Annotated in this window: 44 protein-coding genes (2 of these 44 running past the window's edge); 22 read left to right on the top strand and 22 right to left on the bottom strand. The window is 70.9% G+C overall.

From position 1 onward, the window contains the following. The 3 genes from WMF20_RS20505 to WMF20_RS20495 all read left to right on the top strand — a co-directional run. Positions 1-67: the final stretch of an STAS domain-containing protein gene (locus WMF20_RS20505; RefSeq protein ID WP_437616074.1), read on the top strand. It extends 959 nt beyond the left edge of the window; the window shows 67 of its 1,026 coding nt (coding positions 960-1,026); the start codon falls outside the window, past its left edge; its stop codon occupies positions 65-67. A 135-nt stretch (positions 68-202) separates the two neighbouring features. Continuing rightward, positions 203-1,186, top strand: a complete 984-nt coding sequence (gene gnd / locus WMF20_RS20500) for a phosphogluconate dehydrogenase (NAD(+)-dependent, decarboxylating) (protein ID WP_129575976.1) — start codon at positions 203-205, stop codon at positions 1,184-1,186. A gap of 206 nt (positions 1,187-1,392) precedes the next feature. Continuing rightward, the gene (locus WMF20_RS20495) at positions 1,393-3,531 is read left to right on the top strand and encodes an AAA family ATPase (RefSeq protein WP_437616071.1); all 2,139 of its coding nucleotides are present in this window, start codon (positions 1,393-1,395) and stop codon (positions 3,529-3,531) included. A gap of 15 nt (positions 3,532-3,546) precedes the next feature. Here the strand turns inward: WMF20_RS20495 and WMF20_RS20490 are convergent, their stop codons facing one another. Together WMF20_RS20490 and WMF20_RS20485 are read right to left on the bottom strand one after the other, a co-directional pair. Continuing rightward, complete coding sequence (locus tag WMF20_RS20490; RefSeq protein WP_437616069.1) at positions 3,547-5,445, bottom strand: inositol monophosphatase family protein; 1,899 nt, start codon at positions 5,443-5,445, stop codon at positions 3,547-3,549. A 29-nt stretch (positions 5,446-5,474) separates the two neighbouring features. Further along, positions 5,475-5,792, bottom strand: coding sequence for a LysR family transcriptional regulator (locus WMF20_RS20485; protein ID WP_437616067.1), 318 nt, complete (start codon positions 5,790-5,792; stop codon positions 5,475-5,477). A 104-nt stretch (positions 5,793-5,896) separates the two neighbouring features. Here WMF20_RS20485 and map point away from each other — a divergent pair, with 104 nt between their 5' ends. Next, positions 5,897-6,646 carry a type I methionyl aminopeptidase gene (map, locus tag WMF20_RS20480; RefSeq protein ID WP_437616065.1) on the top strand — a complete coding sequence of 250 codons (750 nt, stop codon included), beginning with the start codon at positions 5,897-5,899 and terminating at the stop codon, positions 6,644-6,646. A gap of 67 nt (positions 6,647-6,713) precedes the next feature. On the opposite strand, the gene WMF20_RS20475 is transcribed toward map, so the two are convergent. Continuing rightward, complete coding sequence (locus WMF20_RS20475; RefSeq protein ID WP_437616063.1) at positions 6,714-7,205, bottom strand: hotdog fold domain-containing protein; 492 nt, start codon at positions 7,203-7,205, stop codon at positions 6,714-6,716. A 69-nt stretch (positions 7,206-7,274) separates the two neighbouring features. After that, on the bottom strand, positions 7,275-8,906 hold the full coding sequence (locus tag WMF20_RS20470; protein ID WP_437616061.1) for a protein kinase domain-containing protein: 1,632 nt from the start codon (positions 8,904-8,906) through the stop codon (positions 7,275-7,277). 152 nt (positions 8,907-9,058) lie between these two features. On the opposite strand from WMF20_RS20470, the gene WMF20_RS20465 reads away from it, so the two are divergent. Then, on the top strand, positions 9,059-10,315 hold the full coding sequence (locus WMF20_RS20465; protein WP_437616059.1) for a dicarboxylate/amino acid:cation symporter: 1,257 nt from the start codon (positions 9,059-9,061) through the stop codon (positions 10,313-10,315). A gap of 121 nt (positions 10,316-10,436) precedes the next feature. On the opposite strand, the gene WMF20_RS20460 is transcribed toward WMF20_RS20465, so the two are convergent. From WMF20_RS20460 to WMF20_RS20440, 5 genes are all read right to left on the bottom strand, one after another. Further along, the gene (locus tag WMF20_RS20460) at positions 10,437-10,844 is read right to left on the bottom strand and encodes a hypothetical protein (protein ID WP_437616057.1); all 408 of its coding nucleotides are present in this window, start codon (positions 10,842-10,844) and stop codon (positions 10,437-10,439) included. 582 nt (positions 10,845-11,426) lie between these two features. Further along, positions 11,427-11,831, bottom strand: coding sequence for an SPW repeat domain-containing protein (locus WMF20_RS20455; RefSeq protein WP_437616055.1), 405 nt, complete (start codon positions 11,829-11,831; stop codon positions 11,427-11,429). A gap of 424 nt (positions 11,832-12,255) precedes the next feature. Then, the gene (locus WMF20_RS20450; protein WP_437616053.1) at positions 12,256-13,338 is read right to left on the bottom strand and encodes an alpha/beta fold hydrolase; all 1,083 of its coding nucleotides are present in this window, start codon (positions 13,336-13,338) and stop codon (positions 12,256-12,258) included. A 276-nt stretch (positions 13,339-13,614) separates the two neighbouring features. Beyond that, a complete protein-coding gene (locus WMF20_RS20445) occupies positions 13,615-14,646 on the bottom strand; it encodes a M23 family metallopeptidase (RefSeq protein ID WP_437616051.1) in 1,032 nt (343 codons plus the stop codon). A 94-nt stretch (positions 14,647-14,740) separates the two neighbouring features. After that, positions 14,741-16,180, bottom strand: coding sequence for a DEAD/DEAH box helicase (locus tag WMF20_RS20440; RefSeq protein ID WP_437616049.1), 1,440 nt, complete (start codon positions 16,178-16,180; stop codon positions 14,741-14,743). A gap of 455 nt (positions 16,181-16,635) precedes the next feature. Between WMF20_RS20440 and WMF20_RS20435 the strand changes: the two genes are divergently transcribed. After that, complete coding sequence (locus WMF20_RS20435) at positions 16,636-17,916, top strand: hypothetical protein (RefSeq protein WP_437616047.1); 1,281 nt, start codon at positions 16,636-16,638, stop codon at positions 17,914-17,916. Positions 17,917-17,941: 25 nt separating this feature from the next. On the opposite strand, the gene WMF20_RS20430 is transcribed toward WMF20_RS20435, so the two are convergent. The 7 genes from WMF20_RS20430 to WMF20_RS20400 form a co-directional block, all read right to left on the bottom strand. Continuing rightward, positions 17,942-18,334: a DUF4150 domain-containing protein gene (locus WMF20_RS20430; protein WP_437616045.1), complete on the bottom strand. Its 393-nt coding sequence runs from the start codon at positions 18,332-18,334 to the stop codon at positions 17,942-17,944. A gap of 18 nt (positions 18,335-18,352) precedes the next feature. Next, positions 18,353-18,997: a DUF3540 domain-containing protein gene (locus WMF20_RS20425; protein WP_437616043.1), complete on the bottom strand. Its 645-nt coding sequence runs from the start codon at positions 18,995-18,997 to the stop codon at positions 18,353-18,355. A 17-nt stretch (positions 18,998-19,014) separates the two neighbouring features. Then, complete coding sequence (locus tag WMF20_RS20420) at positions 19,015-20,064, bottom strand: pentapeptide repeat-containing protein (RefSeq protein ID WP_437616041.1); 1,050 nt, start codon at positions 20,062-20,064, stop codon at positions 19,015-19,017. Continuing rightward, positions 20,061-22,709, bottom strand: a complete 2,649-nt coding sequence (locus WMF20_RS20415) for a DUF2169 domain-containing protein (RefSeq protein ID WP_437616039.1) — start codon at positions 22,707-22,709, stop codon at positions 20,061-20,063. Before WMF20_RS20415 ends, WMF20_RS20420 begins: the two co-directional genes overlap by 4 nt. Positions 22,710-22,755: 46 nt before the next feature. Then, on the bottom strand, positions 22,756-23,223 hold the full coding sequence (locus WMF20_RS20410) for a hypothetical protein (RefSeq protein ID WP_437616037.1): 468 nt from the start codon (positions 23,221-23,223) through the stop codon (positions 22,756-22,758). A gap of 66 nt (positions 23,224-23,289) precedes the next feature. Further along, the gene (locus tag WMF20_RS20405) at positions 23,290-25,710 is read right to left on the bottom strand and encodes a type VI secretion system Vgr family protein (RefSeq protein ID WP_437616035.1); all 2,421 of its coding nucleotides are present in this window, start codon (positions 25,708-25,710) and stop codon (positions 23,290-23,292) included. 112 nt (positions 25,711-25,822) lie between these two features. Then, positions 25,823-28,072, bottom strand: a complete 2,250-nt coding sequence (locus WMF20_RS20400; protein WP_437616033.1) for a DUF2169 domain-containing protein — start codon at positions 28,070-28,072, stop codon at positions 25,823-25,825. 514 nt (positions 28,073-28,586) lie between these two features. Between WMF20_RS20400 and WMF20_RS20395 the strand changes: the two genes are divergently transcribed. Beyond that, complete coding sequence (locus WMF20_RS20395) at positions 28,587-31,853, top strand: UvrD-helicase domain-containing protein (RefSeq protein ID WP_437616031.1); 3,267 nt, start codon at positions 28,587-28,589, stop codon at positions 31,851-31,853. Between the two features lie 88 nt (positions 31,854-31,941). Here the strand turns inward: WMF20_RS20395 and WMF20_RS20390 are convergent, their stop codons facing one another. Beyond that, a complete protein-coding gene (locus WMF20_RS20390; RefSeq protein ID WP_437616029.1) occupies positions 31,942-33,561 on the bottom strand; it encodes an SEL1-like repeat protein in 1,620 nt (539 codons plus the stop codon). Between the two features lie 73 nt (positions 33,562-33,634). Here WMF20_RS20390 and WMF20_RS20385 point away from each other — a divergent pair, with 73 nt between their 5' ends. The 10 genes from WMF20_RS20385 to folK all read left to right on the top strand — a co-directional run bounded on the left by WMF20_RS20385 (position 33,635) and on the right by folK (position 45,637). Further along, positions 33,635-33,937: a hypothetical protein gene (locus tag WMF20_RS20385; RefSeq protein ID WP_237245510.1), complete on the top strand. Its 303-nt coding sequence runs from the start codon at positions 33,635-33,637 to the stop codon at positions 33,935-33,937. 105 nt (positions 33,938-34,042) lie between these two features. Then, the gene (gene mgtE, locus WMF20_RS20380) at positions 34,043-35,476 is read left to right on the top strand and encodes a magnesium transporter (protein ID WP_437616027.1); all 1,434 of its coding nucleotides are present in this window, start codon (positions 34,043-34,045) and stop codon (positions 35,474-35,476) included. A gap of 56 nt (positions 35,477-35,532) precedes the next feature. Continuing rightward, entirely contained in the window at positions 35,533-35,823 is a 291-nt protein-coding gene (locus tag WMF20_RS20375) for a SelT/SelW/SelH family protein (protein ID WP_437616025.1), read from the top strand. A gap of 735 nt (positions 35,824-36,558) precedes the next feature. Then, positions 36,559-37,278 carry a GTP cyclohydrolase I gene (gene folE, locus WMF20_RS20370; RefSeq protein WP_437616023.1) on the top strand — a complete coding sequence of 240 codons (720 nt, stop codon included), beginning with the start codon at positions 36,559-36,561 and terminating at the stop codon, positions 37,276-37,278. Then, complete coding sequence (locus WMF20_RS20365) at positions 37,275-37,853, top strand: 6-carboxytetrahydropterin synthase (RefSeq protein WP_437616021.1); 579 nt, start codon at positions 37,275-37,277, stop codon at positions 37,851-37,853. Before folE ends, WMF20_RS20365 begins: the two co-directional genes overlap by 4 nt. Continuing rightward, positions 37,853-39,898, top strand: coding sequence for a dehydrogenase E1 component subunit alpha/beta (locus tag WMF20_RS20360; RefSeq protein ID WP_437617148.1), 2,046 nt, complete (start codon positions 37,853-37,855; stop codon positions 39,896-39,898). Before WMF20_RS20365 ends, WMF20_RS20360 begins: the two co-directional genes overlap by 1 nt. 52 nt (positions 39,899-39,950) lie before the next feature. After that, positions 39,951-42,761, top strand: coding sequence for a condensation domain-containing protein (locus WMF20_RS20355; RefSeq protein WP_437616019.1), 2,811 nt, complete (start codon positions 39,951-39,953; stop codon positions 42,759-42,761). Positions 42,762-42,849: 88 nt separating this feature from the next. Next, entirely contained in the window at positions 42,850-44,232 is a 1,383-nt protein-coding gene (locus WMF20_RS20350; RefSeq protein ID WP_129575958.1) for a tetratricopeptide repeat protein, read from the top strand. A gap of 29 nt (positions 44,233-44,261) precedes the next feature. After that, complete coding sequence (locus WMF20_RS20345) at positions 44,262-45,026, top strand: pteridine reductase (RefSeq protein ID WP_207217916.1); 765 nt, start codon at positions 44,262-44,264, stop codon at positions 45,024-45,026. Between the two features lie 74 nt (positions 45,027-45,100). Beyond that, a complete protein-coding gene (gene folK / locus WMF20_RS20340) occupies positions 45,101-45,637 on the top strand; it encodes a 2-amino-4-hydroxy-6-hydroxymethyldihydropteridine diphosphokinase (RefSeq protein ID WP_437616017.1) in 537 nt (178 codons plus the stop codon). A gap of 129 nt (positions 45,638-45,766) precedes the next feature. On the opposite strand, the gene WMF20_RS20335 is transcribed toward folK, so the two are convergent. Both WMF20_RS20335 and cysK read right to left on the bottom strand, forming a co-directional pair. Further along, on the bottom strand, positions 45,767-46,762 hold the full coding sequence (locus tag WMF20_RS20335) for a serine O-acetyltransferase (protein WP_437616015.1): 996 nt from the start codon (positions 46,760-46,762) through the stop codon (positions 45,767-45,769). Positions 46,763-46,769: 7 nt separating this feature from the next. Beyond that, positions 46,770-47,762 carry a cysteine synthase A gene (cysK, locus tag WMF20_RS20330; RefSeq protein ID WP_437616013.1) on the bottom strand — a complete coding sequence of 331 codons (993 nt, stop codon included), beginning with the start codon at positions 47,760-47,762 and terminating at the stop codon, positions 46,770-46,772. Between the two features lie 452 nt (positions 47,763-48,214). Here cysK and WMF20_RS20325 point away from each other — a divergent pair, with 452 nt between their 5' ends. The 5 genes from WMF20_RS20325 (at position 48,215) to WMF20_RS20305 (ending at position 54,282) form a co-directional block, all read left to right on the top strand. Further along, entirely contained in the window at positions 48,215-49,528 is a 1,314-nt protein-coding gene (locus tag WMF20_RS20325; RefSeq protein ID WP_437616011.1) for a hypothetical protein, read from the top strand. 528 nt (positions 49,529-50,056) lie between these two features. Beyond that, a complete protein-coding gene (gene ligD / locus WMF20_RS20320) occupies positions 50,057-52,204 on the top strand; it encodes a DNA ligase D (RefSeq protein ID WP_437616009.1) in 2,148 nt (715 codons plus the stop codon). Positions 52,205-52,388: 184 nt separating this feature from the next. Beyond that, entirely contained in the window at positions 52,389-53,021 is a 633-nt protein-coding gene (locus tag WMF20_RS20315) for a hypothetical protein (protein WP_437616007.1), read from the top strand. A 20-nt stretch (positions 53,022-53,041) separates the two neighbouring features. Further along, positions 53,042-53,641: an RES family NAD+ phosphorylase gene (locus tag WMF20_RS20310; protein WP_437616005.1), complete on the top strand. Its 600-nt coding sequence runs from the start codon at positions 53,042-53,044 to the stop codon at positions 53,639-53,641. A gap of 254 nt (positions 53,642-53,895) precedes the next feature. Continuing rightward, positions 53,896-54,282, top strand: a complete 387-nt coding sequence (locus WMF20_RS20305; RefSeq protein ID WP_437616003.1) for a hypothetical protein — start codon at positions 53,896-53,898, stop codon at positions 54,280-54,282. Between the two features lie 55 nt (positions 54,283-54,337). Here the strand turns inward: WMF20_RS20305 and WMF20_RS20300 are convergent, their stop codons facing one another. From WMF20_RS20300 to WMF20_RS20290, 3 genes are all read right to left on the bottom strand, one after another. After that, positions 54,338-55,363, bottom strand: a complete 1,026-nt coding sequence (locus tag WMF20_RS20300; protein ID WP_437616001.1) for a hypothetical protein — start codon at positions 55,361-55,363, stop codon at positions 54,338-54,340. Between the two features lie 94 nt (positions 55,364-55,457). Further along, positions 55,458-56,060: a DUF4360 domain-containing protein gene (locus WMF20_RS20295; protein WP_129575950.1), complete on the bottom strand. Its 603-nt coding sequence runs from the start codon at positions 56,058-56,060 to the stop codon at positions 55,458-55,460. A gap of 258 nt (positions 56,061-56,318) precedes the next feature. Then, positions 56,319-57,671, bottom strand: partial view of a M14 family zinc carboxypeptidase gene (locus WMF20_RS20290; protein ID WP_437615999.1) — the 3' portion only. 504 nt of this gene lie beyond the right edge of the window; 1,353 of the gene's 1,857 nt are visible here — the last part of the coding sequence; its start codon lies beyond the right edge, outside the window; it ends in the stop codon at positions 56,319-56,321.

Genomic DNA, 57,671 nt, shown 5'->3' with positions numbered 1-57,671 from the left:
GGTGTTCAGCACGCTGAAGAGCGCGCTCGAGCACGTGATGGGCGCCCTCCGGCAGAGGCCGCGGTAGGCCGCCGCCGGAGGCCGCGGTGGGCCGCCGTGCCAGGGCCGGCCGGGGCGGCGGCCGACGCGGGCGCGGCGCCGGCGGCGCGCTTCGCAGCGCGCCCTGTGATACGCCCGCGGGCGCAGACAGGAGCGTGAACAGATGAAGCTCGCAATGATCGGACTCGGGAGGATGGGCGCCAACATGGCGCGCCGGCTCATGCGCGGCGGCCACGAGGTCGTGGCGTTCGATCTGAACCAGGACAGCGTGAGGCAGCTCGGCGCGGAGGGCGCGGCGACGGCCTCGTCCCTCGGCGAGGTGGTGGCGCAGCTCGCGTCGCCGCGCGTGGTCTGGGTCATGCTCCCGGCGGGCGCCCCGACCGAGCGCGTGGTCCAGGAGCTCGGCGAGAAGCTCGGCGCGGGCGACGTGATCATCGACGGGGGCAATACCTACTTCAAGGACGACGTCCGCCGCGCCAGGGCGCTCGCCGCGAAGGGCATCCGCTACGTCGACGTGGGGACGAGCGGCGGCGTGTGGGGGATCGAGCGCGGCTACTGCCTCATGGTCGGCGGCGCGCCCGAGGCGTTCGCCCTGGTGGAGCCGATCCTGCGGACGCTCGCGCCCGGGCCGGGGGACACCCCGCGCACGCCGGGCCGGCGCGAGGCGCAGAGCACGGCGGAAGAGGGGTTCCTCCACTGCGGCCCGGTCGGCGCCGGCCATTTCGTGAAGATGGTCCACAACGGGATCGAGTACGGCCTCATGCAGGCGTACGCGGAGGGGTTCGACATCCTGAAGAACGCGGGGACCGAGCGGCTGCCCGAGGAGCACCGGTACGCGCTCGACCTCGGCGAGATCGCCGAGGTCTGGCGGCGGGGGAGCGTGGTGGGCTCGTGGCTGCTCGACCTCACCGCGATCGCCCTGACCGAGAGCCCGGAGCTCGCCGGGTACAGCGGCTTCGTGCAGGACTCCGGCGAGGGCCGCTGGACCGTGATGGCGGCGATCGAGGAGGCGGTGCCCGCCGAGGTGCTCTCGTCGGCGCTCTACGCGCGCTTCCGGTCGCGGCACGATCACACGTTCGCCGAGAAGGTGCTGTCGGCGATGCGCCACAAGTTCGGCGGGCACCTGGAGCGGCCGACGGGGGGCTGAGCGGAGCGAGGAGGGCCGGCGAGGGGCAGCTCGGGCGCCCGAGGAGGAGATCGAGGGGCGTACCGCTCTATGCAGACGTCCCCCGTCCCCGTCCCCCGTCTTCCGTGCGCGTCCTTCGTGCGCGTGCGCGTGCGCGAGACCGTGTCAGTCCCACCTAAGGACCGCTTCTAGAACCGCGGTGGTGAACGTCTTGGACCGAGGTGCGAATGCATCCGAAGGAAAAGAAAGGATCTCCCGCGGGCGCCTCCTTGACCGACGGGGAAGAGCGCGTCCGTGGAGCGATCGAGCGATGGCGCGCGTCTCTGGCACCCGCGTGCCTGCTGCACGGCGCTCCGGGAGCCGGCAAAACGACGCTGTGCGCCCGGCTCGTCGCCGAGGCGCGCGAGCGTGCCGGGGTATGTGCCGCTGTGGTGCACATAGGACGAGCGAACCGCCTCGTCTCCGAGCATGAGATCCTCACGTCGCTCCTGCAGCAGCTCGGCGAAGACGCGCTGCGCCCTCCGCGGGACGTCCTGAAGCTGCGCTCGGAGCTCCGGAACAGGCTGGCCAATGGCCAGGATGAAGACGAGCCCGAGTTGCTCCTCGTGCTCGATGGTCTCGACGAGTGCATCGACTGGCCTCACGATGGGCGGATATCCACGCTTCGGGAGCTCGGGAAGCACGTTCGATGTTTGGTTTCGATCTCCGGTGGCGCGAGCGAGGCGCACACCTGGCGGGAGCGCCTCGGCTGGAACGGCGTTGATGCGCATCTCGCCGAGATTGCACCCGTTTCCCCCGCGGCGGCGGAGAGCCAAGGCGTCCCGAGCGGGGCAGATGCGAGCGCGCACCTCGCCCTCGGCGGCGCTCCTGTCGCCTCGATGCTCGCGTTCGCCGAGCCGGGCTGGGTACGGCCTGTCTCTGCCGAGGCGCTCGCCTACGCCCTCGTCGATCTCCGCCGCCTGCGCGATCGTCTCGGAGAGGAGGTGGAGCGCTGCAGGTCCCTGACTCCCACCCTCGCCGCGGCGCTCGTCCGCTGCGCGGCGGCGCAGGGCGCGGCGGCGACGCTGGGAGACGCGGAGCCGTGGGCGAGCCCCGATGCCGACCTCGTGACGCCACGGCTCGACGCGGACGCGGCGCGCGCTCTCTCCTTGGTCGCCCTCGCAGCGGAGGTCTCACCGTCTCCCCGAGCCGGGGTCCTCGAGAAAGCGTTCGAGATCGCCGATCGCACGGGCGCGCGGTGGTCGGGCCCCTCGGCGCTGATCGCCGTGGCCGAGGCGGCGGAGGGCGAGCGGCGCATCCGGATTGCGCGCGTCGCGCTGGAAGTTGCGCGCCGTTCCGACGGGGAGGACGCGCCCCGGGAGCTCGTCGCAGCGGCGGGCCTGCTTCCCGAAGAGGAAGCCCAGGAGGTCGCGGCAGAGGCCATCGCGCGCGCTGGAGGGGCGCCGGCCGCGCTCGTGCCCGGCCCCAGAGTGAGCGAGGCTTCCGCCGTCGCGCTGGAACGAGCTTCACGTCCCCTGCCCGCGCCCCAGCGAGTTCGCGTCGTTGCCCGGCTGCTCGCCGGCCTGCCGAAAGAGGCGAGAGCTCGCGCCGTCGAGGAGATCGAGCGGAACTGGGCGCCTTGGTGCTTCGAGAACGAGGCGGAGGCCGCGGCGGTAGCGCCTTATCTGCCCGAGCCTCTCCTGGAGAGGGCGCTCGAGGAGGTTCCCGTCTGGCCGGTGCACGCTCTCGGCGCGCGGCTGGTCTCGCTCGGGCGAGAGGACGAGGCGCGCGCGCTCGTGCTGCGATGGGCGGGGAGCAGCGCCGGGTACCAGGCGGACGCGCTGCTTCGCCTCGGCGAGAGGCTCCCTCCGGGAAGGCGGCCGGAGAAGGAGGTAAAGGCCCTCATCGAAGAGCTCGATCCCGAGGAGCGATGCAGTTTGATCAAGGAGCACCCCTCCGCCTCGGTCACGATCCTGGGGGCGGAAGCGGCTTTACGGATCGTGGAAGACTGTGACGAGCCCTCCGGGAGCTATGTTCGGACGGTCGCACTGGCACGGCTTGCCAGGGCCCTCCCCGAACCGATGCGCGCCGAGGCTGCCCGACGCGCGGTGCTCGCCTTCGAGGCAGGAGGCGCGGACGCCGACGCGCTCGGCGATCTCTGCGAGGCAGCGCCGTGGATGAGCCCCGCCGAGGCGGCACGGCTGCTGTCGACGTGCCTGTTCGACGCGTCGGGGAGTCCGTCGCTGGCCGGTGTCTTCCAGGGATGGGCGAGCGTGGCGCAGCTCGCGGGCGTCCTTCGCCGGGCCGGAGGCGAGGAGGCCGTGCTCGCGGCCGCCGATGAGGTGACCTTCGCCGGAAGATGGCTGCACACACCGGCGGTAAGCTAGCGACATGAATAGATTTTAGCCGATGTCCCCGGTTTGAAAGCTCTCCGGCAGGTCGGGCTCCTCGGGCTGCGCTCGCTGCCCGGCGGCGAGGAGCGCCTCGGCCACGAGCATCGCGTCGACCGGCCAGAGCTCGGGCGGGCGCCGGTGCTTCGCCCCCGCCTCGGGCAGCGGGCGGCAGGACAGCACGAGCCGCCGGAAGCGATCCGGCACGGCATCCCTGCCGTGAACCGCGCCGAGCAGCGCGCCCGCGATCGCGGCGTTCGTGTCGGTGTCGCCGCCGGCCATCACCGTGTCGATGAGCCCCTGCTCGAGCGAGGGCGCGTGAAGGAGCCGGTAGAAGGCGTTCTGCAGGGCGATGACGACCCAGCCGGCCTGGTGCGAGGAGGTCCGGGGCGGCGCGCCCTGCGCGGCCTCCAGCGCGGCGACGACCGCGCGCTCGCCGCTCCGCTCCGCCTCGGCGCGCGCGGCCGCGAAGGCCCCCTCGACGCCGGCGCCGCCCACGCCGGCGGCGATGGCCGCGACGAACGCGCCGGAGGCGGCGCAGCAGACCGGATGGGGGTGCGTGAGCGCGCTGTCGGCGCGCGCCCAGGCCGCGGCCTCCCGCGGGCGGCCCGCGCCGAGGATGCCGAGCGGCGCCGCGCGCATCACCGAGCCGTTCGCCTCGCTGGTCAGGCTCGCGGCCGCCATGGCGCGGCCTGGGCGCGCGCCGGGCGAGGGCGCGCCCGCGGCGGCGCGGAGCGCGGCCGCGACGGTGTTGCCGACGTCGAACGGGCCGGAGCGGTACCAGTGCACGTAGGCGTCGAGCGCGGCCTCGGCGACGAAGCCGCGCTTGCGGACGATCGACCGCGCCAGCATGAGCGCCATCTCGGAGTCGTCGGTCGGCTGCCCGGCGAGGGTGTTCCACGTCCCGCCGTCGGCGAGGTCCCGGACGCCGCCCGGATAGAGGTGCTCGATCTGCTCCGCGCTCCGGAACTCGACGAGGGAGCCGAGCGCGTCGCCCGCGAGCTGGCCGAGCAGGCAGCCCTGGGCCCGGGAGAGCGCGCCGGCGCCCTCGAACAGCAGGCTGCGGGACGGGCGCAGCAGCCCGTACGTCCCCTGCGGCGCCGGGATGCGGCCGTGGATGACGGCGTTCCACGGGCGCCGCGCGAGCTCCTGGACGACCGCGGGGGCGCCGCCGAAGAGGCGGCAGATCTGGCCCTCGCGCTCCGCGGTGTACGCGATGGGCGCGCCGTCGTCGTCGACGAGCTCGCCGCCCGCGGCGCGCACGAGCGCGTGGCCGGCCGCGTAGTCCCAGCTGCGCGGCCGGCTGAGCGAGACCGCGGCGACCCCCTCCCCGACCGCCGCCAGCGCGAGCCGGTAGGCGAGGCTCGGCAGCGAGAGGAACCGCGCGGGCGCGACGCACCGGGCGTTGCGCGCCGGGAGGTAGTCCGCCGACTGCGAGAGCAGCACGACGGCGTAGCGATCGAGCGTCGCGCCCGCGAGCGACGACGAGACGGGCGCGCCGTTGCGCCGGATCGGCCCGGTGCCCTCCGCCCAGGCGATGAGGTCGCCGTGGTCGTCGGGGTAGGCGTACGCGAAGACGACGCCGAGCACCGGCGTGCCCTCGCGCAAAAGGCCGATCGAGACCGAGGCGCCGCGGTAGCCGTGCAGGAAGGACGCGGTGCCGTCGTTCGGATCGACGACCCAGCGGTGCGACGGGTCCGCGCCGTCCAGGGCGCCGGTCTCCTCCCCGAGGAACGCGTAGGGGGTCGCGCGGGTGAGCGCGTCGCGCAGGAGGAGCTCGACCTCCACGTCGACGTCGGCGTGCGTCCCGGCGCCGCGAGGGCCGCCGGGGCGGTGGAACTCCGCGCGGAGGAGCGAGCCCGCGCGGCGCGCCGCCTCGACGGCGAGCGCGAGCTCAGCGTCGTAACCCATGCCGGTCCCGTGGCTCCACGCGAGGCCGCCTACCCGAGCTCGGGGCGCCGGCACCCGCCGGCGTCGAGCGCTGCTCGCGGGGGCGCGGCGCCGTAGCTGCGGAGGTCGGCGACGGCGGCGTCGACCTGGGCGACGATGGTGCGGGCGTGGTCGAGGAACGCCGCGCCCGCCGGCAGGAGGCGCATGCCGCGCGCGGTGCGCTCGAACAGCTGCGCGCCGAGCTCGTCCTCCAGGCCGCGGATCTGCCGGCTGAGGGGCGGCTGCGCGATGTGGAGCCGGCGCGCGGCGCGGCCGACGTGGCCCTCCTCGGCGACGGCGATGAAGTAGCGGATCTGCGACAGGCTCACGCGGCCGATTCTACTCGAACGCCGCTCGGGAGAGGAGCCGCGCGCGGGCGCCCGAGATCAAAACAGTATTGGATGGCCGCGCGCCGCGCGCGCATACGCCTCGCATGAACGTGGACATCCTTCGGCCTCGCGCGTGCGAGGCGATGCGGCGCGCCGGGCGCGCGGCCGCGGCGACCCTGGCCGCCGTCGGGGCGCGGCTCTCGCCCTTCGTGACGACCGCGGACATCGACCGGTGGGTGCGCGAGGACACGGCGCAGCGCGGCGGCCGCCCGAGCCAGCTCGGGTACAAGGGCTTCCCGGCGGCGGTGTGCACGAGCCGGAACCACGTCGTGTGCCACGGGATCCCGCGGCGCGACGAGGTGCTCCAGCCGGGCGACATCATCAACGTCGACGTGACCACGGAGCTCGACGGCTACCACGGCGACACCTCCGCGACGTTCTTCGTCGGGGAGCCGAGCGCCGAGGCGCGGCACGTGGTGGACGTCGCCCGGCGGTGCCGCGACGCGGGGATCGCGGTCGTGCGCGACGGGGCGCGGCTCGGCGACATCGGCGCGGCGATCGAGGAGCTCGCGCGGGCGGAGGGGTGCAGCGTGGTCCGCGAGGTCGGCGGGCACGGCATCGGGCGGAAGATGCACCTGCCGCCGCACGTCGCGCACACCGGCGTGCGCGGGGCGGGCCTGCGGCTCCGCGCCGGGATGGCCATCACGATCGAGCCGATGGTCAACCTTGGATCGCACGACATCCGCACGCTCGACGACGGGTGGACCATCGTCACCGAGGACGGCAGCCTCTCGGCGCAGTTCGAGCACACCGTGCTCGTCACGCGGGACGGCTGCGAGATCCTGACGCTCTGACACGAGCGGCCGCGCGGCGCGCGAGCCCGGCGCGCCGCGCGCGATCGCGCCGGCGGCCCGGGCGCCGTCACACCCCCCTGGTCACCCAGGCCCAGACGAACTCGCACTCCATCGGCGACGCGCCGCTCTCGTCCGTCACGGTGACGGCGACGGCCACGTCCCCTTTCGGCTGGTCCAGGAAGGCCTGCCGCTGCTCGGGGGACAGGGTCGCGACCGCGCGCAGCCCGCTACGGGCGCGGCGCGTGTAGTCGACCTTCATGCTGCGCAGGAGCGGCAGCTTGCCGTCGGGGAGGTTGACGGCGACCACGAAGCCGGTCGCGGTCTCGGCCAGGAGCCCCGCCGCCGCCGCGTGCACGCCGCCGATGTGGTTCTGCACCCGGCGGCCGTTGGCGAGCCGCAGCGCCACCCGATCCGGGCCCACCTCCTCGAACTGGATCCCCGCGGTCCCCGTGAACGGCACCATGCGCTGGAACAGCACGGTCTGCGCGCGCGAGCGCAGGGAGGGCGGGAGCACCTGGAGCGGGGCGAGGGCGCGGGCGATGAAACTCGGCTTGGACATATGCGGCGAGCTTAGCGCATGCCGGCCGGCGCCTCGCTCCCGGGGGTGGGCAGCGCGCGGATGGTCGGGTCAGCGCCGCCGCCGCCGCGCCTTGCTCACCGCGACGTCGGCCTCTTCCTCCGCCTGCTCCGCCTCCTCCGCCCTGGAGCGCGCCGTGTCCGACCCGACGCGGAGCCTGCCCTGCCGCTCCTCGTCCGCCCCCTCGATGCGCTGGCGCCGGGCCGCCCCGGGGCGCGGGCCCCTGCCGACCGCCCTCGCGAGGGCCACCTCGTGCATGCGGCGGTGGTGCTCGCGCCACAGCTGCATGCGCTCGGCCTCCTCGGCCCAGTCGTCCTCGTGCGCGGTGAACGCGACGAGCGCGTGGATGGCGACGCCGATGCCCCAGCCCAGCGGGATGATCGCCGCCCAGAGCACGACGCCGAGCGGGAAGGCGAGCGTGAGGAGCGCCGCGTTGACGATGAGGTAGACGCCGAGGTGCCGGTAGAAGTTGCGGCGCTTGCGCCGGAGCCAGGCGGCGCGCTCGGCGGCGGTCGCCGCGCCGGTCTTCCGCTCGACGCCGTCGCGCTCGCGCGCGCGCAGCGCGCGGCTCGCCTCGCGCAGCGCCTCCGGGTCGACGCCCACCTCCTCCGCCGCGGCGAGCAGGTCGTCGAAGCCGAGCCGCGCGTCGCCCCGCGGCGCGCGCGCCGCGCCGGCCTCGCCCGAGGCCTGGCGCTCGATCGCCCGCGCGAGCACGTCGCGGACCTCCTCGGTCGAGAACCGCTGCGCCGCGGTCTCGCCGCCGCGGGGCGCCTCGCTCCCCTTCGCGGCGGGCGCCTGCGCGTGCGGCGCCGGCATCGCGGCGGGCGCCTCGCCCCGCCCGGCCGCCTCGAGCGCGCGCACGAGGTCATCCATCGACGCGAACCGGTCCTCGGGGCGCTTCGACAGCGCGCGCAGCACGACCGCGCTCACCGCGGGCGGCACGGCGGCGTCGAGCGGGGCGCGGTCGGCCTCGTCGGTGAGGATCGAGGCGACGACGGCGAGCATGTCGCCGGCGCCGCGCCAGGGCAGCCGGCCGGTGAGGAGCTCGAACGCGAGCACGCCCCACGCGAACTGGTCCGCGCGCCCGTCGAGCTCGGCGCCGCGGATCTGCTCCGGGGCCATGTAGACGGGCGTCCCGAGCTTGACGCCGAGGGCGGTCAGCGTCGGCAGCGCGGGGGCCTCGGTGGACGCGTTCGGATCGGCGCCGCCGGCGGCGCGGCGCGCGATGCCGAAATCGAGCACCTTGATCACGCCGTCGTCCCGGACCATCACGTTCTCCGGCTTGATGTCCCGGTGGACGAGCCCCCGCCGGTGCGCCGCGGCGAGCGCGCGGGCGACGTCGGCGAGCCAGCCGACCCGGGTCGGGACCGGCGCCTCGGCGGCGCCGATCGCGCTGCGCAGGGTGCGGCCGTCGACGAGCTCCATCACGATGAACGGCGTCCCATCGAGCTCGCCGACGTCGAAGATCGAGACGGCGTTCGGGTGATCGAGCGCGGCGGCCGCGCGGGCCTCGCGGAGCAGGCGCGCGCCGGCGTCGTGGTCCATGGCGCCGCCCGCGATCACCTTGACGGCGACGCGGCGCCCGAGCCGCGCGTCGTGCGCCCGGTAGACGCAGCCCATCCCCCCTTGCCCGATGGCGGCCTCGATCGTGTAGCGCTCGAACGAATCGCCCGGCTTCAGCATGCCCGGCGGCGAGCGTAATGGATCCGCGCGGGCCTGGACAGGCGGCCGACGGCCCTGGCCCCCCCGGACGGCGGTCGCTCCAGCGGCCGAGGAGCGCGATCGGGGCGCGAACTCCGCGGCTCACGGCGCCGCGGCTTGTGTAAGGTGGCGTCATGTCATCGCATCGAACGATGCTGCTCGGGGTCGCGGTGGGGGCAGCGGTCGGCCTGACGGCGAACGCGGTCGCTGCGGGCTCCCCGGCGCTCACCTGGATCGTCGATTACATCACCTACCCGGTGGGCCAGATCTTCCTGCGCCTGCTGTTCATGCTCGTGCTCCCGATCCTGTTCTCGGCGCTCGTCATGGGCGTCTGCGAGCTCGATCTGAAGCACGTCGGCCGGCTCGGCCTGCGGACGCTGGGCTACACGGCCGTGGTCTCGGCCATCGCGGTGCTGATCGGCCTCGTCCTGGTGAACGTGATCCGCCCGGGCGACGGCCTGCCCGAGGCGGTCCGGAGCCTCGCGCACGGCGGCGGGATCAAGGCGGCCACCGCCCCGGTCGACACCTCGCCGGTGGGGATGATCATCGCGATGGTGCCGGACAACGTCATCAAGGCGGCGGCCGGGGGCGACGTGCTCGCCGTGATCACGTTCTCGCTGCTCTTCGGCCTCGCGCTGTCGCTCACCCCGACCGAGGCGGCGGCGCGGCTCCGCGAGGTCATCCAGGGGCTGTTCGACGTCTCGATGCGGCTCATCGAGGGGGTGCTCCGGTTCGCGGCGATCGGCGTGGGCGCGCTGCTCTTCACGATCACGTCCCGCATGGGCATCGGCATCATGCAGCAGCTGGCGGCGTACGTGCTCACGGTGCTGCTCGGCCTCGGGCTGCACATGTTCGTGGTGTACTCGCTCTCGGTGCGCTTCCTCGGCGGGATGTCGCCGGTCGCGTTCTTCCGCGGGAGCCGGACGGCGATCGTGACGGCGTTCTCGACCGCCTCGTCGAACGCGACGTTGCCGACCGCGCTGAAGGTGGCCGAGGAGGAGCTCAAGCTGCCGCCGTCCGTCGCCCGGTTCGTGCTGACCGCCGGCGCCGCGATGAACCAGAACGGGACGGCGCTCTTCGAGGGGGTGACCGTGCTCTTCCTCGCGCAGGTCTACGGCGTGTCGCTGACCTTCGGGCAGCAGGCGATCGTGATGCTCATCTCGGTGCTCGGGGGCATCGGCACCGCGGGCATCCCGGCCGGCTCGCTCCCCGTCATCGCGATGATCCTGGGTCTGCTCGGGATCCCGCCCGAGGGGCTCGGCCTGGTCCTCGGCGTGGATCGGTTCCTCGACATGTGCCGGACCGTGATCAACGTGGTGGGGGATCTGGCCGCCGCGGTGTTCGTATCGCGGGATCAGCACCCGAAGCCGCCGGAGACGGCCGGGGCGTGACCGGTCAGGGCCGGAGCGCCGCGCCTCGCGGGTGAGGCCTCGCGCCAGCACAAAACCCCGATGAGCGAGAGCCAGCGCTCCCGCTCATCGGGGTTGTTGACGTCTGTCCGCGATCCCGAGATCAGGCAGCCATCTTCATGCCGGGCATCATGCCCATCATGTTCGGCATCATCATGCCGGGCATCATGCCCATCATGTTCGGCATCATCATGCCGGGCATCATGCCCATCATGTTCGGCATCATGCCGCCCATCATCATGTTGGGCATCATGCCCATCATGCCGGGCATCATCATGCCGGGCATCATGCCCATCATGTTCGGCATCATGCGGCTCATCATCATGTTGGGCATCATGCCCATCATGTCGGACATCATCGGCATCATGCCACCCATCATGCTCGGCATCATACCCATCATACCCATCATGTTGGGCATCATCGGCATCATGCCGCCCATCGGCATCATGCCGCTCATCGACGGCATCGTCGTACACATCATCGGCATCGAGCTCATTGGCATGGTCATCATGGCTTTTCTCTCCGTCAGGTCGTTGCGGGGATGGCATAACTCCCTGCCCGGATCGGAGCAATATCCAAGGCTTGGAGCGCGTCGCTTTCCTCCAGGGGAGCGGACGGGGCTTCGGACGGAGCGGATGGATGGCCGAACCAAACGGAGGACCATCCACGATAGCGACAGGCTGCCGCTGCCGCCCTGGCCGAACAAGCCAGCAGCGCCAGGTGCATCTGGTGTTCGCGACAAATCGCTGTGTACTGGACGAAACGCGGCGGCAACGGAGCAGCCAGAGGCAGCAACGAGGGCGCGGAGAGAGGCAAAGCGCCGTGCTCATCCGCCGAACTCGTCCGCTCGTGGATGAGCTCGCCCTCTGTCATCCCGCGATGCATGAGTTTGCCGCAGGTTCGCTCGATCCACCACCGCGCCGTCGACCGCCACCACCTCTAGGGCCGGGCGCGCGGCGACCGCTTCGCAACCCGCGCCGCGCGCGCGGAGCGTCGTCGACATCCGCGTTCGCCCGTCGGGAGACAAAAAGGCGCGCGGCCGAGGCTGAGCCCCGGCCGCGGCGACGATTCGCGAGGAACGCTCACGCCGTCATCAGGAGAACGACCGGTGTTCCGAGCGGTAACGCGCGCTGGCCGCCGTCGTCGCGTAGGCCGAACGGTAGTCGGTCAGGAGCCAGACCAGGCCGATGGCCACGCCGGACACGACGAAGAAATTCCTCGCCGCGGGCGCCGCCTCATCGAAGTTGAACAGCCAGGGCGCGGCGACGAGGAACACGCCGACCGCGGCCTCGAGCGCTCCGTGGACCGGGAACGGGATGATCTTGGCGGCGCCCAGCGGAAACGCGGTGAGCAGCGTCATGCCGACGTGCACGGCGCCCAGGATATAGCAGAGCGTCTCCGGGAACCCGCCGAAGCCGAACAGCGACGGGGCCAGCAGGAAGAGGGCCGCAACTGCATAATCGATGTACCCATGAACTCGAGGCGACAGGATCTTCATGACCGACTCCTTGCAATCCTAACTCTGGTTTGAGTGCCTTCGTCGGTCTGGCGAGCTGCAAGGCGCATGCCGCAGGGCAGCCCGGCGCGGAGGGCCGTGCTTCTCGGCGAGCTCGGCGGCCATTCCATCATTCCACGGCGCCGAGGGGGGTTGGCAGCCGGCCTGCGCTGGCGTGCTGCGGCCGCGCTGGCCACCGCGAGCGCCGCGCTCCTGGAATACCGAGCGCCGCCGCGGCCTCATGGCCTGTACCCTGGAGATCTCGTCTGTGGCACATTGCCCCGAGATCGCCCACCCGCCACGGGACACGGCACCTCTCGACGGGTCATGTCCTTGGCGGAGAGGCCATGTCGTCCTGGCTGTCCAGCGCGCTCGCCCGTTCTCCCAGGCCCGCGCCGCCCCGGGAGCGCCGGCGTGCGGGGCGCCCTTAAGGAGCTTGCTCGAGGAAGCCCACGAGCGCGTCCCGGTACTTCTCGAACGCCTCGACCTGCGGCAGGTGGCCGACGCCGGGCAGCTCGACCAGCTTGGCGCCGGGGATCGCCTGCGCGGTCTTCTTGCCCAGCGTCGTGTAGTCGCCGAGCGCGTCAGCGGCCTCCTTCGGCGCCCAGGCGCGGCCGAGCGCGGTCCGATCGCGCAGCCCGATGATGAGCAGCGTGGGCGTGCGGAGGCGCGGCAGCTCGTAGACGACGGGCTGCGTGAAGACCATGTCGTACGTGAGCGCGGAACACCAGGCGATGCGCGGATACTCGGGGTGCTCCGTCCAGCCCGCCTGGATCTCGATCTGGCGCTCGTACTCGGGCTTCCACGCCCCGTCGTAATAGCTCTTGCGCTGGTACTCGCGGATGCTGTCGCGCGTCGCCTCGAGCTCCTGCTTGTACCAGGCGTCGATGGAGCGATACGGGACCACCGTCTTCCAGTCCTCGAGGCCGATGGGGTTCACGAGGACGAGGCGCTCCGTCCGGTCGGCGAACATGAGGGCGAAGCGCGCGGCGAGCATGCCCCCCATCGAGTGGCCGACCACGACCGGCCGCTGGACGCCGACGGCATCGAGCAGCCCGCGCGTCATCTCGGCCAGGCCGTGGAAGCTGAACTGATAGGCGGCGGGCTTCGTCGATTTGCCGAACCCGATCTGATCGGGCGCGATGACCCGGAAACCCCGCTCGGTCAGCGCCCGGATCGTCGGCTCCCAGGTCGCTGCGGCGAAGTTCTTGCCGTGGAGGAGGAGCACCGCGCGGCCGTTCGGCTTCTCGGGCTGCACGTCCATGTACGCCATGCGGAGCTCCTGGCGCTGCGACTCGACCTCGAAGTACTTGACCGGATAAGGATACGCGTACGACGTGAGCTCCGGGTCGAGGCCGGCCGCCGGCTTCCCCGCGGGCTGCGCGGCCGGCGGCCCTTCGGGGCGCGCGGCCGGCCGAGGCTCGACGCGGGAGGCGGGCGCGCAGCCGGAGGCCGCGACGATCGAGAGGAGGAGCGACGCGAGGACGGGGGCGAGCGCGAGCGTTCTCAACGGGGACCTTCCGGGTGGCGTATCAGGACGACGAGGGTAGCGACGCGGAGGAGCGGCGCGGGCCGCGGGTCAGAAATCTCGCCAGGGATCTGCCTCGCGAACGAAGAGAGATTTCAACGCAAAGACGCCAAGAGCGCAAAGATGCAAAATGCAAAATGCAAATAAATAATATTTGTTCTTTTTGCGCCTTTGCGCCTTTGCGCCTTTGCGTTGATCTCTCTTCGGATCCCTGGCCGGACGCCTGGTGGGGTGGAACTAGAGCTAGGAGGCCGGCCGTCACTTCGCGGGCGTGACCAGGAGCTCGGGATCGACGCGCGTCTCGAAGAGGTTCATGCGCCAGTCGAGGTGCGGTCCGTTCGTGCGGCCGGTCATGCCGACGGTCGCGACGACCTGACCTTGCTTGACCTCGTCGTTCACCTTCGCGGCGAAGCCGTGCAGATGGATGAACGTGGAGGTGAGCCCATGGCCGTGATCGATGATCATGGTGTGGCCGCTCAGCGGGAGGTCCTTCTCGACGAAGACGACCTTGCCGCAGGCGGGCGCGCGCACCGGCGACCCGACCGGCACCGCGATGTCCACGCCCCAGTGGACGCCGCCGTCCGTGCCGTTGAGCACGCGGGGCTGGCCGTACCGCGAGGTGACCGGGCCCTTCGACGGCCAGATGAAGCCGTTCTTGTAGCAGTTCTTCTTCGTATACTTGTTCCGGACGGCGTCGAGCTTCTTCTCGGCCTGCGTGAGCTTCACGCGCGTGGCCATGTCGAGCTTGACCATGTTCTCCGGGAGGTTGTCGACCTTGTCGACCTCATAGGTGCGCTGCTCCACGTCGAAGAGCTTCTCGAGCACCTGTCCGTCGTCGAACGTGATGGTCAGCTTCTCGTGCGCTGGCGCGTTGCGCGAGAAGGCGATCAGGAACTCCCCCTCATCGCTCACGGTCACGCGGTGGCCGGGGAACGCCATCCGGCGCAGCTTGCCGTTCAGCTTGGCGCGGAGGAGCCCTCCCTGCACGGCGCGCCCCTCCACCGTGAGCCGGCCGTCGTCGGCCGCGGGGGGACCGGCGTCGACCGCGTCCGCGCTCGCCGCCGCGGCCGCTCCCGCGTCGGCGTCGGCCGGGGCGGGCGCGGCGCCGGCGTCGCCCGCCGCGTCGGCGCTCGCCGGGGCCGGCGCGCTGGCCGAGGCGAGCGGCGCGGCGGAGGCATCCGGCGCCGGAGCGGCGGAGGCCTGGGCATCCGTGGCGGGCGAGCTCGAGGGAGCGCCGCGATCGCAGGCGGCGATGGTGAGCAAGCTTACGACGATGGCGGGGACGCGCATGGTCGAGATCGTGCCAGAAATTGCGCACACCGCGAAAATAATGTGGATGTGGGCAATGCAGGCACGCGCCGGTGGGAGCGGCGGGTGGAGCGGATCAGTTGTCCGCGCGCGGGGTATCGTGGCGCGGCTGCGGTCGCGCCTGGGGCTGTCCCTGCGGCTGAGGCCGCGCCTGTCCCTCGGGCCGCCCCTGCGGCTGGGGCCGCGCCGGTCCCTGAGGCCGGGCGTGCCCGTGCGGCTGCGGCCTGCCCTGCGCCTGGGGCCGCCCCTGCCCTTGCGGCCGCTGCTGGGGCCTGCCCTGCGCCTGGGGCCGCCCCTGCCCTTGCGGCCGCTGCTGCTGCGGCCGACCTTGCGCCTGGGCCCGCCCCTGCGGCTGCGCCTGATGGGCGGGCCTGGGATCGGGCTGGAGCCAGGGGATGCCGGGGATGGAGAGGAGCGGGAGGCGCTTCTGGATGAGGCGCTCGATGTCGGCGAGGTACGGGCGCTCCTCGATGTCGCAGAACGAGAGCGCCACCCCCGACGCCCCGGCGCGCGCCGTGCGGCCGATGCGGTGCACGTAGCTCTCCGGGATGTTCGGGAGGTCGTAGTTGATCACGTGCGAGATGTCCTCGATGTCGATACCGCGCGCCGCGATGTCGGTCGCGACGAGCACGCTCGTCGTCCCCTGCTTGAAGCTCGCGAGCGCCCGCTCGCGCGCGCCCTGCGACTTGTTCCCGTGGATGGCGACGGCCTCGATGCGCGCGCGGCCGAGCTGCTGGACCACGCGGTTGGCGCCGTGCTTGGTGCGGGTGAACACGATCGCCCGGCGGAGCGCGGGATCCTTGAGCACGTGCTCCAGCATCGCGCGCTTGTCGGACCGCTCGACGAAGGCCACCCGCTGGTCGATGTTCTCGGCGGTGGTGGCGACCCGCGCGACCTCGACCCGCACCGGGCGGTGCAGGATGCTGTCCGCGAGCTTCTGGATGTCCGGGGGCATCGTGGCCGAGAACAGGAGCGTCTGGCGGCGCTCGGGCAGCATCGCGAGCACGCGCCGGATGTCGTGGATGAACCCCATGTCGAGCATCCGGTCGGCCTCGTCGAGCACGAGCGTCTCGAGCCGCCCGAACGGCGAGATGCCCTGCGAGCAGAGGTCGAGCAGCCGGCCCGGCGTCGCCACGAGGACGTCGACGCCGCGGCGCAGCGCCTCCATCTGGGGGCGCTGCCCCACCCCGCCGAAGACGACCGCGGTCCGCAGGCCGAGGTTCTTGCCGTACGTGGTGAAGCTCTCGCCGACCTGCGCGGCGAGCTCGCGCGTCGGGGTGAGCACGAGCACGCGGAGCCCGCGCTGGCTCGGCGCGCCGGCCTGCGCGAGGCGCTGCAGGATCGGCAAGGCGAACGCGGCGGTCTTGCCCGTCCCGGTCTGCGCGCACCCGAGGACGTCGTTGCCCTCGAGGATCGGCGGGATGGCCTGCTGCTGGATGGGCGTCGGGGCGCTGTATCCTTCGGCCTCGATGGCGCGGAGCAGCGGTTCGATGAGCTTGAGATCGGCAAATTCCATGGACATCGGGCTCGTGGAGAGCCCCTCCTGAGCAAGGGCGGAAAGCGCCGCGGCACCGCGCCCTCCTCTGCGGAGGGCCCGATCACGGAGAGCTGCCGCCTCGCGCCTCCCTCAGCGGAGGCTGCGAGGTCCACATGACAGCGACCGAGCACCGCGACCCGTGCCAGGTCAGTCCGAGGCCGCGACTCTAGTACGGCGCGGTGAGGAAGTCGAGGCGCGACCGCGAGCCCGGCAGCGAGTCGTCGCCGCGCGCCGAGACGGACGCGACGGTCGGGCCCGCGCTCGCCGATCCGCTCCGCGCAGCGCAGCGCAGCGCCGTGCGCGGAGCGGGTTCCGTGCGCTCGGCGCATCGTGCTACACCCTCCCCGAGCCGGGGGGACCGCGGCTCGCGAGCGCCCGCGTCGCTTCGCAGCTCCCCTCCGAGCGCCGCACCCCCGCAGCACGCGCAGCACGCCATGGCCGACACCGCCGAAGCCTCGAACACGCCGGCCCAGGCCGGGCACTCCGCCCCGCAGCGCCCCGGCGCTCCGCAGCGCCGCCGCCGGCTGCGGCGCTGGGCCCTCGGCTCCCTCGCCGTCTCGGGGCTCGCCGGCGTCGGATTGTGGATCGCGGTGCACCGGATTCCGTGGATGGGCCCGCTCGTCGCGAACGGCCTGCGCTCCGTGATCGGGGCCGAGAACGTGACCGCGCTCGAGGAGACCGCCTACGGCGTCGAGGATCGCGTCCACCAGGTCCTTCGCAAGAACGAGCCGCCGAAGACGTACTGGGAGGTGCCCGAGCAGGCGCCGGCGCCGGCCGCGCCCGCCGCCGAGGCGAGCGCCGCGGTCGCCCCGGCGGTCGTGGCGGCGGCGTTCCGGCCGAAGGACGTCGGCCCCTCGCACGCGGCCTGGCCGGCGCCCGGCGACGGGCAGTGGGTGCCCATCGTGGATCGCGCGCGCCCGGGCGACCCGCCGCGCCTCTACAAGACGCTGATCCACCCGGATCCGCACCGCTCCTGGGCGGAGCTGTTCATCGTGGCGATGGATCTCGCGGGGGTCGACGTCCACCTCATGGCCGGGTCGCGGGAGCCGGCGGCGACGACCGAGGAGGGCAAGACCTACGAGCGGCCCGCGAAGATCCCGGAGGCGGACCACGAGCGGCTGCTCGCGGCGTTCAACGGCGGCTTCATGACCGAGCACGGCCAGTGGGGCATGCGGATCGACGGCGTCACGCTGGTGCGCCCCCGGGAGAACGGCTGCACCCTCGCGCTCCACCGCGACGGCCGGATGCAGATCGCGCCCTGGGCCCGCATGGCCGCCGAGGAGGGCGGCATGCGGTGGTGGCGGCAGACGCCGAGCTGCATGGTCGACGAGGGCGAGCTCCACCCGGCGCTCCGCGTGCCCGAGGTCCGCAACTGGGGCGCCACGCTGGACGGCAACACGGTGATCCGCCGCTCCGCGGTGGGGCTCGACCGCGACGGCAAGGTCCTCTTCGTGGCCATCAGCAACCACACGACGGCGCCCGCCATCGCGCTCGGGCTGCGCCACGTCGGCGCCACGGCGGTGGCGCAGCTCGACGTGAACTGGTCGTACCCGAAGTTCTTGCTCTACGAGCCCGGCGAGGGCGGCGCGCTCATGCCGGTCGCGCTGGCGAGCGGCTTCGAGTTCTCGGAAGACGAGTACATCCGCAAGCGCTCGCTGCGCGACTTCTTCTACGTCACGCGCAAGCCCCCCGCGCCCTCCGCGGGCAAGCCGTAGCCCCCGCGACGCGAGGGCCGCTCGCTCACGGCGCGAGCAGGAGCACCTTGACCTGGCTCGGCACCACCGAGACGGCGGGGCAGTTCGTGGAGTTCGTGATCGTCATGCTCGTCAGCCGCGTGGCCGGGATGCCGCCGGCAAGCACGGTGAACGATGCGGTGACGTGGCGCGACGGGCCCATCACCATGCCCGAGGCGACCCCGAGCGCGACGCCCGGGTTGTCGCCGTTCGTGAGCGGTACGGTGGTCGCCAGGTTGTGCGCCGGCGTGCACATGAACAGCACGTTGTACGCGGCCGGGATGCCCATCGGCTGCATGGAGATGTTGGGATAAGGGATCGGCGTCGGGGTCGGCATCGGCGTGAGGCACACGTCGGGGAAGCCGAGGGACATGCCCATCATCTGCGTGTTCGCGAACATCTCGTGTCCTCCGTCCTCTCACCCCAGGTGGATCTGGGGGCCGTCGATCTTGGTCAGCCCGCCGCTGTTCACGAGCGTCGCCTCCGCCTTCACGTGGAACGCGGACCGCGCCTCGAACTCCACGTACTCCGCGCGCACCGTCTCGGACCGCGCGATGAAGCGGTAGGCCCGGTCGAGCCGCTGCACCAGGCGCTCGGCGACGGTCTCCACCGACTGCGCCACGGTCTTCACGCGGTCGACGTGCGCGGTGACGCTGTCGCCGAGGAGGCTCAGCGCCCCGAGCACGGCCTCGGCGCGCCCCGCCGAGACGCGCGCGGCGCCCGCCGCGATCACGGCCTCGCCGGGCGTGAGCACCTCCACGCCGTCGCGCCCGCTCACCGAGACCTTGCCCGCGGCCGCGGCGATCTCGAGGTCGCCCTCGGCGGAGAGCCGCGCCGGCGCGTCCTCGTCGCGCTCCAGCACTGCGAGCACGTGCGAGCCGCGCTCGTGGTGCGCCACGAGGACCTCGTCGCCGAGCGCCGGGTCGAGGAGACAGCTGGCCGCGCGCCGCGCCTCGAGCTCGCCGGAGCTCGATCGGACGCGCAGGCAGCGGCCCGACACCCCCACCACGGTCGCGACCTCCTGCGCAGGCAACGCGAGCTTTCTTGCCAGATTGTCTCTCATCGATACCTCCTTGCTGCCTATCGACTCTCCGAGCGCCGCTCCGCCGCGCTCAGCTCCTCGTCGTCGCCGAGCGCCGCGGACCGGCTGGTGAACTGGGTGTCCTGCTCGCGCGTCCGGTGAAACCGCGCGCGGAACAGCTTGCAAAGCGAGAAGTCGGCCCTCGTGAGGTCCGCGTAGGAGAAGTCGGCGTACGTCAGATCGGCGCCGGTGAACGTCGCGCCGATGCAGCTCGCGTTCTTGAAGATCGCCTGGTACGCGCTCGCGCCGTCGAGGCTCGCCGCGTCGAGCCGCGCCTTCACGAAGAGCGCCTGGTCGAGCTTCGCCTTCGCGAGCGACGCGTTCGACAGGTTGGCGTCGGCGAAGAGGGCGCGCTCGAGGTTCGCCTCGTCGAGGCGGGCGCCCACGAGGGACGCCCCCTTGAAGTTCGTCTGCACGAGCCGCGCGCCCCGGAGGTCGCAGCCGCCGAGGTCCGCGTCCATGAGCTGCGCGAGCGTGAGGTCCATGCCCGAGAGGTCCTGGCCGGTGAGCTTGCTGCCGATCAGCATCGCCTTGTCGAGGCGCGCGCCGCGCAGGCTCGCCGTCGTCAGGTTCGCCTTCAGGAGCGCCGTCTGCAGCAGGTTCGCGCCCTCCAGGACGATCCGCGGGGCGTCGGCGTCGACGAGCGCGGCGCGGTCGAGGTTCGCCCCCTTCAGGCTCGCCTCCTCGAGGCGCGGCTTGATGAGGCTCGCGATGGTCAGGTCGGCGCCGTCGAGGCAGGACCGCGACAGGTCGGCTTCCACCAGGCTCGCGGCGACCAGATCGGCGCCGCGCAGGTCGGCCGCGAGGAACGTGCACTGGTCGAAGGTCGCGTGGCGCAGGCGCGCGCCCGGGAGCCGCGCCCCCTCGAACCGGCAGTCGGCGAAGACCGACTCGTGGAGCTTCGCCGAGGTCAGGTCGGCCCCCCGGAACGACACGCGCTCGAACACGGCGCCGGAGAGGTCGGCCTCGCGGAGGTCCGCGCCCGTGAGGTCCTCGTCGGTCACCGGCTCCGCGTTCGCGACGCACGCGAGGAGATCGTCTCTGGTCATCGCTTCCGCCTCGGGAACAGGGTGCGGACGACGTGGGCGTCCTTGAAGCTCGTGCGCGCGTCGCCCTCGGCGCCCATCAGGTTCGCGCGGAACAGGTTGGCCCGCTGGAACGACGCGCCGGGCACCTTCGCGCCCTGCAGCATCGCCTCCATCAGGTTCGCGTCCGAGAGCTCGGCGTCGGCGAGGTCCGTGCGGATGAGCCGCGCGCCCCGGAGGCTCGCGCCCGCGAGGCGCGCCTCGCGCAGGCTCGACTCGCTGAGGTCGCACCCGTCGGCCCGGACGCCGGAGAGATCCGCCTTCGCCATCGCGGCGCCGCGCATCGTCGCCAGGGCGAGCTCCGCGCCCGAGAGATCGGCCCCACCGAGCTCGCACGCGAGCACGAGGCGCAGGTTGTTCGCCCGGGCGCCCCGGAGAGACGCGCCCTCGGCGCGGGACTCGACGAGCGCCGCGCCCTCGAGCACCGCCTCCGCGAGGCTCGCCCCCGCCATCCGGCACCGGTAGAAGGTCGCCTTGCGCAGGCTCGCGCGGTCGAGCTTGGCGCCCTCGAGGTCGCACTCGAAGAAGAGGACCTCGTCCGCGAGCGCGCCCTCGAGGTCCCCCCGCGGCAAGCGCGCCTCGAGCAGGTCCGCGCCGCGGAGGTCCGCGCCGCGGAAGGCCGCCTCCTCGAGCGCGCCGCGCTGCAGGACCGCCCTGGCGAGGCGCGCGCCCCCGAAGTCGGCGCCGCGCGCCTGCGCCTCGCCGAGATTCGCGCCGTCGAGCGTCGCGCCCGCGAGGCGGACGCCCTCGAGGTTGGCGCGCGCCAGCACGGCCCCGGACAGGTCCGCGCCGGACAGGGTGCAGCCGCGCAGGTCGGCGCGCTCGAGCAGCGCCCGCTGCAGGGCGGCCCCGGACAGGTCGAGCCCGCGGAGGTCCGCGCCGGTGAGGTCCCAGCCGGTCATCATCGCGCGCGCGCCGGAAGCGAGCGCAGCCTCGACGCGGCCGCGCAGATCCCGCTGCGCCTCGGCGTCCGGGATGGCCGCGGGCGGCAGGTGGTGCGCGGTCAGCCGGTAGGCGGCGAGCTGGGCCTCCTCGAGCTTGCGCAGCCTCGCGAGGAACGCGGGGTCGTCGAGCTGCGCCTCGAGCTGCTCCAGCGGGGCGCCGAGCTCGCGGCCCGCCTCGGCGGTCTCGCGCATGCGGGCGATGTGCTCGTCGACGCGGAACCGCGGCGGCCCGCCGGGCTCGTTCTTCGACCGCTCGATGATCTCGTCGAGGTTCAGGCCGTGCTCGGCGAGCTCTTGGCGCGCCACGGCGAGCGCCTCCTCCTGCTTGGCCTTGGCCTCGGCCTCGATGCGGGCCGCCTCCGACTCGACCCGCTCGACGTACTCGGGCAAGTCGTCGAGCCGCGGCGGCGCCTCGGGCGGCGGCAGCTCGCGCGGGACGCCCTTCTCGTCCGGATCGATGCCGAGCGCCCGCAGGGACAGGCGCGCCTTCTCCAGCTCGCGCTGCGCCCGCTCGTGCGACCGCCGCTCCAGCACGCCTTCGCGCTGCAGGAGCTCCTCCATGTCGCCGATCTTCTCGTCCGGCAGCGCGGGCGCGCCGGGGTCGGGCTCGGGCAGGAGGTCGCGGTCGCGGAACGCCACGAGGGCGCCTTTCTTCTTGTCGAGGCGCTGCGCGAAGATGGCCTGGTAGTGCTCCATGGGGCGCGGCGCGCCGCGGCGCTCGAGCGCCGCGAGCAGGCACTTCACGTCGTGCGCGTCGTCCTCCTCGACGCGCACGACGCCGCGGAAGATCGCGATCATGCGCGCGACGTTGGGCAGGAGCACGACGGTATCGAGCCTCGTCGCGACCTCCTCGAGCGGGACGTCGCCCGCGGCGCGCGTCAAGAAGCAGCGCGCGGCGAGCGCCGTCACGCGGCTCGTCAGGGTGGCCTGCTCGGGGTGGAGGTGCTCGAGCGCGATCGGCTCGTCGCCCTGGAAGAACCCGGGCAGGCGCTGGTCGGGCGGTGCCACCATGAAGTACTCGGGGTCGAGGTCGCGGGCGAGGCCGGGGAAGTCGTTCTCGAGCCAGGCGGCGTCGTACGTGCCCGCCTTGTCCATCCGCCCGGGCCAGGTGGGGTCGAGGGGGCCGAACGCCGCGGGCGGCGGGCGATCGTTCGGCGACTTCACGAGGCGCTTCGGGTCCTCGATCTGGGGGAGCGCGTGGATCTTCTTGCCGTTCTCCTCGGTCGGCGCGAACCCGGTCCCGAGCGGGTTCGCGGCGAACCCCGGCCCGCCGAACGCCTTGTCCCAGCCGAGGGCGAGCTCGGTGAGCGGCTCGGGGTCGGTCGGCACGCCGCGCTCCCAGCGGCGCTTGCCGACGACGTACACGACCTTGTCGATGGGGCCGACCTGGACGCGCGCGCGGAACGCCGGGCGCGGCTGGCCGCCCGCCGAGAACGCCTTGCCGAAGACCAGGACCTCGCCCCGCGGCTTCGGGAGCCCTTCGTCGAGCGCGGCGTCCTTGCCGAGCTGCTTCGCGACCTCCTGCCACATCGCGATCTCCGGGAGCGGGAGCTCCGGCGCGTCGAGCGGGACATAGGCCGCGAGGCCGAGGGCGAGGAAGCGCTCCTGCTTGAGCTCGAACACGCGCTGCAGGATCGAGACGCGCTGGGGTTTGATGACGCGCATGGAGGGATAAGAGGGCTCGGGGGGCTCGTTCAGACCGGAAGAGGGCTCATCGCTTGGGCTCGCCCGTGAGGCGGCGCGCGGCGTACGCGCGAGAGAACGTCGCCCAAGTCACGTCCGGGTAGATGAGCCCGGGGTCCTCGGCGTCGATCTTCACGCCCACGGGCCTCCCGGGCTCGACCTGCGACAGGGAGCTCGTGTTGAGCTCCCATTCCGTCGTCGCGGCGTACGCAGCCCCGCTCGAGGGGCGCACATCGAGCCGGAGCTCGACGAAGGCCATGGCGCCGCCTTCGAAGGTGGTGAGCGTGCGGCTCGACGACACCGTGGCCTGGGCCGGGGTAGCGCGCGCGATCCTCTGCTTCAGCTCGGCCATCCGCTCCCTGCCCTTGGCGATGAGCGCATTTTCGCCCCGGAAGACGAAGAAGAGGATGGCCGCGATGACGATCAGCGGCACGAGGACGCCTGTGAGAGCGATGACGGTACCCATGTTGCTGCGCGCGCTTTCCTTGGCCTGCATGGGCGCTAGATCGAGGCTCGCGAGATCGGACCGCGCAGGCGGCCCGGGGGAGCTCCGTCCGGCGCGCTAGCTGAGGACATGGACGTTCGAGAGGGAGAAGCGGAGCGAGCTCATCGCGAGCCTCGCCGGCATGTGCTCGATCCGCGCCTTGACCTCCTTGAGCTCGATCGGGCGCACCGTGATGTCCGCGGAGTTGTTGATCGTGAGCGAGGCGCCGAACTTGTATGCCATCGCGACGCCGCCAGTGATGTCGAACTTGGCCGCGTAGGTCGCCGTGAAGGCGGCCGACAGCTCCAGCGTTGCCTTGAGGCCGATGAAGGTGGAGACGGCGCCGCCGACGGCCGTGGTGACCGAGAGGCCGAGGAACGTGTCGCTCTTGAACCCGCCCGTAACGTTGACGTTGTTCGAGACGAAGAGCTTCTTGAAGGGACCGTAGGTCTTGAGCTCCTCCGCGCCCTTGATCTGCCCCACGCGATTGCCGTCGATGTACTCGATCATGTTGCTCTTGACCCGGACCTCGCACTCGTCCTGCGTGTCGAGCGTGAGCTTGCCCTTGCTCTTCACGGTCGTGGTCCCGGCCTGGGTGTCGACGAGCGTATTCCCCGCCTTCGTGGTGACGGTGGTGTTCCCGGTGTCGACGTTCACCGCATAATTGCCGGTCTTCACCGTCGTCGTGGTGTCTCCCTTGACGTTGGTCACCATCGTGGCCGCGTCGACGTCGGTGAAGAGGTTGCCGCTCGTGACGTGGAGCCACGTGTCGCCCTTGACCTCGGTATACGAGGTGCCGGTCTCGACGTAGAGCTCGTGGATCCCGGACTGGACGTGGGTGATCCAGTTGTCCTTGATGGTGGCGTTCCACGACCCGCCGCCGTTCTGGCCCACCGTCTGGTCGAACGTCTTGCCCGCGTCGAGGAGCGTGTTGTCGTCGGTCTTGACGATGAGCTCGTGCCCGTCGTTGGGGGAGCCCATGCGCACGTAGGTGTTCGAGTACGGGGTCGACAGGGTGACGCGCTGCTGCCCGGCCTGGTCCTCGAGCTCGAGGCGGTTGCGGCCGCCCGTCTGGATGACGTTCTTCGTGTGGTTGCCGCTCGTGATCGGGCTCGGCGTGAGCGCGTTCGGCACGACGCCCGAGATGACCGGTCGATCGGGGTCGCCGCCGAGGAAGCTCAGGACCACCTCCGTGCCCCGGCGCAGCGGGAAGTGGAAGCCCTCGATGCCGCCGCCGTGGGGCTGCATCATGCGCACGAAGGTCGAGGCCTTCCCGCTCTTCAGGTTGCTCTCGTCGAACTTGAACTTCACGTTGTAGCGGCCGAGGTCGTCGATCTGCGCGTACTCGCTCTCGGCCGGTCCATCCACCGTGCCGTTCTCGTACCCGTAGATGCGCGGCCACGGCGTGCGGGACTCCGCGCGGAACTGCGTCTTCAGGGGGATGGCGGTGATCTCGGCGAAATAGACGTCCTCGTGCTGCAGGTCGAGCAGCTCGCGGAGCTGCGTGGACGCCGCCATCTGGTTGCCCTGGTGGCGCACCTCGATGGTGAGGTATTTCGCGTTGAACGCCGCGCGCGGGTGGTCCTCGAGCTCGAACGTGTAGCCGGATCGGAGGTGCGTGCGGGTGCCCGTCCCGTGATACAGCACCTGCCGCGCGAGCATCTCCTCGGCGCGGATCTTCGCGAGCCGCTCGCCCGCCGCCGGCGTGAAGAAGCGCTCCCCGTACAGGTTCACCTCGCCCGCGCCGTTCGGCGACACGTGGGCCGAGCCAGCGATATTGAGGTTGGGCCGGGCGTAGTCGTAGTCCTTGAGCTTGATCATCGCCGGCAGCGTCGTGTGCTGGCAGGTGAAGGTCCGGAACGACGCGCCCGCGGTCACGTCGCGACCGTCCTGCGGATAGTAGCGGACGGGCTCGCCGATGGCGTCCTCTTCATAGGTGGTGGCGTCGCAGAAGATGACCTTGTCGCCGTCCGGCGTGTGCTCGAAGAAATAGAAGATGCCCTCGCGCTCCATCCACCGCGAGAGGAAGTCGAGGTCGCTCTCGCGATACTGGCAGATGTGCTCCTCGACCTCGTAGCTGCCGAGCCGCAGCTCGTACTCGTCGGAGGCGATCCCGTTCTCCTCCAGGACGGCCTTGATGACGTCGGGCACCGATTGCCTGGTGAAGATGCGGCTGTGCCGGGAGAGGCTGAGCAGCCAGAGCTTCGGGACGAGCGCCGCGCGGAGCAGCGTGCGGCCCTCGGTCTCGTGCAGGATCGAGACGTTCGCGAAGATGCCGGAGAACACGAAAGGTGGGAGCTTGTCGGTGACCCGGTCCAGCACGAGCGAGGCCTTGGCGCCCACCGCGTCGGAGAGGTCGAACGACTCCGCGTCGTGGCCCTGGAGCTGGAGGAAGATCTCGATCTGGTACGGGCGCGAGATGGCCTCGATGCCGCGAAAGCCAACGACGCGCGTGGTGGCAGGGAGCACGCCCGAAGAGATTGTGATGAGATCATCCATGGCATTCACCTGCAACTTTCGAGGGCACGCACCGGGGATCACGCGACGACCGTGGCCGCCTGACGCCCCGGGGAGAGCTCATCATGCAGCTAGACAAAAATTGGCCGCAAGGTCAACTCCTGGAAAGTTCTCCTGGATCGCCTTCTGACGGCGGGATCTCGACGAGGGAGCGGAGGATGGCGCCGCTCGATTTGGCGCCCTCGAGCTCGACGCCATAGACGTTGGCGCCCGCGAGGTCCGCGTCGCGCAGGTCGGCGCCCTCCACGTTGGCGCGCGGGAGCTGCGCTTCCTTGAGCTTCGCCGCGCGCAGGACGGCGCCGGCGAGGTTGGCGCGCGAGAAGCCGGCGCGCGAGAAGTCGGCCTTGCTGCCGTTGATGCCGGCGAGGTTCGCCCGGTCGAAGGTGGCCTCGATGAAGCGCGCCTGCCGCAGGTCGGCGCCCTGCAGCGACGCGCCGGCGAAGGTCGCGTTCGAGCCCTTCGCGAAGGAGAGATCCGCGCGATCGAGGATCGCGGAGGAGAGCTGCGCGCGGTCCAGCGTGGTGCGGGAGAGATCGGCGCGCGTGAGGTCGGCGGCGTCGAGGCGCGCGTCCGTCAGATCCGCGCCGCGCAGGTTGGCCCCGGCGAGGCGCGCCGCCGAGAGGTTGCACCGGGCGAGGGTCGCGCCCGCCAGGTTCAGGTGCTCGAGCGACGCTCCGCTGAAGTCGATGCCGTCGAGGTCGAGGCCCGCCAGCTCCAGGTCGTCGAGCGGCCCGCGGCTGCGCAGCCTAGCGAGCAGCGTCGCGCGTGTGCCCCGGGCCCCGGCGGGAGCGTCGAGGTGCGGCGGGGGCGCGGCCACGCCGGCGGGAGCGTCGAGGTGCGGCGGGGGCGCGGCCACGCCGGCGGGAGCGTCGAGGTGCGGCGGGGGCGCGGCCACGCCGGCGGGAGCGTCGAGGTGCGGCGGGGGCGCGGCCTCGGCGCGGGCGAAGGGCATCGCGAACGGTACGGAGTCCGGGGCCGGCTCGGGACGCGGCACCGGCGCCGGCGCGGGCACGAACGGCAAGCCGGCAGGCGGCGACGGCTTGGCGCCGCCTGCCCGGGGCGGGGACGTATCGAACGGCGGCGCGAACGCGCTCACCGCGGCCTCCGCCGTCTCGCCGAGCAGCGGATTCGACGGCGTGACGCGCTCCGGGCTCCAGGGCGCCCCGGGGAGCGCGGTCCCCTGGGGCGCAGGCGCGCTCCGGGGCTTGGCCAGCGCGAAGGGCGCAAGCGGGCGGGACAGGGGCCTCGAGGGGTGGCCGTCGGAGGCCTCGCCCTCCTGCTCGTCCCCAGCGAGCGTCAGGCCACGACCGGCCCCAGGTGCGCTCCCGGCGGGGGGCGCATCGGGAAGCGCGAGGGGCGACGACGGGCCCGAGCGCGGAGACGGCCACACGAGCGGCACCCCCGGCATCTCGACGCCCGCGGCCACGCGCATCCGGGCCAGCGTGTCGCCCGGCGCGAGCGCGGCGCTCCCGCGCCAGATCATCGAGCAGAGCAGGCGATCCGCATCGACGGCCAGCGTGTCGGCGACCAGCTCGACCGGCTGTTCGTGGTCCTCGCCCCACGGCCCGGTCCGGTAGAGCCGCGCGACCCCGCGCGCCGGCGGCAGGCTCGACCGGAGCCACGGGTAGTGCGGATGCAGTCCTTCGAGGTAGACCCACGCCCCGCCGCGCAAGAAATCGAGCTGCTGGTCCGCGGGCGCGGCCTGGAAGTAGCGAAAATCGAAGCTGCCATCGAGCGCCGGCACGGGAGCGTCGGGCTCCTGGCCCTGCTGGAGGAAGCTCCGCCGCGGGGCCCATGTCCGCGCGATCGGACCGAAGCCCGCCGGCCGCGTCGCGTCGGCCGGATCCACCAGGTTCGGCAGCGTCGCGCCGAACCCCACGCCCACGGGGTTCGTCTCGACGTGCGGGCCGCCGTACGCGCGCTCGTACACGATCGGGATGCGGGCGAACGGGCGGGGGCTCGGCGCCTCGCGCGTGCGGTCGCCGTAGACGTGGAGCACCTTGTTGAGGATCCAGCGGTCATCGCCGAAGAGCGCGATCCGCACCGAGAGCGCGGTGACGGTCGTCCCCGCGGGCGCCGAGGCGTGTCCGCACACGAGGACCCCTGCGCTCGGGAGGTAGGGTGCGGTCTCGCAGGCCTGCTCGAGGCTGCCCCACCCATCCCGAGGAACGTCGGCGCCGACGAGAGCCGCCGGAGCGGCGAGCTCCGCGGTGCGCTCGTGGACGAGGGAGAAGGTGGCCTTGACGATGACCGTGAGCCGCTCGGCGCCCTGCATACGCCACAGGACGGCGCCGCACGAGGCCGGCGTCAGGGTGGCGACAGGGAGGGGCCAGGGCGACTGCACGAACGAGCTCTCGAGTCCCGCGCGCCTCGACCGCGACGGAGGGCTCTTGGGCCGTGCAACGTACCGTGGCGCGCCTCGCGGATGCAAGCGGGCGCAGCGAAGGTGAGGGAGGTCGCCTGTCCGGATCGCTCCAGGTAGGAGCGTGTCGTTCCGGAGACCTCGCCGCGAGCACCCCGGCCCAGTCGACCGGCGAGCGGACTCGACGCGATAGCGGGCGATAGAGGTGCGATGGCCCCGCGCGCCGCACGCGTCTCCGTCGACGCGCGTCGCGCTCGACGCCCGTCGACGACCGCCTTTCCGCTCCATGTCGCATCCACGTCGCGCCCGCCCCGCCGGCAATGACATTACGGCGAGCGACCATCAATTCCCACGCTCAGCGCTCCATCTTGGATCTTTACGATTCGCGCATCGATTTTTCCATCAATTATTCAACAAAAGCATCGGTGTCCGCGATTGACAGCGCGAGGGAGTTCTCGATAGGGAACAACACCTCAATTACGGGTTACGGGTCACCATGCGTTTCTATGCCGACCTTCACGTGCATTCGAAATATTCGCGCGCCACGAGCAGCGATTGCGATCTCGCGCACCTGAGCTACTGGGCTCAGCGCAAGGGCATCGCGGTGATCGGCACGGGGGATTTCACCCATCCGGCGTGGATGGCCGAGCTCCGCGAGCGCCTCGTGCCCGCCGAGCCCGGCCTCTTCCGCCTGCGAGACGACCTGGGCCGCGCCGTGTCGGAGCGTCTCCCTGGCGCGTGCCGCGGGGAGACCCGCTTCATGCTCTCGGTGGAGATCTCGACCATCTACAAGAAGGGCGATCGGACGCGCAAAATCCATCATCTCCTCTATGCGCCCGACTTCGAGGCGGCGGACCGGATGGTCCGCGCGCTCTCGAAGATCGGCAACCTGACCGCCGACGGGCGGCCGATCCTGGGGCTCGATTCGCGCCACCTGCTCGAGATCGTGCTGGAGTCGGGCGATGGCTCCTACCTCGTGCCGGCGCACATCTGGACTCCCTGGTTCTCGGTGCTCGGCTCCAAGGCCGGCTTCGACGCGGTCGAGGAGTGCTACGGCGATCTCGCGCCGCACATCTTCGCGCTCGAGACCGGGCTCTCGTCCGATCCCGCGATGAACTGGCGCATCTCCGGGCTCGATCGCTACCGGCTCGTCTCCAGCTCGGACGCGCACTCGCCCGCGAAGCTCGGCCGCGAGGCCACGGCGTTCGACGCGCCGCTCGATTACTTCGCGATCCGGCGCGCCCTGGAGACCGGACAGGGCTTCGGCGGCACGGTGGAGTTCTTCCCGGAGGAGGGCAAATACCACCTCGACGGCCACCGGAAGTGCAATGTCGTGCTGTCGCCGGCGGAGACGCGGGCGCTCTCCCTCGCGTGCCCCGTGTGCGGGCACCCGGTCACCGTGGGCGTGCTGCACCGGGTCGAGGAGCTCGCCGACCGCGAGGAGGGGGTGCGCCCCGAGGGCGCGAGCGCGTTCCGCAACCTCGTGCCGCTGCCCGAGGTGCTGGCCGAGCTCCACGGCCTGGGCGCCTCCAGCAAGGTGGTGCAGCGGAGCTACGACCGGGTGCTGTCGCGCCTCGGCCCCGAGCTGTTCCTCCTCGGCGACGCCCCGCTCGACGAGATCGAGCGCGCCGGGACGCCGCTGCTCTCCGAGGCGATCGCGCGGATGCGCGAGGGGCGCGTGATCCGCGACGCCGGCTACGACGGCGAGTACGGCGTGATCCGGGTCTTCCAGCCGGAGGAGCTCACGCAGCGCCGCGGGGGCGGGCTCCTCTTCCAGCCCGAGCCCGCGGCGCCGGAGCCGCCGTCCGCGCCGGCGCGCGCCTCCGAGGCGTCGCGGCCGCCCCCGCGCCGCGGCCGGGCCCACGCCGAGCGCACGTCGGGACCCGCCGGCGAGGCGTCGCTCGGCGCGCCGCCCGGGGCGCCCCCGCCGGGCGGCGCGGCGCTGCTCGACGGGCTCGACCCGGAGCAGCGGGCCGCGGCGGAGCTCACCGAGGGCGCGGTGCTCCTCCTCGCGGGGCCGGGCACGGGCAAGACCCGCACGCTCACGCACCGGATCGCCCACCTCGTCCTGGATCTCGGCGTGCCGCCGGAGCAGTGCCTCGCGATCACCTTCACGCGCCGGGCCGCCGACGAGATGCGGGAGCGCCTCGGCGCGCTGCTCGGCGAGGCCGGCGGCCGCGTGCCGGCCATGACCTTCCACGCGCTCGGCCTCTCGCTGCTCCGCGAGCACGCGCAGGCCGCGAACGCCGCTCCGCCCGGCATCGCCGGCGAGCGCGAGCGGATGGCGCTGCTCGCCGCGGCGCTCAACGTCCCGGAGCGGCGGGCGGCCCGGCTGCTCGCCGACATCGCCGCGCTGAAGCGGCGCTACCCGCGCCACGCCGACGCGCCCCGGCCGCAGGAGGGCGCGCCGGCCGAAGGCGGCGAGATCGACCGCCACCTCGACCGCGCGTGGAAGGTGTACGAGGACGAGCTCGCCGCGCGCGGGCTCCTCGACCTGGACGATCTCATCGGCCATGCGGTCCTGCTCCTCGAGGCGCAAGGCGAAGCGCTCGCCGCGGCGCGAGCGCGGGCCCGGTACCTCTCCATCGACGAGTACCAGGACATCGACGAGCGCCAGTACCGGCTCGTGCGCGCGCTGGTCCCGCCCGGCGGGAACGTCTGCGCCATCGGCGATCCGGATCAGGCCATCTACGGCTTCCGCGGCGCGGACGTGGGCTTCTTCTTCCGCTTCCAGCAGGACTTCCCGGCGGCGCGGGTGGTGAGGCTGAAGCGGAATTACCGCTCGTCGCGCCCGATCGTCGAGGCGGCGCTCCAGGTGATCGCGCCCTCGCCGACGCTCGGCGCGCGGGAGCTCCTGCCGAGCGCGGGGGGCGTGGAGCTCGTGGCGGTCCACGAGTCGCCCACGGAGGCGGCCGAGGCCGAGCGCGTGGTCCACACCGTCGAGCGGATGCTCGGGGGGTCGACGTTCTTCTCGATGGATAGCGGGCGGGTGGACTCGCCTGCGGCGGGCGGCGAGTATTCCTTCTCGGATTTCGCGGTGCTCTACCGGACCGAGGCGCAATCGGAGCCGCTCCGGGAGGCGTTCGCCCGCTCGGGCATGCCGTTCCAGCGGCGGTCCGAGCGCCGCCTCGTCGAGCGCGCGGCCTCGGAGGCGCTCGCGCGGGCGCTGGCCGGCGCCCCGCCGGGGCCGCTCGCGGCGCGGCTCAAGGCGGCCGCGTCGCGCCTGCGGGAGGAGGTCGCGCAGCCGGCGGTGGACGGCGCTCCGCCCGCGGAGGGCGCGGCGCCCCTCGGCGAGGCCGACGTGGACGCGGCGCTGGAGCTGCTCTTGCCGCTCGCGGAGCGCTGCGGAGGGGATCTCGATCGCTTCTCGATCGAGCTCGCGGTGAGCACCGAGATCGACGCGTGGGATCCGCGGGCCGACCGCATCTCGTTCCTCACGCTGCACGCGGCCAAGGGGCTCGAGTTCCGGGTGGTCTTCCTGGTGGGGTGCGAGGACGGCCTGCTCCCGTTGCGGTTCCCTGGCAGGGAGGAGACGGATGTCGCCGAGGAGCGCCGGCTCTTCTATGTCGGCATGACGCGGGCGCGAGAGCGGCTGTTCCTCACCCGCGCGATGCAGCGCGCGCGGCACGGCAAGGTGGTCGAGACCGAGATCTCGCCGTTCGTGCGCGAGGTCGAGGAGCGGCTGCTCCTGCGGGCCGGTCCGTCGCCGGAGGCGCAGAAGAAGCCGCGCGCGGCGGCCGATCGCCAGATGAAGCTGTTCTAGGCGCGCGGTGAGCCCTGCGCTCCGGCGCGAGGGAGCACCCGCCGCGACGCCGTGAGCTCGCGGTTCGCCGGAGCGCCGCGGCCCTCGCCTACTTGCGCGCGCCGCCGAGCCGCTTCTGGCTCGCGCACGCCGCCTTGTCCTGGGTCCGCGAGCACTGCTCCGCGTAGAAGGTGCGCGCGCGCTCCTTGTCCTTCTTCTCCAGGAGCACGCCGAACGCGTCGCATGCCCTCTTCTCCCCCCACTGCGAGCACGCCCTCTCGTACAACGAGAACGCCCGCTCCGCGTCGGCCGTCACCCCGTCGCCGCGCTGCCAGATCTCCGCGGCCCGCAGGCAGCCGCCCGAGCCGCACACCTTCTCGTAGAGCGCGGCGGCGCGCGCCATGTCCTTCGGAATGCCGGTCCCCTTCTCGTACATCCCGGCGAGGCTCATGCACGCCTCGGCGCCGAAGCCCTTCTCCGGACAACCCTTCTCGAAGAACGAATAGGCCTTCGCGACGTCCCTCGGCACGCCGTCGCCCTCCGCGTAGACCGCGCCCGCGGCGTTGCACGCGCGCATGTCCCCCAGGCTGCAGCCGCGCCGGTACGCCGCGATCGCCTTCACGCCGTCCTTCGGCGCGCCCTGCCCCTTGCGGAGGATGTCCCCGAGGTCGACGCAGTCCTCGGCCTCGCCCCCCTCGCACGCGCGCTGGAGCACGGCCACGGCCACGGCCACGTCCTTCGCCGCGAGCTTCCCCTCGATGAGCATCTTGCCCAGCGCGCTGCAGCTCGGCCCGTACCCGAGATCGCAGCCGCGCCGGAGGAACGCGACCGCGCGCGTCGCATCCTTCGGGAGGGCCGCCTGCGGGCCCTCGCTCAGGTACCACTCGGCCGCGCTGAAGCACGCCCAGCCGTCGCCCATCTCGCACGCCTTGTCGGCGAACTCGCGCACCTTGGCCCGCCCCGCGGTGTCCGGCGGCACCTTGGCGCTCTGGATGTCGCGCAGCTGCAGCCGCGCCCGCGCGTAGCAGGCCTGCGAGACGCCGGCGCCGCACGCCTTCTCGAACAGCTCCGCCGCCCTCGCGTCGTCGCGCGGCAGGTCCTTGCCGCTCAGGTAGTGAGTCCCGAGGTGATAGCAGCTGCCGACGTCGCCCTTCCCGCACTGCGCCGCGCACGCCCTCGCGTCCGCGGGCTCGCACAGGTGCGCGGGCGCGCCCGCCGGCGGCGAGCACTTCGCCCCGCTCCGCACCGTCCCGACCGGGCACGAGCTCGACAGCTTCGGGAGCTCTTCCTCGGCCGGCTTCGCCGCCGGCTCGGCCGTCTCCGCCTTCTTCGCGTCCAGCGGGACGAGCTCCAGGCGAAGCGGCGCATGGCAGCGGTCCGTCGGGGCCTGCGCGTCGGGCTTCGCGGCCCGGCACGCCTCGAGCTCCCCTTCCCGGCTCGACGTGCCCCCCTGGCTCGACGCCGCCGCAGGCCCGACCGCCGCGAAGACCTGATCGACCGTCCGCGCCGCGCCGCGGCTGCCCGGCGCCATCGCGAAGGCCCCGAGGAGCGCCGCGCGCACGAAGTGCGTCGCGCCCTCGCAGCTGCCCGAGAGGTCCTGCGCCGAGGCCGAGGTCACCGTGGTCGCCATCCTCCCTGCGGGCACGAGCGCCACGTCGATCGCCGCCGTCTGGTTGCCTTCGATCGCGGTGCTGAGCGCCGGCGCGCCGAACGGAACGTTCGCCTGCATCTCCGCAGGATTTGTTAATTGAATTACATTATCGTTCCGGCTCACGCCCGCGTAGGAGTAGGTCCCTGGGAGCTTGCACTGCGCGAGGAGCTTCAACGTCGTGCAGTCGTACGAGACGACGGCGACGCCTTCTTTCATCGCGAGGCCGAGATCGGAGCGGCGGGTCGTGAGCCAGTCGACGATGAGCGGCTCGGTGTGGCCGATGGCCGGACACCCGCCGGTGTTCTCGCCGGCGCTGCTCGCGGGCAAGACGGTGGGCCGGGGCGGGTGCACGACCACCTCGGGGTCCAGGCCCGGTCCACAGGCCGTCGCTGCGAGCGAGAGCCCAACCACGCACATCTCGAAGGCGCGCTTCATCGGGCCGACAGAACCATGAGCCGTGGGGTCCGGTCAATATGGCGAGCGCGGCAGCGCGCCCGCACGCCGGCCGCGCGGTCCGTGCCGGGCTATGCTCGGCGCGCCGCCCGCGCCCGGAGCCTCCATGAGCACGTCCAGGTCCCAGGAGAGACTGCAAGAGAGCCAGAGCCTGGTAACTACCCTGCTCGACAAGCAACGCGTCATCGAGGCCCTGACCCACAAGCAGGAGAGCAAGAACAAAGAGCTGATCGAGTCGCTGGTCCACCGTCAAAATCTCGCCCTGCTGCAGCGGAAGCTCAGGGATCTGCACCCGGCGGACCTCGCTCACATCATCGAGGTGCTCCCCCAGCCGGACCGGCTTGTGGTCTGGGCTGAGCTCGAGCCCTACCACGCCGCACAGGTGCTGCTCGAGGCTTCGCCGTCGGTCCGCGACTCGCTCGTGGCGGAGACGGAGCGCGGCCGCCTGATCGCGCTCCTCGGCCAGCTCGACCCCGACGATCTCGCCTACATCAACGAGTCGATCGATCCGGAGATCGTGGCGGAGGTGTACCAGTCGCTGGACGCGCGCGAGCAGTCGCTGTTCCGGTCGACGATCGCGTACCCGGACGACTCGGTCGGCCACCTGATGAGCCCGGAGCTCGTCTGGGTGCGCGAAGGCTGGGATATCGCGGGCGCGCTCGAGGAGGTGCGCCGGCGGGCCGAGCTGCCGTCGCACACGGAGGCGCTGTTCGTGGTCGACGTGCGCAACGTGCTCCGCGGCACGCTCTCGCTCAAGGACCTGCTGCTCCGCCCGCCGAGCGCGCGCGTGAGCGCGGTCATGTCCACGGACGTGGTGAGCTTCACGCCGCGGGAGCGGGCCAGCGACGCGGCCAAGGCGTTCGAGCGGTACGACCTCATCGCCGCGCCGGTGGTGGACGAGCGCGGCAAGCTGATCGGCCGGCTGACCGTCGATGTGGTGATGGATTTCCTGCGGCGGCAGGCCCAGAGCGAGGCGCTGCGGCGCGCGGGCCTGGCGGGCGAGGAGGACTACTTCGCCCCCGCGTGGACGAGCGCGAGGAACCGCTGGCTCTGGCTGTTCGTCAACCTGCTCACCGCGTTCATGGCCTCGCGGGTCATCGGCCTCTTCGAGAGCACCATTCGGGATCTCGTGGCGCTGGCCGCGCTGATGCCGATCGTGGCGAGCGTCGGCGGCAACACCGGCAATCAGACGGTGGCGCTCGTCATCCGGGGCCTCGCGCTCGACCGGATCACGCGGGCGAACGTGCGCCATCTCCTGCAAAAGGAGCTCTTCGTGGGCCTGATGAACGGCGCGGTCTGGGGCACGCTGGTGGGGCTCGCCGCCATGGCCCTTTACGGCAGCGTCCCGCTCGGGCTGGTGATGGCTGCGGCCATCCTGCTCAACCTCGTGGTGGCGGCGATGGTCGGCTGCGCGGTGCCGATCGTGCTCCAGCGCCTGGGCCGCGATCCGGCGCAGGGATCGAGCGTCCTGCTCACGTTCACCACGGACAGCATGGGCTTCTTCATCTTCCTCGGGCTGGCGCGGGCGTTCCTCGTCTGAGCCAGCGCTCGGCCTGAGCCAGCGCTCGCGCCGTCCGATCGCGCTACGCTCGCGCCATGGACACCGCCCCCGCCCCGCAGCGCCCGCTCGTCGCGATCCGGTACTGCCCGAAGTGCCGCTGGCTGACGCGCGCCGCCTGGCTCGCTCAGGAGCTGCTCATCACGTTCCCCGACGAGATCGACGTGCTCCTGTCGCCGGGCGGGAGCGGCATCTTCGACGTCACGCTCGACGGGGATCTCCTCTTCTCGCGCGCCGCCGCCGAGCGCTTCCCCGAGCCCAAGGAGCTGAAGCAAGCGATCCGCGACCGGATCGCCCCGGGCCGCCCCCTCGGCCACTCCGACCGATAAGGAGGCGCTGCTCCGGCGCGCTCAGCCCGGCTGCACGCAATCGCCGATACCGAAACAAGCCACCCTCGTTGCTCAGTCCCCAGCTGCTACTCATTTGTTTACCTGGACGATTGCCAGGCGGCTTGCGTGCCCGCGGCGACAGCGGCGGCACTCCAGGCCAGAGAGCCGCGCGTCGGCAGCGCGCAGGCGCTTGGCGCCACGGTCGGGGCGGAGAAGGGTGAACACGAGCGCGCCGCGGTGCCCCTCGAGAGCCAGCGGTTCGACGAGCGCCTCTCGTGACGGGACCTGGTCCCTCCGGCAACGTCCCTGAGTACCTCCTCGTGCGCGGCAGCCTCCGATTGCAAAATCGGGCGTCGAAAAATCGCACAATTGCACGCGCCGAGTTGACACGATCAAAATGCTGATGTAATCGACGTAACCGCGGGGGGCAGTTCGGGTTTCCAGCGCGAGATTTGTGCACCCGAACATGCGTTTCGCGCCGCTCGCGCGCGGGCACCGGATACATAGGGGGCCTAGCCCGCGGCCGCAGCGGATCTGTGCGTCGGCACCGGGGCGGCGACGGCCTCGCCCGAGGCCGGGCACGAACGCAAGATGAGCGAGGTACGAGATGACGTCTGCGGGCCGGCCACGGTGCAAGCACCGCCCGTTGCCATGGCGCGGGCCTCGACCCCACGAGCGGCTACTGTGAGCCCATGATGCGAGCGTCCTATTCTCGACGACTGAGCTGATCCCGAGATGCTGGCACACGAGAGAATGCAAATGCGATACCATGAATTAGAAGTCGCGCCGCCCGGCCACGCCGACGGCATTTCCACGTACTTGGCCAAGAAGCGCAGCACGCACGGCGCTGACGCGAGCCTGACGGAACAGGAGCTGTCAGCGATCGTTGAGAGAGCGGCCATCTCGTTTGGTGAGTTCTTGACGGCGCTGGGGGTCGACTGGAAGAGCGACCCGAACTCCGCGGACACCCCGAAGAGAGTCGCCACCGCGTACGTCTTCGACCTCTGGAAGGGGCGTTACCAGCCCATGGCCCAGATTACTACATTCCCGGCGGACAATTATAGCGGGCACATCTTCGAAGGCGGGATCGCCCTCAATTCCATGTGCTCCCATCATCATCAGGCGATCGTCGGGCACGTCCATGTCGCCTATGTCCCGGGAGCGAATGGCCGTGTTCTCGGCTTATCGAAGCTCAATCGAATCGTGGAGCACTTCGGAAGGCGGGCGCTCATCCAGGAGCGGCTCACAGTGTCCATCCACAACGGCATCGATAAGGTGTGCGAGGGGAACGAGGGGGTCGCCGTCCTGGTCGACGCCGTGCACAACTGCGTTCGATGCAGAGGGGTGAGGCATCACGACAGCCGCATGAAAACCCACATGTTCTCGGGCCTGTTCAGCGACCCTGCTGGACCGGCGAGGGCCGAGTTCTACGAGCTCATTCGAGGGATCAAGTGACCGTACAGTATATCACCCGCAAGGGCTCGTTTGACTCCGCGCACCGGGTCATGGACGAGAGCTTCAAGTGCTTCAACATTCATGGCCATACGTACCTGTATGAGCTCACGTTCGCCTTCGATCAGGTGCAGCACATCGGGTACGCCATCGACTTCAAGGAGATCAAGCGGGTTGGAGCGACCTGGATCGACGAACTCCTCGATCATGCATCGATCCTCAACCCTCGGGATGCAGACTTCATCACCGCGGTCCATGCCACGCGGAGCAAGTTCTGGCTCATGAGCCTGAACGGCGGCGCTTACTGCAACCCGACCGTAGAGAACATCGCCAAGGAGATATTTCTGGCGATGGAGCTGCTCTTCCAGGCATGGGACCACCTGAAGATTCACCACGTCCGGCTGTACGAGACTCCCAACTGCTATACGGACTGCGGCGCCGACGCGATACACACCGATGAGCGAGGTATGTTTCTCGCGCAGAGGCGCGACGAGCTGACGCTCTTCGCCAAATCGATGGGCAAGATCGATTACGACAGCAGAAAGTCCAGAGCTTCGTCCAAGCAGATAGTCCCGTGATGAGCGTCGAAGATACCACGATGACCGCTGCCAGCCCGCTCTCGGACGTCGAACGGCGACTCTTCCGAAAATCGCTGCTGATACGAGAGACGGAGGAGGCGCTGCTGCGCTTGTACGCAGAGGGCGAGCTGCACGGAACCGTTCATACCTGCATAGGCCAGGAGCTGTCCGGTGCGATCGTGTGCGAGTTCCTCCAGCCAGAGGACTCGATCTTCTCGAACCACCGCTGCCATGGGCATTTCTTGTCGCGCGTCGGGGATGTGACGGGGCTCATCGCGGAGATCCTGGGGAAGGAGCTGGGTGTGTGTGGCGGCAGAGGGGGCAGCCAGCACCTGTGCAAGGACGGCTTCTTCTCGAACGGGATCCAGGGCGGGATAGTACCAGTAGCAGCCGGTCTAGCATTCGCGAGGAAGCTGCTCGATAGCGGCAGTATTTCCGTCGTGTTCATCGGCGACGGAACGCTCGGAGAGGGCGTGCTCTATGAGGTCTTGAACATCGCGTCCAAGTGGAGCCTGCCGCTGCTGATCGTGCTCGAAAACAACTTCTACGCGCAGTCCACGCATCACTCCGAGACGTTGGCGGGCGACATCTGCGAACGAGCGCGCGCCTTCGGGGTGCGATCTGTCAAAGCCGACACCTGGAACTGGCGCGGCTTGTTCGCGGCGGCGGAAGACCTGGCGGGATACACGAGACGCCAGTCGAGGCCGTCGCTGCTGCAGGTCGACACCTACCGGCTGAAGGCGCACTCGAAGGGCGATGACAACAGGGACATCCACGAGATCGAGCACTTCAGGAGCATCGACCCGATCAACGTCGCTCTGCGCGAGCGCGAGGCAGAGCTCGCGCCGGACCTGGCCGAGGTCCGCGAGACGGTCGAACAGGCGATAGCGGCCGCACGGTCAGCGCGCTATCCGTCGCCAACCAGCGCCGCGCGCGCGCCACGGGCGCCGTCCTTCTCGCCGGTACCCGCGAGCCGAGCGGCGCCGCTCCGAATGTCACGCGCGATCAACGATGCGTTCGTGGAGATCATGGAGCGGGACCCGAGGATCTTGTTCATCGGAGAAGACGTCAAGTCACCCTATGGCGGGGCGTTCAAGATCTCCGACGGCCTGTCGGATCGATTTCCGGGTCGCGTGTTCAACACCCCGATCTCCGAGAGCGCGATCGTCGGCATCGGCTGCGGGGTCGCGATGGCAGGATACCGCCCCTTCGTCGAGATCATGTTCGGCGACTTCCTCACGCTGGCGTTCGACCAGATCCTGAACCACGCCGCCAAGTTCAGGTACATGTACAACGAGCAAGTGAGGGTGCCCCTGGTCATCCGAACGCCCATGGGAGCAGGCAGAGGGTATGGCCCGACGCACAGCCAGACGCTGGAGAAGCATTTCATGGGTGTCCCCGGGCTCACGGTGCTGGCGATAAACAACCTGATCGATCCGAAGCTCGTCTATCGTGCGCTCGCCGAGCACCAGGGGGATCCGGTTCTGTTGATCGAGAACAAGGTCCTCTATACGAAGCACGTCCGGAGCGACGCGCCGGCCGGCTTCGAGCGAATGATGTCCGACGAGCCCTTCCCCGCGGTCGTGGTGGCGCCGCGGTCGACCCGCATCGATGTGACGATCTTCGGCTATGGCGGGCTGGGCGACGTACTGGTGGACGTCGCGGACAAGCTCTTCGAGGAGCACGACGTGGTGGCGCAAATCATATGTCCTGTTCAAGTGTTCCCGTTCAGTGTGCTCCCCTACGCCGAGCTGGTGTCGAGGAGCAAGCTGGCGGTCACCGTCGAGGAGGGGCAAGGGTTCGCGGGCTTCGGCGCGGAGGTGGTGGCGCAGCTCGCGGAGCTCAAGGGACCATCGCTGCCGAAGGTCGCGCGCATCGGCCCGCCTAGCGCGACGATTCCGGCGAGCAAGCCGCTCGAAGCGCAGATGTTCCCTGGAATAGACAGCATTGTCGAGCGAATCCTGGAGCTGTTGACGAGCAGCACGGGCACCGCGAGGAGTATGTCACGCTCCTCGTCGCCGGCAGAGGAGAGCTCCTGCCGCTGACGCGCCGTCCCGGCGCCGACGAGGGCGCCCCCAGAAGGATCGAGCCCCAATCATGAAGAGCATCATTCGCCTGACGAAGTTGAGCTCCAACGACGAGACCACACTGATCGCGGAGTGGCTGGCCAAGGATGGCGACTACGTGGCCGCCGAGCAGGTCATCGCGAGGGTGGAAACGTCCAAGGCGACCGTGGACGTCCACAGCGAGGCCTCGGGATACCTGCGGACGCGGTGCAAAGCCGGGGACGAGCTGCCGGTCGGCGCCCCGATCGCCGAGATCTACGCCGAGCGTCGCGAGCTCGAGGCTGCCGTAGCATCGGAGGTAGCGCCCAAGGGCGGGGCCGGGGGCGGGGGGCGAGCCGTCGGAGAGTTGGCGCGGCTCTCGCGGCCAGCGCGGAGATTCCTGGAGCAGAACAACCTCGATCCCGCTCTGCTCAGTCTGCCCGGGCTGGTGAGCGTCGCCGACATCAAGGAGGCCCTCGCCCACGACGGCAGCCGCGAAGAAACGCCGGCCGATAGCGCGTCTTTCACCGGGCCGACGGCGGACGAGCGGGCTCTCTTCGGGGCCATGACGTCAGAGGTGATCAGCCCGTCCAAGCGGCGCGAGATCGATGTGCTCTCGGAGGCGCAGCGAGGAGCCCTTTGCAGCGCGCTGACGGTGCAGTTGATGTCGTCTCCCCTGAGGGAGAGGCTCAAAGGCGATCCCAGCAGCAACGGACAGGTGCTTCCCTATTGCCTGTGGGTCCTGGCGCGGCTGCTCGACGAGCACCCGAAGCTGACGGCCTACTATGACGCAGGGCGAATCCATTATTACAACGAGGTGAATATCGCGCTTGCCGTGGATCTTGGGAAGGGTCTGCGGGTCCCCGTCGTCCGGCATGCAAACAAGCTGAGCCTGAGCGCGATCGAGGCTGCGGTCGCGGACTGCGTGAGCCGGTACGACGAGGACCGGCTCACGCTCGAGGACGTGAGGGGCGCTACCATCACGGTGACCGACCTCTCCGGCCATGACATCTCGCACTTCCAGCCGATGCTGAACCGCCGGCAGTCTGCCGTCCTGGGGATCGGCGGGGACCGAGGTATGCCCGGACATCCCATGTCGTTCACCCTGGTCTTTGACCACCGCGTGCTGACCGGCGCAGAGGTCGCCGAGTTTCTCCGCGCGTTCAAGCAGAAGGTCCTGACGGGGGGCCCGCAGGCCTTTGCCGAGCCCTGCCAGGGGCGCGATGACCGGGGAGCACTAGATTCCGCGGCGTTCGGAGACGTGGGCTCGATCGCCGCGGATGTCGCCACGGTGTGGCGATCAGTCCTCGGGCAGCCGGCAGTAAGCCCATCTGACGATTTCTTCGCGCTCGGCGGCGATTCCATGTTGGCCGTTCGAGCGGTATCGCGGGTTGCTCGCCTGCTCTCCATAGAGATCCCGTTGAGATCGCTCTTCGAGAACCCCACGCTCCACGCGTTCGCTCGTTGCGTCGCGGAGCGCGGGAGAGCCCTTAGGCAAGATACATCTCAGCGTGTACCGACGCGATCGGCAGAAGCCCCGGTCGTATCGCTCGTGCAGGAGCGCCTCCTCCAGCTGTGCGTCGACGGGGACCCGTCCGACTACAATCTTTTCCGCGCGTTTCACCTGAAGGGGAAGGTCGACACTTCTGCGCTGGCGGACAGCGTGCGCTCCCTGATGCGACGCCACGCGGTCCTCCGGTCGCGGTTCCGACGTGTGGACGGCGCGCCGAGCGTGGTCATCGATGAGAACGCGGAGTTGCCGATCGAGATGATCGACCTGTCCGGTCTGCCCGCCGGAGATCGGACCGCGGGCATAGCGAAGGTGTTGCGACGCGAGTCCCGCTGGTCGTGGGACCTGTTCGGCGGCCGGCTGGTCCGGGTGACGCTGGCCGGTCTGGCCCAAGACGAGCACGTCCTGACCGTGTGCGTGCATCATTTGCTCGGGGACGGATGGTCTATTGGCGTTTTGGCCGATGAGCTCTCGATCCTGTACCGCCGAACCCGCGGGGACAAGACCGCGAGCCTGCCAGAGCTTCCGAGCCAGTACTACGACTTCGCGGGCTGGCAACGTCGGTACCTGGAGGGGCGCGTCATGGAACGGCAACTGAATTACTGGAAGCAGAGGATGGCCGGCGCGCCCGCTGCCCTCACCCTGCCGCTGGACGCGCCGCGAGGGGCGAAGCCGACGGGCGTGTCGGTCTCGGAGACTTTCGACATTCCTCGAGAGACAGGTATATTCGATTTGAGCAAGCGTGAGGGGGCTACGCTGTTCACCGTGCTCATATCGGCGTGGGGGGTGGTGCTGTCGAAGTATACGGGTCAAGACGACATCGTCGTTGGCGCTGCTTCGGCGAACAGAGACAAAGAGAGCCTCGAACATCTTATCGGCTTCTTTGCGAATAATTGGCCGCTGCGCATGTCTACCCGCGATGAGCTCACGTTCTCATCCTTGCTGAGCTCCGTGCGCGCGAGCACCCACGATGCATACGACAACGTGGACGTTCCTTTTGGCTGCGTCGTCGACGCGCTGGCTCCCGACGAAGACCCTAAGGCGCGCCCGCGCGTCTTCCAGGCGATGTTGATCATGCTGCCCAGCGCAGAATTGACATTGCCTGACGTTGAGGTGTCCCCGCTCCATCTGGAGAGCAGCAGCGGCAAAGAGCCTTTCGACGGCTCGGTGCTCGACATGACGCTTTGGGCATCTGTCTCGAAGCGTGGTGTGCACGTGAGCTTGGCTTACAACGTGGATCTGTTCCGAGGAGGTGTGATACGAGCAATGGCTCAATCCTACCTGAAGGTGCTCCGCCGGGTGTCCGCGGATCCTCAGGTGACGCTTGCGCGTTTGAAAGAAATCTGTGTCTGAGTGGCACATTTCGGCAGCGGTCGATGCAACAGTACGTTGTAGCGTGTCGTGCGCCGGAGGTTGTTCAACCTCGTACCTGTGAGATCCTATGCGACTCGACGAATTGTACGCGCAGGCCCGTAATGCGCTCCATAGGTTCGACCTCGATGGCTGTGTGGACTCTTGCGATCGAGCGCTGTGCGAGATGGGGCAACCAGATACATCGACCGCCGACGGTCGCCTCGAGTTCATCTACCTGCTTCTGCTGGCGCACGATATGCTGGATGGAGGCTCGGCGCCCATCCTCGACGGGAAATACACGCAGGGCGACTTGTTCGCGTGGACGGACGCCCTGCCGGCACGAGCGGATCGCCTCGATACACTCGTGAAGGTGAAGGTCTTAAAGGGCAACTGGCTCTCACGCACGAAGTCAGCGCTCGATGCCATCCAAGCGATGGGGGAAGCGCTCGCCCTGGCTCAGACGGGCTGTGCGCCGCTCGTCCTGGCGCTCGCCACGGCTGAGCTTGGGCACAAGACCATGAAGGTCGACCTGCGACGCGGAGCCGAGCTGGCTCGAGCGGCGTTCGATATTGTGAGCCGGTGCGCGCCCCAGGGTGCCATGTCTATGGAGTCCCAGCGCCACGTTGCCACGATCCATGCCATCCGAGGGATCTGCGAATTCGACATGGGCTACTACGAGACGTCCATCGATTACCTATCTCGAGCTCATCGAGCGAGCGTGAGCCTCGGGCTGAGGGGCGATATCGCCGTGGCCTGCAATTACCTTGCCCAGGTCTACGTCGCGCTCGGAGAGTTTGAGTCGGCGGAGTCGGTGCTCGTCAGCGCGATCGAGCGCTTCGACCGAGGCGGCGTGCCACACGCTTGGAACGCGAACAACCGGGCGCTCCTGGGGAAGCTGTACCTCGAATGGGGCAAGATCGACGCCGCGCACGAGCACCTGATCTCCGGTTTGCGCGAGAGCAATGCGATGCGCAGCCTTCCGTTGATCACTCTCGTACGGAACTACCACGCGGAATTTCTGATGCTGCGCGCGACGACCAAGAACGAACGGGATCTTCTACTCGCCGAAGAGCTCTTACGTGAGAACATCGAGGAGTGCCATCGGACCGGTATCTATCGGAGTCAAATCCTCTCCCTCTCGTTGCTTGGCCAGCTGTTCCTGGCTCGAGGGGACGACGCGCAGGCGATCCGGTCCAGCGAGGCCGCTGTCGAGATGCTGACGGGCATGGGATGGTTGCCGGCCCTCCGGGCTCAGGAGATCTACTATAATCACCACGTCGTACAGACGAGGCTCGGGGACCTGGAGCAGGCAGCGCGCTGGCTCGGGACGGCTTTCGATACGGTCCTCGACATCGCGAGCAGGATCAACGACGAGGCGCGTCGGAGGTCATTCCTGGGGCGAGTTCGGATCAACGAGACCATAATCCGTGAGCGCACTCAGGCGACGTCGCTCGTGACGGCGCCGAGCTGAAGCATGTCGATTGGCTATCGTGGAGAAGCATGATGGGTATCGGAGATTCGGTGCCGCAGCGCACGGGCAAGGTCGCGCTGATCACAGGCGCGGCGCGCAGGGTGGGAGCGGTCATCGCGAGGGTGCTGCATGCAGAAGGCTTCAACATCGCTGTGCACTATCACTCCTCGCGTTCCGAAGCCGAGCAGCTCGTCGGGGAGCTCAATTCGGCGCGCGGGGGCTCGGCGAGCCTGATTTGTGCCAAGCTGGATGACCGCTCCAGCATATCGAGCGTCGTGAGCTCCACCGTCCGCGACTGGGGGCGCCTGGATGTGCTGGTGAACAACGCCTCGACGTACTATCCGACCCGCGTCGAGACGGCTACCGAGCGAGAGTGGGACGACTTGGTCGACGTCAACTTGAAGGTCCCGTTCTTCATGGCGCAGGCGGCTCTGCCTTGGCTGCGTGAGTCGAGAGGCTGTATCGTCAATCTCGTGGACGTTAATGCCAAGAGGCCTCTCAAGGGGTATCCGATCTATTGCGCCGCGAAGGCAGGGCTCGTCAGCCTGACGGAGGCGTTGGCGCTCGAGTTGGCCCCCGAAATTCGTGTAAACGGCGTTGCCCCTGGAACCGTGATGTGGCCGGAGAAACAGAACGCCTTGAATGAGGTCGAGCAGCGCATGGCTCTTGCGAAGATTCCTCTGGGACGGATAGGATCTTGCGCGGATGTCGCCGATGCCGTGCGGTATCTCGTACTGGCGGACTACGTGACAGGGCACATCGTCACGGTGGACGGCGGGGTCCTGCTGACCTGATGGTGACATGTGACGTCCGGAACGGTAGGCGCACGGCAGAACGGCGGCTCGGGTCGGAGCAGAGGGAGTAAGTCTTGCGGCGCAAGGGGATAACGGCGGCTGTCGCCATCGGAAGCAATCTCGGCGACACGTACGGGTACCTGCTGGATGCAGAGAAGCACCTGCTGGCGTTGAGAGGCAGCGAGAACTTCAGGTTCAGCCCGATCTACCGGACCGTCGCCGTGGACAGCGCCGGCTCGCCGGACTATCTGAACGCGGCGGTCGCGTTCGAGACATTGCTGGAGCCGGGCGAGCTGCTGTCGGAGCTGCTCGGAATCGAGGCTCGCAATGGCAGGGAGCGCCCGTTCCGCAACGCACCAAGGACGCTCGATCTGGATCTGTTGTTGTATGGCGAAGAGCTCATCTCCGAGCCCGCCCTGATCGTGCCCCACCCGAGGCTGCATGAGCGCTTTTTTGCCTTGACGCCGCTGTGTGATCTGCTCCCCGAGGCAATGCATCCCGGCCTGGGGACCACGATCCGGGCGCTGGAGCGGCGTCTGGGAGAGCTGCATGCGAAGGACGCCTGCGCATCCAGGTGCGAGCTGACGTTCATGTCGAATCGCGCTGGGTGAGGGTGAGGGGGTCGGCGGTCCGGCCCGGGCCACGTCTCGTGGGGCGTGCGGTGACGCGCGCGACGAAGGGGCACGGCGCGGTCCTGATGGACCGTCGGCATGCTGGAGCGACGGGGCCGCGCCGCGGCGCTAGATGTCGAAGTCGAGGATGCTCGAATCCAGCTCGGTTCCGCCGACGGCGGGCGAGCCCTGGGACGGCGAGGCGACGCGCAGCCTCGGCGCCTCGATCGCCACGCGCTGGCCGCCGGCGACGCTCTTCGTCAGGAACACCGAGCCGCCCACCACGCTCCCCTGCCCCAGCACCGTCTTTCCGCCGAGCACGGTGGCGTTCGCGTAGATGGTGACGTCGTCCTCCACCGTGGGGTGGCGCTTCAGGCCGCGCGCGCCCCGCGAGTGCTGGGGCAAGGACAGGGCGCCGAGCGTCACGCCCTGGTAGAGCTTGACGTGCGCGCCGATGTCGGTGGTCTCGCCGATGACGACGCCGGTCGCGTGATCGATGAAGAAGCTGTCGCCGATGTTGGCGCCCGGGTGGATGTCGGCGCCCGTCCGCGTGTGCGCCCACTCGCTCATGATCCGGGGCATGAGCGGCACGCCGAGCAGGTACAGCTCGTGCGCGACCCGGTGCACCGTCACGGCGAGCAGGCCCGGATAGGCCAGGATGATCTCGTCCATCGAGGCCGCCGCCGGGTCGCCGTCGTAGGCCGCCTGCACGTCGAGCAGGAGGCGCCGCCGGACGTCCGGCAGCCGGCTCACGAACGCGCGCGCCACGTCGCGCCCCCGCTGCCGGCACTTCGGGACGTCGAGGCGCCTCGCGTCCACCGCCTCGTCCTGGAAGCAGAGGCAGCGCTCGATCTGCCGCTCCAGCTTGTCCCGCAGCGTCGAGACCAGCGTGCCCACGTGGTAGAGCAGGTCCTCGTCCGACAGGTCCTGCCGCCCGTGGTAGCCCGGGTAGAAGATCTGGAGCAGGAGATCGATGATCTCCGTGATCTCCTGGCGCGACGGGGTGAAGCGCTTGTTGATGTGATGCCCGCGCGGATCTTCGCGGTAGCTCGAGATCAGCGCATCGACGATGCCGTGCAGGTCGCCCGACGTCTGGGCAGAGGCAGCGTCACATTCCTTGCTCACGTCGACCTCACGAGGCCTTCATCGCCTCGACCTCCGCGAACATCCCTTCGAAGAGGGGCCCGGAGAGGTAACGCTCGCCGGCGTCCGGCAGGATGGCCACGATGGTCTTGCCTTCCCACTTCGGATCCCGCGCGAGCCGGCTCGCCGCGACCATCGCGGCGCCGCAGGAGACGCCGCACAGGATGCCCTCCTCGCGCGCCAGGCGCCGCGACATGGCGATCGACTCGTCGTTGGAGACCGCCTCGACCTGATCCACGAAGGAGAGGTCGAGGTTCTTGGGGACGAAGCCGGCGCCGATGCCCTGGATCTTGTGGGGCGACGGGGTGAGCGGCTGACCGGCGAGCGTCTGCGCGATGACCGGCGAGTGGACCGGCTCCACGGCCACCGAGTGGAGCGCGCGGCCGCGGACGCGCTCGAAGTAGCGGCTGACGCCGGTCAGCGTGCCGCCGGTGCCCACGCCCGAGACGAGGACATCGACGTTGCCGCCGGTGTCGTCCCAGATCTCGGGGCCGGTCGTGGTCTCGTGGATGGCGGGGTTCGCCGGGTTCTCGAACTGCCGCATCAGCACGTAGCGGCCGGGGTCCGAGGCGGCCAGGGCCTCGGCCTTGGCGATGGCGCCGTTCATCCCCTGGGAGCCCGGCGTCAGGAGGAGCTTGGCCCCGAGGGCCACGAGCACCTTGCGCCGCTCCATGCTCATCGTCTCGGGCATCGTCAGCACGCACTCGAGGCCGCGCGAGGCGGCGGCGAAGGCCAGCGCGATGCCGGTGTTGCCGCTGGTCGCCTCGACGATCGCCTTGCCGGGGCCGAGCGCGCCCCGCTTCTCGGCCTCCCAGACCATGGCCGCGCCGATGCGGCACTTGACCGAGTACGCCGGGTTCCGCCCCTCGATCTTCGCCAGCACGGTGGCGCCGCCGCCGTCGGTTACCCGGCGGATGCGAACGAGCGGCGTGCGGCCGATGCTCTGGGTGTTGTCTTCGTAGACGTGGGGGAAGTTGGTCATAGTGGGCCGTGCGGGTGGGAGGAGGGGAAAGGAGATCCAGAGGCGCCTCGCGCTGTCAAGGCCCACGTTCTCCCCGCCCCTCGCCGCGCCAGATTTCCAGAGCGCGGCGCGGCGTTGCCGGCGCGCCCCAGCGCCCGCTCGCCCGCCGGTCGCCCGCGCCGCGCGCGACCGCTCGCCGGCCGTTGGACGTGCAACCGATGGACGTGCAACGGACCCGTTGGAGATCCAACGGCTTGCGAGGCCCGTCGCGCGGGCGCCAGACGGGTGGACGTCAGTCCGTTCATGGCCAGTTCACACCGTGAAGCCGCGAATTCGAGTACGCGCGAAGCGCGGTAGACGCAAAGGCCTTCGGTCGCGAAGTAAGGTGATTGCCTGAGGACTCGGCTGACCATCTCCATGGTACGACGTCGGACCAGGTCCACCTTCTTGACGCGCGTGAACGCGGGCTTATCTTGCTGAATTTCGCGCTTGCCCTTCGTGGCATAGGCCTCGCATCATGGCTGAGCATGTTCCCCGCAGAGCCCCACCGCGCGGAGGCCCAGCTGCTTCACGACGAGGATGAACCCACTTTAATTTTCCGCCGTCCCCCGGCATCGCTTGCGGGCATGGCGATGCCGGTCGAGTCGGCGGCTCCGGTCGAGGCGACGCCCGCCGAGGCGGCTCCGGTCGAGGCCGCGCCCGTGCGGCGTTCCATGTCGCGCCTGATCGCGCTGAGCGCGGGGGCGGGCCTGGGCTTTGCGGCGGTGCTGGGCGCGCTCGTCTCGCTGCAGCTCGGGGCTGCGGGCGTCGATCTCCGCGGGGGCTCGGCGATCCAGCCTGCGGCGGCGGCGGCTGTCCTGCGCTCCACCGGGGCGGCGGCGCGGGTCGAGGCGCGGGCGAAGGTGGTGGCGCCGGTCCAGGCGCAGGCGGCGGCGCCGATCATCGATCTCGACGCTCGTGCCGACGCGACGCTCGATCGCTCGGCGGTGATCCCGATCCCCGACGGGATCATCACCATCCCCTCGTCGTTCTCCTCGGCGGATGGGGCTTACGACCTGGTGGTCCATTTCCACGGGATCAACGATGTCGTCCAGGCGGGGTTCGAGCGGGCCGGGCTCAATGCGGTCGTGATGATCATCAACATGGGCATCAGCTCGGCGGCGTATGAGACTCGGTTCTCGATCCGCTCCTACCTGCCGGTGCTCCTCGCGAAGGCGCAGACCGCGGTCGAGGCGCGCGGGTTGCGCGACGCCCGGCTCAGGCGCGTCGCGCTCTCGGCGTTCAGCGCGGGGTACGGCGCGGTTCGCGGGCTCCTGAACCAGCCCGGGTTCGCCGACAAGGTCGACGCCGTCCTTCTCCTGGACGGCATCCATACCGGGTACATGCCGATCGACCACAGCCTGGACATGGAGCGTCTCAAGCCGTTCGGGCGCTTCGCCGAGCTGGCGGCCGCCGGCAAGAAGCTCATGTCGATCACGCATTCGGAGATCACCCCGGTGGGCGATTACGCCGGCACGCACGAGAGCACGGACGCTCTCCTCAAGCTCACGGGGGCGCAGCGCTCGCCGAGCGCCGGCGCCGATGCGCAGGCGGTCTACGACCTGACGGGGACGTCGGGCGAGGCGAAGCCCCGGTTCGTTCCGCTGTCGGAGGCGCACCGGGGCGCGTTCCACGTGCGCGGCTATCCAGGCACCCAGAAGCCGGATCACGTGCGACATCTCACCCGCATGGCGGAGACGGCCGTGCCCGATCTGGTGCGCCACTGGAGCGAGACCCCCGCGCTGTGACGGGCGGAGCGCGCGTGCTGGGCGCGCGCCCTCGATTCAGCACGACGAGCCGAGCGACCATGACGGCAGGCGTGACACGGATCATCTGCACGCATGGGGACGTTCCCTCGCCGAGCCTCAAGTCCGTCCTGTCTCAAGCCGAAGTGTCCGTGCAGCCCTGAGCAGCTGTTCAATCCAGGCTCGTGACGAGCGTGGAAACACATCGCTGTCCGGGACCTCGTGTATCCCGCGACCCAGCGTGTCTCGCTGCCCAGGAGCGCAACCCGCGCCAGGCACGTCGCGAAGCCGCGAGCGTGGCAGTTCGCCTCATTCTGGGGCGCGTATGCCGAGCTCAGCCAGACACGTGACGAGATAAGGAGCCAGGGCGCAGATCGCATTCCGGTATCGAAATTGCTTTGCCGCTAAAAAAAAAGGCGGTGCGCGACGATGGTCGGACAGAGACAAGCGCGAAGCGCGGCGCGGCGGACTCAGGACGAGCGGCCCCTACCCCCGACAGCCCGCCGCAGACGCGGCGCGAGCTCGACGGACGTGGACGTCCTGCGCTCGTCCGCCGCGAAGGGACAAACGGACGGCGCCGCCGCGGCCCCGCGCCGGACGCTGACCTACGCGGATGCGCTCGATGGCGCCCGGAGAGGGACGTTCCCGGACGAGGTCGAACCCCAGCTCGCGACGCTCGTCACCGGGCCTCCCCAGGGCGAAGGGTGGCTCTACGAGGTCAAGTTCGACGGCTACCGGATGCTCGCGCAGCTCCGCGGCGGCCGCGTGACGCTCCTCACCCGCCGCGGCCAGGACTGGACCGAGCGGTTCGCGAGCGTGCGCGACGACCTCGCCCGATTGCCAGCCCGGGAAGCCGTGCTGGACGGCGAGATCGTCATCGTCGGGCCCGATGGCGTGACCGATTTCCAGGCCCTGCAGAACGCGCTCAGCGACGGAAATGATGGGCGCGAGGGGCGCCTCATGTACTTCGTGTTCGACCTGCTCTACCTGGACGGCCGCGATCTCCGCGACTGCGCGCAGGTCACCCGCAAACGGGCGCTCAAGGCGCTGCTGGAGGAAGCGCCGGAGGAAGGGACGCTGCGCTACACGGAGCACCTCGAGGAGGACGGCGCCGCCGTGTTCCAGCACGCGTGCAAGCTCGGGATCGAGGGCGTCATCGCGAAGCGGCCGGAGGCTCCCTACCGGAGCGGGCGCGGGAACAGCTGGCTCAAGGTGAAGTGCGGCAAGCGCCAGGAGTTCGTGATCGTCGGATTCACCGAGCCGTCCGGGGCCCGCCAGGGGCTCGGGGCCATCCTCGTCGGCGTGAACAGATCAGGCAAGCTCGCCTACGCCGGAAAGGTCGGCACGGGCTTCACGAGCAAGACGCTCACGACCCTGCGCAGCCGTCTCGAGTCGATCGAGCGCGCCAAGCCGGCGTTCGCAGGGGCGCCGCGCATGCGCGGCGTGCACTGGGTCGAGCCCAAGCTCCTCGCCGAGGTCCAGTTCTCCGCCTGGACGCGCGACGGGCGGCTGCGGCACCCGTCGTTCGAGGGCCTCCGCGAGGACCGCACCCCGGAGTCGGTCATCGTCGAGCGCGAGCAGCCCCCGCCGGCGCCGCCGCCCCGCAAGGCGGCCGGCGCGTCGAGCAGGGCGGCAACCGCGGCCAGGACCAAGGGGGCGAGCGCGGCAGCCGGCAAGGCGGTGAGCGCGGCCGCGCGCAGGGCCGCGGGCACGACGCCCGGCAAGGCGGCCGGGGCGGCGGCGATCGAGGCGTCGGGCAAGGCGCCTCGCGGCGGCCGGGGCGGCGCCGACAGGATCGAGATCGCGGGAACGCGGCTGACGAACCCCGACAAGGTGCTCTATCCAGCGCAGGGGATCACGAAGCTCGCTCTCGCCCGGTATTACGCGCAGGTCGCCGAGCACATGCTGCCCTATGTCGCAAAGCGGCTGCTGACGCTGGTCCGCTGCCCCGCGGGCCAGGGCAAACCGTGCTTCTTTCAGAGGCACGAGGCCGAGGGGCTCTCGGAGGCCATCCGGCGGACGCTCGTCGAAGAGGACGACGGAAAACGAACGTATCTCTACATCGAGAGCACGGAAGGGCTGGTGTCGCTCGTGCAGATGGGGGCGCTCGAGATGCACATCTGGGGGAGCCGCGTCGACCGGATCGAGCAGCCGGACATGATGGTCTTCGACCTCGACCCGGCGCCGGAGCTCCCCTGGGAGCGCGTGGCGGAGGCCGCGAAGACCGTGCGGCGCCTCCTGGAGACGCTGGGGCTGCGGAGCTTCGTCAAGACGACCGGCGGCAAAGGGCTCCACGTGGTGGTCCCGATCGAGGCGCGCAGGCGCTGGGACGAGGTGAAGCCGTTCACGAAGGCCGTGGCCGACGCGCTCGTGCGCTTCGATCCGGCGCGGTACATCGCGACGCTCTCGAAGGCCAAGCGCACCGGCAAGGTCTTCGTCGACTACCTGCGGAACGGGCGCGGCGCGACCGCCGTGGCGCCGTACTCGACCCGCGCGCGCCCCGGCGCAGCGGTGGCGACGCCGCTCTCGTGGGACGAGCTCGACGCGCCGCTCGATCCCGCCTCGTTCACCATCGAGGCCGTTCCGCAGCGCCTCGCGACCATCGCAGATCCGTGGGCCGAGCTCCCGACCGTGCGGCAGTCCATCACCAGCGCCATGAGGAAGCAGGTCGGGCTCTGACCTCCTCCCGACGTCCCCGGCAAACCCAGGAGCCGGTGAGCACACCGAAGAAGAGAGACACCTGCGACACAACGAATGTACCTTTCACTGACGTTATGTTCAGCGGGGTCGTAATATCGCAAGATGGCGGCGTGCGCTTGGTTGACGATGCCGCGGGCGCGCTGCATCGTCCCCTGCGTCTGTCATGGCCAAGGATCGGGACTCCAGCGCGCTGGCGGAAATTGCAGAGCGACTCCACCAGTTCGACGGTGAGCCGCTGCGGGTCGCGTTTCTGGCGCGCGGCATCGATGCGCTCACCCAGATCGCCGAGCGGCTCGATCAGCGCGAGCTCGGCGAGGTCGTCGCGTCGCCCAGCAACGCGGACGCCCTGGTGACGGCGCTCACGCAGCCGAGCGCCGTGGGCCTCTTCTCCGCTGCGGATCCGCTCACGCCGGCCCGCCTCCGCGGCCTCCAGGCGAGGGACGCGCTCCTCGCCGCCGAGGGGGGCACGCTCACCGCCGAGGAGGCCGGCGAGGCGCTCCACCTCTCGCCGCAGGCCATCGAGGCGCGGCGCGCAGCCGGGAGGCTGCTGGCCGTGAGCACCGGCCGTCGGGGGCACCTCTTCCCTGCATGGCAGTTCGCGGACGACGGGGTGCTGCCGGGGCTGGAGGAGATCCTGGCCCTGCTCGACGACCACCCCGCGCTGGCGAAGGTCCGGTTCTTCCTCTCCGGCAACCACCGCCTCGACGGGGATCGGCCGCTCGACAGGCTCCGCCGCGGCGACCTGGATCCGGTGCGGCTCGCCGCGCGCGCGTTCGGCGAGCAAGGCGCGGCCTGAGAGCGCGCCGCGCAGCCGACATGACGACGACGATCGGGCCGCATCCGGACCCGCCCTTCGACTTCGCGACGAGGCCGCTTCCCATCACGATCTTCCGGCGGTGCTGGTTCCGGATCCATGGGCTCGCGCGCGATCCGCTGTACTTCGGCCGCTCGGGCGACAACCGCTTCGACGCCCCGGCCGGCGAGTTCGGGGTGCTGTACGCCGGGAAGGACGAGCATTGCTCGTTCATCGAGGTGTTCGGCCACGCGACCGGGGTGCGCTTCGTGGAGCAAGGCGAGCTCGCCGCGCGCGGGCTCGCGCGCATCGCGCCGAGGCGCCCGCTGCGGCTCGTGAACCTCACGGGAGAGGGGCTCGCGCGCCTCGGGGCCGACGCCCGCTTGACCTCCGGCGAATCCTACGGGGCCGCGCACCGGTGGGCGCTCGCGATCCACGATCATCCGAGGCGACCCGACGGCATCGCCTATGCCGCGCGCCACGATCCGAGCCGCGTCTGCGCCGCCCTCTTCGAGCGCGCCAGCGCGGAGCTCTCGGTGACCCGGCTCGGCTCCCTCGCGGATCCGGCGCACGCGGCGCTCCTCGCCAGGATCCTGGAGACCTACAAGTTCGGGCTCGTCTGAGCATCGACGAGCGGGGACGGCCGCGCGGCGACCGAGGCGCTCTGCCGCACGGCGGCGCCGGGCGCGGCGTGGGCGCGCCCGGCGGGAGCCACGCGCGTGCGCGCCGGGCGCGCGCGCGCCGGCACAGCCGGTGCTTCCCGTGAAGGCAGGCGCGCTGCGGCGGCGCCGCGGCGGGCGGTGGCCACGGCACGCAGGGCCGGGCGGCGGGGGGGGCGATGAAAATCAAGAATCTGCGGCTGGAAACAGGCTATCTCGTGGAACCCATTGCGCTCCATAAGGGGCTCGCGACTCACCAGATCCAGATCGCGACGATCGGCAGTGAGGGGTCGTCTCGGGTCCGGCTCTCGCTCGAAGCCAACGTTTGCACGATCGACAGCTTCGGCGAGGCGAAGGCGTGCGCGCGGGGGGCGCCGATCCACCTGGAGGCGGACGTGGAGCTCCTCGAGGAGTGCGATGAGAAGCAGCTGCTCGCCCTCAAGTTCGACGGCGGCAGCGGGCCGGCGCTCCGGCTGGCGCTCCTGCCCCTCTGCGGCGCCGTCCAGCAGGCGATCGTGGCGCGGCTCCTCGTCTTCGGGGAGAGCGGGGAGCTCAAGGCCATCGTGCCGATGCAGGGATCGTCGGCGGGCTGCGTGGTGGCCTGAGCGAGCGCGCCGCCCTGCGGCGCTGCCAGCGCCTGGAGCCCGGAAAGGGCGTCGCTCAGGAGCCGCGCGGGCCGCCGCCGGGCCCGAAAGGACCGGCCGGCCCGCCGGAGACGCCGTCGGGACCAGCGCCATGGGGGCCGGGGGCGCCCTGCGGCGCGCCGTAGGCACCGGCGGGAGCGCCGTAGGCACCGGCGGGAGCGCCGTAGGCGCCGGGCGGGGCCCCAGGAGGCGCGCCGTAAGCGCCGGGCTGAGCTCCAGGGAAGGCGCCGTAGGCGCCCGCGGGAGCGCCGTAGGCGCCCGCGGGAGCGCCGTAGGCGCCCGCGGGAGCGCCGTAGGCGCCCGCGGGAGCGCCGTAGGCGCCCGCCGGACCGGGTGGAGCCCCAGGCGGCGCGCCGTAGGCCGCGGGGGCAGCGCCGTAGGCGCCGGGCGGGGTCCCGGGCATCGCGCCGTGCGCGCCGTAAGCGCCGGGCGGGGCTCCAGGAGGCGCGCCATAAGCGCCGGGCGGGGCTCCAGGAGGCGCGCCGTAAGCGCCGGGCGGGGCTCCAGGAGGCGCGCCGTAAGCGCCGGGGGCAGCGCCGTAGGCACCCGCGGGAGCGCCGTAGGCGCCGGGCTGAGCCCCTGGGGGCGCCCCATGAGCCCCCACCGGCGGATAGCCCCCGAGCGCGGCTGCGGCGGCCGGCCCCTGCCCGGGCGGGTACGCTGCCTCCATGGCGACGCGGCGGGGATTGGCCGGGTCATAGCGCACCGTGACGATGCACCCCGGCTGGATACGAGGGGCCGCGAGCACCGACACGAGGGCGACCGTCTCCACCTGATAGGGCGGCATGCCCGGCGGCATCACCTCGAGGAGCAGCTTGAGGCTGTAGGAGTCCTGGGCGCCCATCGACACCTTCATGCCGGTCTCCTGGTACCGCAGCACGCGCGCCGCGCACGACACGCCGATTCGCAGCAGCTCCTGCTGCTCCCGCTGCTGGGCCCGGAGCGGACCGAGGACCTTCTTCCAGACCCCGAAGAGGACCGCCGCGGTGATCCCGAGCGGCAGGACGACGCTGAGCGCGATGATCAGCAGGGTGGACGTCATCGGGTCAGCGTACCAGGCCGGCGCCCCGGCGCACCAGGGCGTCGGCGCCCGTCATCGCCGATCGCGCCGCGCGCGGCGAGGCGCCCCGCGGAGCTCAGGGGCAGCGGCGATACATGAGGGCATAGTCGATCCGGACCTGCACGTCGGTGGTGTCGTTCGTGAGGACCCCGGAGCGCGACGGCGCCAGGCGGTTCGTGACGTAAAGGCTCGTCTTGATGTTGAGCGGCCGCACCGTGCCGCACTCGGACCAGACCGTGGTCGCGAACGCGTCCGTGCGCGAGAAGTCGTTCGTGAACGGCCCGATCATGCTCCATGTGAGCGGCCCCGAGGTGAGCGGCGAGCCCGAGAAATAATACGATGTCTCGTGGAGCCCCTGGACGCCCGGCTCCAGGTCGGCAAAGCCGCGGTACGTGGCGTCGAAGATGGCCACCTGCCATCCCGGATCGAACCGAAGATCCACGGCCAGCTGGCAGAAAGCGCGGTTCGCGGCGCGCGCCGCGCCCGGGCCGGCGTGCGCCTCGAACTGGTCGAAGATGACCGTCAACGCCTTTTGATCCGGCGAGATCACCCCCGCGGCGGAGCCGCTGGGACATCCGCTGCCGGCATAGGTGAACGCCTCGATCCGCGCGCTCTGCGCCAGCGCCGGAAAGGCGAAGAGAAACGCCAAGCAAAAGCCGAACGCCCATCGCAGCAACATGCTTGCCCCCCTTTTCATCTTCAGACGACATCGCGTCGCCGTCCGTCGGCGCCCGCGCGCGGGTCAGCGCTGTCGCAGGCCAGCCGACATGTCATGACGAGCATGCGATAGCGGCGCGCCCCGCGCAACCTGCGCGGGGCGCCCTCGCGCGGCGCCGGCGCCGCGGATTGACCGGAATCCATCGAGCGTCGTGAGATCCGCGGGACGCACGGACACTCGACTGGATCCCGGAGCGCAGGCGATATGCGGAGAGGCGACTCAGGGCGAGGCGGCGACGCGGAACACCGGGACGAGGTTCACGCGCTCGTCCCAGGACGGGTGGCGCTGGTAGAAGAAATCGAGCCGGGCCTTCGCGTCCTTCGCGAACGCGGGATCGCGCAGGCGCGCCTCGAACTCGGCGCGCAGCGCCGGATCCGCGGCCAGCATGCGGCGAGCCTCCTCCTCGGCGACGTAGGCTTCCATGTACTCTTTGCGCTCGAAGGCGGCGTTGAAGAAGCCCCAGGCCACGAGCGAGTCGGGCGCGAGCGGCTCGAGGAGGTGCATGACGAGGGGCGCCCGCGGCTGCGCGATGGGTACGAAGAGCGAGCCGGCCGGCAGATCCTGTCGCTCCGGCCGGAAGGCGCCCTTCAGCTTGACGGGCGTCCGGCCCTCGAAGGACGGCTCGTAGGCCACCGCGTCGGCCCGGAACGCCTCGACGGCGACGCCGGGGCGCGCCTCGGGCAGGCGCTCGTAACGCACGCCGTGCAGGCGCAGCTTGTCGGCCACCCAGGCCGCGTGCGCCGCCGGGACGACGTAGCCGGCGGCGGGCGCGGTGACGGTCAGATCCGGCTCGATCCGGTCGAACAGCGGCACGCGCCAGATCTCCGGGCGGGACTCGTCGTAGCGGGTCCACGTGCCGCCCGAGATCTCCGAGGCGCGCTTCTCGTAGGCGTACCCGCGGAACGGGAAGATGCGCGGGACCGGCCCCGCGCGGTGCGTGAGGGCGAAGGGGGCGCCGGCGAGGCGCGCGGCGGCGGCGTCCGCGCGATCGGCCGCCGCGCGGAGGGCGCCCGCGCCGGCGGCGGCGCGCTCGAAGAGCGCCGCGAGCAGGTCGTGGACCGCCCGCACGCGCGCGGCGTGGGTGGCCCAGCTGTGCGTCTCGACGAGCACGCCGACGCGGTTGCGGGCAGCGCCGTAGCTCTGCGAGTAGCGCGGCGGCCCCGGCTTGGCCGAGATCCCCGACGCGGGGTCGTCGTCCTCACGGAACGACGGATAGAACGGGAGCGGCAGGTGACCGAGCGCCGAGAGGCGCGCCTGGAGCGCCTCGGAGAGCTCGCGCGCCGCGGCGTCGAGGCCGCCGGGGTGCGGCGCCGACGGCTCGACGATGACCGCGACGTCGTGCTGGAACTTCGCGCCGTCGGTCGCGTGCAGGTCGACCTGGACCACGGGATCCCAGGCGTCGAGGAGCGCCAGCATCGCCCGCATCTCGGGCGCCTCGGCCTTCATGTAATCGCGGTTCAAATTGAGGTTCTGGCCGGTGGTGCGGAAGCCCATCTCCTCGGGGCCGCGCTGGTTGGGCCGCTGGTTTCGGCGGAAGCGCTCGTGGCCGTCGACGTTGAACACGGGCACGAA

The sequence above is a fragment of the Sorangium sp. So ce834 genome (genome assembly GCF_051521425.1).
GTDB classification, from domain to species: domain Bacteria; phylum Myxococcota_A; class Polyangia; order Polyangiales; family Polyangiaceae; genus Sorangium; species Sorangium cellulosum_D.
Note: the sequence above shows the minus strand (reverse complement) of the source record. Positions and strands in the feature narration are given on the sequence as shown.

What these genes read in the sequence shown, in the direction of transcription:
- gnd (WP_129575976.1), top strand. Translation starts at nt 203, where the DNA reads ATGAAGCTCGCAATGATCGGACTCGGGAGGATGGGCGCCAACATGGCG.
- WMF20_RS20495 (WP_437616071.1), top strand. Translation starts at nt 1,393, where the DNA reads ATGCATCCGAAGGAAAAGAAAGGATCTCCCGCGGGCGCCTCCTTGACC.
- WMF20_RS20490 (WP_437616069.1), bottom strand. Translation starts at nt 5,445, where the DNA reads ATGGGTTACGACGCTGAGCTCGCGCTCGCCGTCGAGGCGGCGCGCCGC.
- map (WP_437616065.1), top strand. Translation starts at nt 5,897, where the DNA reads ATGAACGTGGACATCCTTCGGCCTCGCGCGTGCGAGGCGATGCGGCGC.
- WMF20_RS20475 (WP_437616063.1), bottom strand. Translation starts at nt 7,205, where the DNA reads ATGTCCAAGCCGAGTTTCATCGCCCGCGCCCTCGCCCCGCTCCAGGTG.
- WMF20_RS20470 (WP_437616061.1), bottom strand. Translation starts at nt 8,906, where the DNA reads ATGCTGAAGCCGGGCGATTCGTTCGAGCGCTACACGATCGAGGCCGCC.
- WMF20_RS20465 (WP_437616059.1), top strand. Translation starts at nt 9,059, where the DNA reads ATGTCATCGCATCGAACGATGCTGCTCGGGGTCGCGGTGGGGGCAGCG.
- WMF20_RS20460 (WP_437616057.1), bottom strand. Translation starts at nt 10,844, where the DNA reads ATGATGACCATGCCAATGAGCTCGATGCCGATGATGTGTACGACGATG.
- WMF20_RS20455 (WP_437616055.1), bottom strand. Translation starts at nt 11,831, where the DNA reads ATGAAGATCCTGTCGCCTCGAGTTCATGGGTACATCGATTATGCAGTT.
- WMF20_RS20445 (WP_437616051.1), bottom strand. Translation starts at nt 14,646, where the DNA reads ATGCGCGTCCCCGCCATCGTCGTAAGCTTGCTCACCATCGCCGCCTGC.
- WMF20_RS20440 (WP_437616049.1), bottom strand. Translation starts at nt 16,180, where the DNA reads ATGGAATTTGCCGATCTCAAGCTCATCGAACCGCTGCTCCGCGCCATC.
- WMF20_RS20435 (WP_437616047.1), top strand. Translation starts at nt 16,636, where the DNA reads ATGGCCGACACCGCCGAAGCCTCGAACACGCCGGCCCAGGCCGGGCAC.
- WMF20_RS20430 (WP_437616045.1), bottom strand. Translation starts at nt 18,334, where the DNA reads ATGTTCGCGAACACGCAGATGATGGGCATGTCCCTCGGCTTCCCCGAC.
- WMF20_RS20425 (WP_437616043.1), bottom strand. Translation starts at nt 18,997, where the DNA reads ATGAGAGACAATCTGGCAAGAAAGCTCGCGTTGCCTGCGCAGGAGGTC.
- WMF20_RS20420 (WP_437616041.1), bottom strand. Translation starts at nt 20,064, where the DNA reads ATGACCAGAGACGATCTCCTCGCGTGCGTCGCGAACGCGGAGCCGGTG.
- WMF20_RS20415 (WP_437616039.1), bottom strand. Translation starts at nt 22,709, where the DNA reads ATGCGCGTCATCAAACCCCAGCGCGTCTCGATCCTGCAGCGCGTGTTC.
- WMF20_RS20410 (WP_437616037.1), bottom strand. Translation starts at nt 23,223, where the DNA reads ATGCAGGCCAAGGAAAGCGCGCGCAGCAACATGGGTACCGTCATCGCT.
- WMF20_RS20405 (WP_437616035.1), bottom strand. Translation starts at nt 25,710, where the DNA reads ATGGATGATCTCATCACAATCTCTTCGGGCGTGCTCCCTGCCACCACG.
- WMF20_RS20395 (WP_437616031.1), top strand. Translation starts at nt 28,587, where the DNA reads ATGCGTTTCTATGCCGACCTTCACGTGCATTCGAAATATTCGCGCGCC.
- WMF20_RS20390 (WP_437616029.1), bottom strand. Translation starts at nt 33,561, where the DNA reads ATGCAGGCGAACGTTCCGTTCGGCGCGCCGGCGCTCAGCACCGCGATC.
- mgtE (WP_437616027.1), top strand. Translation starts at nt 34,043, where the DNA reads ATGAGCACGTCCAGGTCCCAGGAGAGACTGCAAGAGAGCCAGAGCCTG.
- WMF20_RS20375 (WP_437616025.1), top strand. Translation starts at nt 35,533, where the DNA reads ATGGACACCGCCCCCGCCCCGCAGCGCCCGCTCGTCGCGATCCGGTAC.
- folE (WP_437616023.1), top strand. Translation starts at nt 36,559, where the DNA reads ATGCTGGCACACGAGAGAATGCAAATGCGATACCATGAATTAGAAGTC.
- WMF20_RS20360 (WP_437617148.1), top strand. Translation starts at nt 37,853, where the DNA reads ATGAGCGTCGAAGATACCACGATGACCGCTGCCAGCCCGCTCTCGGAC.
- WMF20_RS20355 (WP_437616019.1), top strand. Translation starts at nt 39,951, where the DNA reads ATGAAGAGCATCATTCGCCTGACGAAGTTGAGCTCCAACGACGAGACC.
- WMF20_RS20350 (WP_129575958.1), top strand. Translation starts at nt 42,850, where the DNA reads ATGCGACTCGACGAATTGTACGCGCAGGCCCGTAATGCGCTCCATAGG.
- WMF20_RS20345 (WP_207217916.1), top strand. Translation starts at nt 44,262, where the DNA reads ATGATGGGTATCGGAGATTCGGTGCCGCAGCGCACGGGCAAGGTCGCG.
- cysK (WP_437616013.1), bottom strand. Translation starts at nt 47,762, where the DNA reads ATGACCAACTTCCCCCACGTCTACGAAGACAACACCCAGAGCATCGGC.
- WMF20_RS20315 (WP_437616007.1), top strand. Translation starts at nt 52,389, where the DNA reads ATGGCCAAGGATCGGGACTCCAGCGCGCTGGCGGAAATTGCAGAGCGA.
- WMF20_RS20310 (WP_437616005.1), top strand. Translation starts at nt 53,042, where the DNA reads ATGACGACGACGATCGGGCCGCATCCGGACCCGCCCTTCGACTTCGCG.
- WMF20_RS20300 (WP_437616001.1), bottom strand. Translation starts at nt 55,363, where the DNA reads ATGACGTCCACCCTGCTGATCATCGCGCTCAGCGTCGTCCTGCCGCTC.
- WMF20_RS20295 (WP_129575950.1), bottom strand. Translation starts at nt 56,060, where the DNA reads ATGTTGCTGCGATGGGCGTTCGGCTTTTGCTTGGCGTTTCTCTTCGCC.